Source organism: Spirosoma fluminis, assembly GCF_054778895.1.
In genome coordinates, this window is the sequence record NZ_BAAGZD010000019.1 from 10,487 (window position 1) to 68,157 (window position 57,671).

At 51.2% G+C, this 57,671-nt stretch carries 42 protein-coding genes (1 of these 42 cut by a window edge); 18 read left to right on the forward strand and 24 right to left on the reverse strand.

Annotated elements, in window-relative coordinates; translation table 11 throughout:
* The 8 genes from ACYVBJ_RS19090 to ACYVBJ_RS19125 form a co-directional block, all read right to left on the reverse strand.
* On the reverse strand, positions 1 to 556 hold a 556-nt coding region (locus ACYVBJ_RS19090; RefSeq protein WP_460983902.1), incomplete at its 3' end, for a hypothetical protein.
* A gap of 65 nt (positions 557 to 621) precedes the next feature.
* Complete coding sequence (locus ACYVBJ_RS19095; protein ID WP_460983903.1) at positions 622 to 3,045, reverse strand: TonB-dependent receptor domain-containing protein; 2,424 nt, start codon at positions 3,043 to 3,045, stop codon at positions 622 to 624.
* On the reverse strand, positions 3,023 to 4,372 hold the full coding sequence (locus ACYVBJ_RS19100) for an HTTM domain-containing protein (protein ID WP_460983904.1): 1,350 nt from the start codon (positions 4,370 to 4,372) through the stop codon (positions 3,023 to 3,025). Before ACYVBJ_RS19100 ends, ACYVBJ_RS19095 begins: the two co-directional genes overlap by 23 nt.
* Positions 4,373 to 4,387: 15 nt before the next feature.
* A complete protein-coding gene (locus ACYVBJ_RS19105) occupies positions 4,388 to 5,542 on the reverse strand; it encodes an imelysin family protein (protein ID WP_460983905.1) in 1,155 nt (384 codons plus the stop codon).
* 69 nt (positions 5,543 to 5,611) lie between these two features.
* Positions 5,612 to 6,715, reverse strand: a complete 1,104-nt coding sequence (locus ACYVBJ_RS19110) for a DUF4856 domain-containing protein (protein ID WP_460983906.1) — start codon at positions 6,713 to 6,715, stop codon at positions 5,612 to 5,614.
* A 283-nt stretch (positions 6,716 to 6,998) separates the two neighbouring features.
* On the reverse strand, positions 6,999 to 8,966 hold the full coding sequence (locus ACYVBJ_RS19115) for an SPFH domain-containing protein (protein WP_460983907.1): 1,968 nt from the start codon (positions 8,964 to 8,966) through the stop codon (positions 6,999 to 7,001).
* 316 nt (positions 8,967 to 9,282) lie between these two features.
* A complete protein-coding gene (locus ACYVBJ_RS19120; RefSeq protein ID WP_460983908.1) occupies positions 9,283 to 9,543 on the reverse strand; it encodes a hypothetical protein in 261 nt (86 codons plus the stop codon).
* Positions 9,544 to 9,813: 270 nt separating this feature from the next.
* Positions 9,814 to 11,250 carry a BamA/TamA family outer membrane protein gene (locus ACYVBJ_RS19125; RefSeq protein ID WP_460983909.1) on the reverse strand — a complete coding sequence of 479 codons (1,437 nt, stop codon included), beginning with the start codon at positions 11,248 to 11,250 and terminating at the stop codon, positions 9,814 to 9,816.
* A gap of 122 nt (positions 11,251 to 11,372) precedes the next feature.
* Between ACYVBJ_RS19125 and ACYVBJ_RS19130 the strand changes: the two genes are divergently transcribed.
* Both ACYVBJ_RS19130 and ACYVBJ_RS19135 read left to right on the forward strand, forming a co-directional pair.
* Positions 11,373 to 12,749 carry an MFS transporter gene (locus ACYVBJ_RS19130; RefSeq protein ID WP_460983910.1) on the forward strand — a complete coding sequence of 459 codons (1,377 nt, stop codon included), beginning with the start codon at positions 11,373 to 11,375 and terminating at the stop codon, positions 12,747 to 12,749.
* Positions 12,750 to 12,836: 87 nt separating this feature from the next.
* Positions 12,837 to 13,784: a carbohydrate kinase family protein gene (locus ACYVBJ_RS19135; protein WP_460983911.1), complete on the forward strand. Its 948-nt coding sequence runs from the start codon at positions 12,837 to 12,839 to the stop codon at positions 13,782 to 13,784.
* Between the two features lie 66 nt (positions 13,785 to 13,850).
* Here ACYVBJ_RS19135 and ACYVBJ_RS19140 read toward each other — a convergent pair whose 3' ends face one another.
* Together ACYVBJ_RS19140 and lgt are read right to left on the reverse strand one after the other, a co-directional pair.
* Positions 13,851 to 14,471, reverse strand: a complete 621-nt coding sequence (locus ACYVBJ_RS19140; RefSeq protein WP_460983912.1) for a transposase — start codon at positions 14,469 to 14,471, stop codon at positions 13,851 to 13,853.
* A gap of 173 nt (positions 14,472 to 14,644) precedes the next feature.
* Positions 14,645 to 15,499 carry a prolipoprotein diacylglyceryl transferase gene (gene lgt, locus ACYVBJ_RS19145; protein ID WP_460983913.1) on the reverse strand — a complete coding sequence of 285 codons (855 nt, stop codon included), beginning with the start codon at positions 15,497 to 15,499 and terminating at the stop codon, positions 14,645 to 14,647.
* Positions 15,500 to 15,594: 95 nt separating this feature from the next.
* On the opposite strand from lgt, the gene yidD reads away from it, so the two are divergent.
* The 3 genes from yidD (at position 15,595) to ACYVBJ_RS19160 (ending at position 16,840) form a co-directional block, all read left to right on the forward strand.
* Positions 15,595 to 15,807, forward strand: coding sequence for a membrane protein insertion efficiency factor YidD (yidD, locus tag ACYVBJ_RS19150; protein WP_460983914.1), 213 nt, complete (start codon positions 15,595 to 15,597; stop codon positions 15,805 to 15,807).
* A gap of 138 nt (positions 15,808 to 15,945) precedes the next feature.
* The gene (locus ACYVBJ_RS19155) at positions 15,946 to 16,323 is read left to right on the forward strand and encodes a co-chaperone GroES (RefSeq protein WP_460983915.1); all 378 of its coding nucleotides are present in this window, start codon (positions 15,946 to 15,948) and stop codon (positions 16,321 to 16,323) included.
* Positions 16,324 to 16,441: 118 nt separating this feature from the next.
* Positions 16,442 to 16,840, forward strand: a complete 399-nt coding sequence (locus tag ACYVBJ_RS19160; protein WP_460983916.1) for a DUF4174 domain-containing protein — start codon at positions 16,442 to 16,444, stop codon at positions 16,838 to 16,840.
* Between the two features lie 66 nt (positions 16,841 to 16,906).
* Here the strand turns inward: ACYVBJ_RS19160 and ACYVBJ_RS19165 are convergent, their stop codons facing one another.
* Entirely contained in the window at positions 16,907 to 18,868 is a 1,962-nt protein-coding gene (locus tag ACYVBJ_RS19165; RefSeq protein ID WP_460983917.1) for a sialate O-acetylesterase, read from the reverse strand.
* Between the two features lie 98 nt (positions 18,869 to 18,966).
* Here ACYVBJ_RS19165 and ACYVBJ_RS19170 point away from each other — a divergent pair, with 98 nt between their 5' ends.
* Positions 18,967 to 19,854 (forward strand): SDR family oxidoreductase, encoded by an 888-nt coding sequence (locus ACYVBJ_RS19170; protein ID WP_460983918.1) that lies wholly within the window; start codon positions 18,967 to 18,969, stop codon positions 19,852 to 19,854.
* A gap of 6 nt (positions 19,855 to 19,860) precedes the next feature.
* Here the strand turns inward: ACYVBJ_RS19170 and ACYVBJ_RS19175 are convergent, their stop codons facing one another.
* Entirely contained in the window at positions 19,861 to 20,727 is an 867-nt protein-coding gene (locus ACYVBJ_RS19175) for a hypothetical protein (RefSeq protein ID WP_460983919.1), read from the reverse strand.
* A gap of 244 nt (positions 20,728 to 20,971) precedes the next feature.
* Positions 20,972 to 21,523 carry a DUF2911 domain-containing protein gene (locus ACYVBJ_RS19180; protein ID WP_460983920.1) on the reverse strand — a complete coding sequence of 184 codons (552 nt, stop codon included), beginning with the start codon at positions 21,521 to 21,523 and terminating at the stop codon, positions 20,972 to 20,974.
* Between the two features lie 156 nt (positions 21,524 to 21,679).
* Here ACYVBJ_RS19180 and ACYVBJ_RS19185 point away from each other — a divergent pair, with 156 nt between their 5' ends.
* Complete coding sequence (locus ACYVBJ_RS19185) at positions 21,680 to 23,518, forward strand: acyl-CoA dehydrogenase (RefSeq protein ID WP_460983921.1); 1,839 nt, start codon at positions 21,680 to 21,682, stop codon at positions 23,516 to 23,518.
* Positions 23,519 to 23,613: 95 nt separating this feature from the next.
* Here the strand turns inward: ACYVBJ_RS19185 and crtD are convergent, their stop codons facing one another.
* The 3 genes from crtD to ACYVBJ_RS19200 form a co-directional block, all read right to left on the reverse strand.
* Entirely contained in the window at positions 23,614 to 25,119 is a 1,506-nt protein-coding gene (gene crtD / locus ACYVBJ_RS19190) for a 1-hydroxycarotenoid 3,4-desaturase CrtD (RefSeq protein ID WP_460983922.1), read from the reverse strand.
* 70 nt (positions 25,120 to 25,189) lie between these two features.
* Positions 25,190 to 26,080 carry a PE-PGRS family protein gene (locus ACYVBJ_RS19195; protein ID WP_460983923.1) on the reverse strand — a complete coding sequence of 297 codons (891 nt, stop codon included), beginning with the start codon at positions 26,078 to 26,080 and terminating at the stop codon, positions 25,190 to 25,192.
* 186 nt (positions 26,081 to 26,266) lie between these two features.
* Entirely contained in the window at positions 26,267 to 29,749 is a 3,483-nt protein-coding gene (locus ACYVBJ_RS19200; protein WP_460983924.1) for a PAS domain-containing sensor histidine kinase, read from the reverse strand.
* 323 nt (positions 29,750 to 30,072) lie between these two features.
* On the opposite strand from ACYVBJ_RS19200, the gene ACYVBJ_RS19205 reads away from it, so the two are divergent.
* The 3 genes from ACYVBJ_RS19205 (at position 30,073) to ACYVBJ_RS19215 (ending at position 33,877) form a co-directional block, all read left to right on the forward strand.
* Positions 30,073 to 32,556, forward strand: a complete 2,484-nt coding sequence (locus ACYVBJ_RS19205) for an alpha/beta hydrolase family protein (RefSeq protein WP_460983925.1) — start codon at positions 30,073 to 30,075, stop codon at positions 32,554 to 32,556.
* 114 nt (positions 32,557 to 32,670) lie between these two features.
* Complete coding sequence (locus tag ACYVBJ_RS19210; protein ID WP_460983926.1) at positions 32,671 to 33,162, forward strand: papain-like cysteine protease family protein; 492 nt, start codon at positions 32,671 to 32,673, stop codon at positions 33,160 to 33,162.
* A gap of 76 nt (positions 33,163 to 33,238) precedes the next feature.
* Positions 33,239 to 33,877 (forward strand): 3-keto-disaccharide hydrolase, encoded by a 639-nt coding sequence (locus ACYVBJ_RS19215; protein ID WP_460983927.1) that lies wholly within the window; start codon positions 33,239 to 33,241, stop codon positions 33,875 to 33,877.
* A 75-nt stretch (positions 33,878 to 33,952) separates the two neighbouring features.
* Here the strand turns inward: ACYVBJ_RS19215 and ACYVBJ_RS19220 are convergent, their stop codons facing one another.
* Entirely contained in the window at positions 33,953 to 34,933 is a 981-nt protein-coding gene (locus tag ACYVBJ_RS19220) for an SMP-30/gluconolactonase/LRE family protein (protein WP_460983928.1), read from the reverse strand.
* A gap of 204 nt (positions 34,934 to 35,137) precedes the next feature.
* On the opposite strand from ACYVBJ_RS19220, the gene ACYVBJ_RS19225 reads away from it, so the two are divergent.
* The 4 genes from ACYVBJ_RS19225 to ACYVBJ_RS19240 all read left to right on the forward strand — a co-directional run bounded on the left by ACYVBJ_RS19225 (position 35,138) and on the right by ACYVBJ_RS19240 (position 39,848).
* Positions 35,138 to 35,500, forward strand: coding sequence for a hypothetical protein (locus ACYVBJ_RS19225; RefSeq protein ID WP_460983929.1), 363 nt, complete (start codon positions 35,138 to 35,140; stop codon positions 35,498 to 35,500).
* A gap of 116 nt (positions 35,501 to 35,616) precedes the next feature.
* Positions 35,617 to 36,660, forward strand: a complete 1,044-nt coding sequence (gene queA, locus ACYVBJ_RS19230; RefSeq protein ID WP_460983930.1) for a tRNA preQ1(34) S-adenosylmethionine ribosyltransferase-isomerase QueA — start codon at positions 35,617 to 35,619, stop codon at positions 36,658 to 36,660.
* 40 nt (positions 36,661 to 36,700) lie between these two features.
* Positions 36,701 to 37,396, forward strand: coding sequence for a 2-C-methyl-D-erythritol 4-phosphate cytidylyltransferase (locus tag ACYVBJ_RS19235; protein ID WP_460983931.1), 696 nt, complete (start codon positions 36,701 to 36,703; stop codon positions 37,394 to 37,396).
* A 169-nt stretch (positions 37,397 to 37,565) separates the two neighbouring features.
* Positions 37,566 to 39,848 carry a T9SS type A sorting domain-containing protein gene (locus ACYVBJ_RS19240; protein WP_460983932.1) on the forward strand — a complete coding sequence of 761 codons (2,283 nt, stop codon included), beginning with the start codon at positions 37,566 to 37,568 and terminating at the stop codon, positions 39,846 to 39,848.
* On the opposite strand, the gene ACYVBJ_RS19245 is transcribed toward ACYVBJ_RS19240, so the two are convergent.
* Positions 39,843 to 41,291 carry a pyridoxal phosphate-dependent decarboxylase family protein gene (locus ACYVBJ_RS19245; protein ID WP_460983933.1) on the reverse strand — a complete coding sequence of 483 codons (1,449 nt, stop codon included), beginning with the start codon at positions 41,289 to 41,291 and terminating at the stop codon, positions 39,843 to 39,845. The genes ACYVBJ_RS19240 and ACYVBJ_RS19245 overlap by 6 nt on opposite strands.
* 182 nt (positions 41,292 to 41,473) lie before the next feature.
* Between ACYVBJ_RS19245 and meaB the strand changes: the two genes are divergently transcribed.
* A complete protein-coding gene (meaB, locus tag ACYVBJ_RS19250; RefSeq protein ID WP_460983934.1) occupies positions 41,474 to 42,448 on the forward strand; it encodes a methylmalonyl Co-A mutase-associated GTPase MeaB in 975 nt (324 codons plus the stop codon).
* 49 nt (positions 42,449 to 42,497) lie between these two features.
* On the opposite strand, the gene ACYVBJ_RS19255 is transcribed toward meaB, so the two are convergent.
* The 5 genes from ACYVBJ_RS19255 to ACYVBJ_RS19275 form a co-directional block, all read right to left on the reverse strand.
* A complete protein-coding gene (locus ACYVBJ_RS19255; RefSeq protein ID WP_460983935.1) occupies positions 42,498 to 43,052 on the reverse strand; it encodes an alpha/beta hydrolase in 555 nt (184 codons plus the stop codon).
* 254 nt (positions 43,053 to 43,306) lie between these two features.
* On the reverse strand, positions 43,307 to 43,762 hold the full coding sequence (locus tag ACYVBJ_RS19260; protein WP_460983936.1) for a hypothetical protein: 456 nt from the start codon (positions 43,760 to 43,762) through the stop codon (positions 43,307 to 43,309).
* Positions 43,763 to 43,809: 47 nt separating this feature from the next.
* A complete protein-coding gene (locus tag ACYVBJ_RS19265) occupies positions 43,810 to 44,325 on the reverse strand; it encodes a hypothetical protein (RefSeq protein WP_460983937.1) in 516 nt (171 codons plus the stop codon).
* 457 nt (positions 44,326 to 44,782) lie between these two features.
* Positions 44,783 to 46,327, reverse strand: a complete 1,545-nt coding sequence (locus ACYVBJ_RS19270; RefSeq protein WP_460983938.1) for a SusD/RagB family nutrient-binding outer membrane lipoprotein — start codon at positions 46,325 to 46,327, stop codon at positions 44,783 to 44,785.
* A gap of 23 nt (positions 46,328 to 46,350) precedes the next feature.
* Positions 46,351 to 49,581, reverse strand: a complete 3,231-nt coding sequence (locus tag ACYVBJ_RS19275) for a SusC/RagA family TonB-linked outer membrane protein (protein ID WP_460983939.1) — start codon at positions 49,579 to 49,581, stop codon at positions 46,351 to 46,353.
* 838 nt (positions 49,582 to 50,419) lie between these two features.
* Between ACYVBJ_RS19275 and ACYVBJ_RS19280 the strand changes: the two genes are divergently transcribed.
* Genes ACYVBJ_RS19280 through ACYVBJ_RS19290 form a run of 3 tightly spaced genes read left to right on the forward strand, consistent with a single transcriptional unit; the run spans position 50,420 to position 56,073 of the window.
* A complete protein-coding gene (locus tag ACYVBJ_RS19280; RefSeq protein ID WP_460983940.1) occupies positions 50,420 to 53,686 on the forward strand; it encodes a SusC/RagA family TonB-linked outer membrane protein in 3,267 nt (1,088 codons plus the stop codon).
* Between the two features lie 19 nt (positions 53,687 to 53,705).
* On the forward strand, positions 53,706 to 55,208 hold the full coding sequence (locus tag ACYVBJ_RS19285) for a SusD/RagB family nutrient-binding outer membrane lipoprotein (protein ID WP_460983941.1): 1,503 nt from the start codon (positions 53,706 to 53,708) through the stop codon (positions 55,206 to 55,208).
* A 25-nt stretch (positions 55,209 to 55,233) separates the two neighbouring features.
* Entirely contained in the window at positions 55,234 to 56,073 is an 840-nt protein-coding gene (locus ACYVBJ_RS19290; RefSeq protein ID WP_460983942.1) for a BT_3987 domain-containing protein, read from the forward strand.
* 173 nt (positions 56,074 to 56,246) lie between these two features.
* On the opposite strand, the gene ACYVBJ_RS19295 is transcribed toward ACYVBJ_RS19290, so the two are convergent.
* Positions 56,247 to 57,671 carry the 3' portion of a glycoside hydrolase family 130 protein gene (locus ACYVBJ_RS19295; protein ID WP_460983943.1) on the reverse strand. Its footprint extends 63 nt past the window's final position, so only the last 1,425 of its 1,488 coding nucleotides appear in the window; the start codon falls outside the window, past its right edge; it ends in the stop codon at positions 56,247 to 56,249.

The following is a 57,671-nucleotide window of genomic DNA, read 5'->3' on the forward strand; positions in this document are numbered from 1 at the left end:
TACCACCGGCAGATGTGATTTTTATCTTCAAACCAAAGTCTTTGCCTTTTGATACGTCTTTCAACAGCACATTTTGTCCTTTTGGGCCAGTCCACGCTAAACCGCCATCAGTAGATTTAGAGCTACCGTATCTGGAGGTGAAGTAAGCCCCCAACTCTTTCTGATGGGCATCAACCGATTGGCGCGTGTTCAGGAACAAATCGACCTCGATGGCTGATACCTTCTGATTGGCCTGATAATACAGCATATCGGCTGATTCGAGATTTTTGAACTCGATGGTATAGCCAACGTGTTTCGCATCGCTCTCGAACGGCTCTCCTTTTTCGGTGGCCTTAACGGTAGCAAAGTCATCGCCCAGGTTAATACCCCGCCAATCGCTGGTGGGGGTTAAGCCGAGGTCAGCGACCCGCCCGGCAACCGTCACATTCGATGTAATTGCTTCGGTCGGGGCAGTGGTTGTGTCGGTAATATGATTGCTGGCTTGCTGTTTATTCTGGCAGGCACTGGAAAACACAAGAACAGCCAACACAGCCAAAAAGGTAAAACGATTACGCATACGTAGTTAGTTAACTTCGCAAAAGTACAGTATTCGCACAACTGATCTGACAACCGCTTGTTTGATTACAACTTTACCTGCAGGGTTACGTAAACACTACGTCCATCGGAAGGCAGAATGCCGGGCCCCGGATAGCCCGTTGCCCGACGCGTGAAATACACCCGATCAGCCAAGTTGTTCAGGCTGCTTTCGATCCGGAATCGGCGGAATTGATATGAGACGCTGGCATCCATTATGGCATAAGCCGGAATGAGTCCGATAACTGCCGAAACGCCCCCTTCGCGGGCGTTGGTTGCGTCCGAAAACTGGTCGGACAGGTACGTATATTGAAAAGACGCCTTAAGATTCTTGTACCCAAGTCGAAGCCCGCTTTTCAGGTTAACAGCGGGGACAAACTCGACCTGTTTTCCGGCTACGCCCGGAATTTCGCTGGCCCGGTACGTTGAGTGGATCAACGCTACGTTCGCGAAAAGCACACCGCTCAGGTTTTCGTTCAGCGGCTTAAACATACGTAACAAGTCCCCTTCGGCGTAGGACTCCAGCCCCATGATGATGGCCTGCCCGATGTTTCCCCGGCGACGTAATACCCGGTCGTTTTGATCGTAAAACTGCACTTCGCCAATCCGATTGTTGTAATTGAGCAAGAACGCGCTCACGTCGAAGTTGAACAGGGTTGTTTGTACGCTGCGAACGCCCAGGTCAATCGAGTAGCCTTTTTCGTCCTGCAAATTCGGATCGATCACCGACGAAGGGTTGGCAATGCGCATGTCGCTGAACGTAATGGACCGATAATTCTGCGACAGATTCCCATAAATGTCCAGTTTAGGCGTTGGCTTATAACTAAGCCCCAAGCCACCCAGCACAAACTGACGTCCGTTCGTCCGGGATTCGTTGGTTCGGGTCGCGTTGATGATGTTACCGGCCAAATCCCGCGTGATGGTGCCGTAAAAACCGTCGGCCGTCGTGTGAATATTTTCGTAGCGAATACCCGGCGTAATTGACAACTTATCACCTATGTACAGAATATTCTCGGCAAAGACAGATACGTTCCGGTTGGGAAATTGGTAATCGGACGCTATCGCCTGCTCCGTATCCATAAAGTTGAAGTTGGCGTCTTTTCCGGTACTGCCCAACCCCTGCACACTGTGGTTGAAACCGTGGTAATAGCGACTGCCAACGAGCAGAACAGACTGTTTGCGGCCCAAGTTGTACCGTTTCAGATACCGGACTTCGGCCCCCCAGTTCGTAAAATCGCCCTTGATCAAGTCGCGCTCGCTGTTGTCGTCAACACTGGCTACACGATTAGGCCGAAAACCCAGTGAGTACCGATACGCCGACAAGCCGAATAATCGCAGATTGACTTCGTTGCTGGTATTGAATTTGTGATCGAAATGCAGGGCGGGCATGGTCCAGTTCACTTGAAACCAGTTCCGTTCGCGGTTGCTCTGCCGCGCATTCTGCCGAAACAGCTCATCGGTTAAACCGCCGGGCTGCTGCGCCAGGTAGTTCATTTGGGTTATGTCGACGCCGAGCGTACTACGCTCCGACAGATGATAATTGACATCAGCATAAAGCGTGTAGTTGGTGAAGTGCGTGTTCGGTCGCCAGCCATTGCCTTGTTTATGTTGAAAGAAGGTATAGTAACTCAGCTTACCAACCGTGCCGCTAACACTGGTAAAAGCGTTATAGAACCCAAAAGAGCCTAGGGTCTGACGCGCAATCAGCTCAATTTTCCGGTCGGTCACGGGCTTTTTCATTACAAAATTAAGGAGTCCGCCAAACTGGGTGCCGTACTGCAGGGAAGCCGCTCCCCGCACTACCTGAATACGGCCAACACCTTCAACGGGTGGGGTGTAATAACTTTCCGGATAGCCTAATGCGTCGGCACTGATGTCGTAGCCGTTCTGGCGGACGTTGAAATTAGACGACCGGTTTGGGTCAAGACCGCGTCCGCCAATGCTTAGCTGTAAGCCCGCCCCTTCGTTTTCCCAGATGTTCAGACCCGCTACCCGAGCATAAATCTGGCGAGCGTTGTTGGTTGATAAGTTGGCTACGAGTTGCTCGGGAATAATCACCTCTGACTTTTTGCCTTCGTAGATGCCCATGTTTTCTACACCCCGCATGCGCGTAAAACCAAAATCCGACTGCTGATCTTTCACGACAACTTCGCTTAATGTCTCCGTTCGGCTGAGCACCTGAATCGTTACGCGCTGGTCCTGATCAGCGATGGTAGCTGTTAAGCTGGCCGCTTTAAATTCGGGGTGGCTGGTCTGGATGACGTAACGACCCGACGGTAGATTAGAAAACGTAAACCGACCCAAGCTATCGGTCACCATGGAGCGCTTACCATTGTTCAGGTATACCGTACAGCCGCTGACTGCCATACTGTCCGCACGGGCCTGTACGTTTCCGGCAAGTTGGTACTGAGCAAAAACAGCCGTTATGCTAAGCCAAACGGCCAACAGGCTAAAAACCGTAAATTTCGTCATCGAAAGAAGTAATCCAGGATTTTGGAGCGAACGAATCGTGTTCATTTGCCAGATTAACGGTGGGGTCAATAAGCGGCTTTCCCAAACGCCCGTTGAGCGCTACGTAGGAATCGACATATACTTGCGGGTTACGAAACCCGCGTGTAGCAAACTGATCGCGGAGCAAATGAGCGTATTGCAGCAGCATATCGGGCTGCGTACTCATCATCTTTTCCTGCAATGGGGTCAGGAACTCGGTATTGTTCACAATGACCTGCTTACCCGTAGCGTCTCTAACGGTAAACTGGGCGTAGCCGGCTTTTTCCATTAACATCACCCGCCACGAAAACCGGTAGCCCTGCTCGGTCCAGAACAGTTCACCCGGGTAGAATCGATATCGAAACGGCAATACCATCTGAACGGCGAAGAAAACGACAAGTCCACTCAGCACCAGTTTCTGCACAAGCGGCTGGTACGTGTACGTTCGGTGCGGATTAAGAAACGTCACAGGCACCGGCAACCATCGACCGATCCGGCGAATAAGTGCTTTATGAAAACCAGGCGAGAAAAAGATCAGCGCCGTAACAATCATAATGTACGGAAACATGCCAATCGGAAAAAGGGCGGCCGTTAAGCCATGAAAGACGACTACTGCCATGTAGGCCCAGGGGCGCGCATGCCGGTTCCAAAGCAAAAAAGGAATGCTCAGGTCGTAAAAACACCCAAACCAGCTAAATACGTAGTGAACCCAGGAATAGTTGAACAGAAAGCCAATAACAGGCATATCGTTACGTGCCGGCAACCAGATTCGCAGGGGCAACGCTTCCAGCAGCCAGTCGCTGTTTAGTTTAGCTAGGCCCGCAAAGACGTATAGAAAAGTCACTAACAACTTTACGGAATCAGTGCACCAGGCTGGAATCTGGTCAGAAAGCAGCGTTCTTTGGCGATACGCGTCGATAGACAAATACGCGTGAGCCGGTAAAAAAATCAAGAGCAAACAAGCCAGGCTGGTGAAATAATAATGGTTGAGGTAGGTAGTCTTATCAATCAGCTCGATGTAGGTAAAGCTCAGAAACAAGCTCACTGCCGACAAGCGATAAAACAGACCTAGCGCTACAAACAACGCCGACACGCTACAAACCGCAAAAAGCCCGTATGTATACGGGCCCAGCGGCTTAACGAATTCAAATCCGTAGAAGGAAAAGAAAAAACGCGGCTGAATGTATAACTCGTCGACCCAGCCTTTATTCCAGAACCGGATAATGCTTCCGAACAGCATGATTCCGAAGGCAAATCGAAAGATGGCTAAGGGAGCGGCCGACGTTGTTTTCTGAAAATAGCCCTGCATACACTTCAGGCCAGGTTAATCACCGTCGTTGTCGGTATACGTAATGGTAATGCTCATGGCGGTGGTCATATCGACCTTGAGCATCCGTACAACCTTCTGCATCTCGGTATATACTTGTACGACAGCCGCATCGTTCGTTTTCACCTCGTCGTACAGGGTATTTTTTAACGTATTCAACTGCTGCGCACTGGCGGCAAACTGAGTATTCAGAATGTCAGCCAGCGCCGTACCCGTCCGGCTATCTTTAGCACCGAGCCCATTCAGGTAGGTTTTCAGGCTTGGCCCTTCTTGTCCGGTTTTCACACTTTTGCCGTTGAAGAAATCAACAAAGGCCTGGTGAGCCGTTTTGGCCAATGTCAGCGACATATCTTTCCTGTAGAAAGCTTCTACCTTTTCTGGAGCGGGTGTGCCGTTGGTCATCGCCCCCGACGGAATGCCAATCTTGCCCGACCGGATATAGCGCTCATAGTGAAGCACATATCCGTTCACCAGCTTGGAAGTCGAGCAGCCCGCATTTAAGGCCGTGCAATTAATGAACGTATCGCGGTAGCCGGATGTCCATTCCGAATTCACCTTCGTGAACATATCGTTCATCTGACCGGTCAGGCGTTTCAGGTAAGCAATCCGTTTAGCCGCATCGGCTGCGGTTGTATACTTCGCCAGGATAGCCTCATCCGTATTGCCCAGACCATTAATCATATAATCCAGAGCCGGAAAGCCTTGTTTCGGGTACGATGCCGGCACGTCAAATGTTCCGGTTCCGGCGGCCACGTATGTTTCAATACCCGCTGCATCGGTTGGATAAATGTTGAAAAAATAGCGAAGTGTGTACTGTTCGGCCGGCCCGACATCAAATAACTCCACTTTCTGCCATTCGGTGTAAGCATCGGCCCAGGCCTGCCGAAAGTCAGTCAACGACGCTTTGTCAGGTTTAGCCGCAAAGGCATCAGACTTAGTCAGCATCAGATCAAACTTAGTCTTGAAGTTGGCGTAACTGGGGATAATAATGTTGTCGGCGATATTGGTCAGCATTACCTTACGGTCACTGCTGGCCTGATCTGTAGGGTCTGTCGGCGTAACCGTATTTGTATTGTCGTTCGACGAACAGGCCCAGAGCAGCGCCATTGCCATACATACCACACCAACCGTTCTCCCAATTAATTGAGTCATAACTTAAAACTAGAATGGAGCGGTACAAAACGTACCGCTCCAGATAGGCTAACAGTGAAGGAATTTGTCTTAACCGGTGATCTTAAATTTTGTCTTAATAGCCGCGCTGGCCGCATCAATCTTGGCGTTTGTCAATCCCCAGAACCCGTTGGGAGCCGAGTAAACCAGATTGTTTAAAATACCATCCGAGAAGGCGGCATCGGCACCATACGATTTGGCGTACCGCAGGCTATAAATAAAGCCTAAACCTTCGCCCATGGCATGAGCACGAGCCGCATCGGTCGTACCTGTTTTCCATTTACCCAGGTAGCCTAAGGCAGCGCCGGCAACCGCTTTTTCCATAGCCGACCGAATAATGGCCGCCTGTGTTTTCAGCGTGGTCAGATCGTTATTGACAATAGCCGCCCGACCTTTCAAGAGTGCCGGATAGATTTTCGGAAAATCTTCTTTGTTGTATTCCCACAAATAAGAACCAATAAAGCTTTCGCCCGATGAAGTTGCCGTGGCTTTAGCGCCATAGATCGGGTTAGCCGTTATAATTCCATAGATCTCGTCCCAATTCTGTTCCAGTTGGGTATATTTCTTACCGGCAACCAGCGTCGTATTGTCCGCAGAAAGGTTCTTATCGCTTAACAAAACGTTGCCAATGTAATCCAGCTGGAAGGCACCGATCAGTGACTTCTGAATGATCTGTCCCCACTCAATACCCTTTTCATCGACCAGATACGTGCCCAGTTTACCTGCCTTACCTTCGGAGGCCGTTGTCGATACGGCCTTACTGGCCGCAGCAATTGCCGGAAAAGCCGCTTCAATCGTCGTCCGCTCCTTTTCGGCATCAGCTGCTGACAACGACGACGCCGTTACGTTCCGCAATTGAACGCCTGACGTATTCAGAGCTGTATTCGCTGTTCCGGAGAATGGATTGCTGGTGTTAGCGAACATGTTTTTTAGCACGGCGGCATCCAGCGTAGCGCCGGTTCCAACGGCCGTACCGTTGTATGTATTGATGGCCCGGAACATGGCCAGACGCGTACTTCCGGTGGTCAAATCGACTGTTTTAGCGCCCGCATCGTCAACGAAGAAATTGGCGTAGGTTGTCGTATCCTTCAGCGTTGAGTAGTCGACAGATCGGCGGAGTTGTGTGTTGGCGATGACCGGATTTTCTTCATCCATACAACTCGATAGCCCTGCAGATACCAGGAGAATTGTGAGAACAGAGGCGAATGGTGAACGTGTAGACATTTGAGCTTGCTTTATCTAATACGCTGCAAATCTAATAGCTATTTAGACTAATTATAAAATCAAGCTCTCAAAAGTTTTTCAAATGGGCAACCGCTACGGCTTGATACGTGGAAAACCGTCATTTTTTTTGGCTAAAATGTTTGTAACGATATGGCCTGACAGCCATTGCAACGCAATGACTATCAGGCCATATAAACCTTAAACTATGCTGGCTTTATTCTTTTTCTTTAGCCAGCGTACTTTCCGTCGGTTTTATTACGTCGACGATTTTAATAGCCTTACCCGATTTCCGTTCCTCGATCTGTTCGAGCAGCTTTAAGCCCATTAGCCCGTTCATAGAGCCATCCGTTCCATTCCCGGCTCCGTTGATGACAATATCCGGAATGACCCGAATGTGCCCCTTGCCAATTTCCTCGGTAATCTTGAAACGGGTGAAATTCTCTTCGCCCATGGCCTTTACCTGCAGCTCGTACGCTTCGGCGGTCGAGCGACCGATCGCCAGAATCTTCTCAGCTTCGGCAGAACCAGTTTTGGCGATACGTTCGGCTTCGGCATCAGCGGTTAGCTTGGTTGCTTCGGCGTCAGCGGCCGCCTGCCGACGACGAGCTTCGGCGTTTGCCTCAGCACGGATCTTAGTCGCTTCCGATTCAGCTCCAACCTGTAATTTCAGGCTGCGGGCCTCCCCTTCCGACTTCTTAACCGCAGCATCGGCGGTGCGCTGCGCAATTTCAACACTTTGCTGCGCTTTCACTACTTCGCGCTGAATGTCGGCCAGGGCGGTTTCACGTTCCATTCCCTGCCGCTTTTCCTGCGCCATTCGCTGCGTCTCGTAGGTCTTTTCTTCTTCCTGTGCAATCTTCCGGTCGGTCAGGGTTTTCATCAGGCTATCGGGCGGCACAATATCGCCGATGAGCGTATCCACCGCGTTTACGTTGTAAACTTCCAGTACCTGACGAATGTGTTCACGAGCGGCCTCCTGGCGTTCTTTCCGGGTGCTCAGGAATGCAATCACGTCGGAATCCTGCGCCGAGTTCCGGAAGTAGTTGCCAATCGTAGGTTCGAGCACCTGCGACACCAGGTTGTTCATACTGCCGAAACGGGCAATTACTTTCGGGGCTTCAACCGCCGGAATGTGGATGATCTGCGCTACGTCGAGGTTGAACGGAAACCCATCTTTCGAACGTACCGTGATGGTCGACAGATTACGGTCGAGGGCATGGGCTTCGGTTCGTGCGTTGGCCCAGTTCAGCACCAGATTGGTGGTTGGTACACCTTCCACTTTCATCGTATACGTATTGATCGGATACTTACCGGGCCCCAGCGGCTCCATCCAAACCCCGCGAAAGCCGCGTTGAACAATGTTACCGTGTTTAAATGACTCGCCCGTTACGTCGATGCCATCTTCGCCAATGTAGGATATAACCACGCCAACATGCCCAATGGACACCTCGGTCATCGGAATCTCTTCAATCTGAACCGCCCAGGGATTGATGTAATACGAACCGGCCAGCACAACCTGCGGCTGCAACCCCCGGTTCCCACCGTTTTGCAAGAAGAAATCGACGTTCTGAAAATTATTATGCCCTTCTACGTTCTTACCCGCAATCTGTCCTGGCTGCAAAGGTGCCCCGTCGAGGGTGGTGATGATGCCAACCATATTCTCCCGGATAACGGTCATGTCGGCAATGGTTATGGTGAACGCATACGTATTGATCCGGTACGTACCGGGCGTAAGCACGCTGGTTTGGCGGCCCTTCTGCCCTCCGCTGTTCAGAAAGCGCTCGGTATCCTGAAAGTTATCGGAGTCAACCCGACGGGCCAGAATATTACCCGTGGGTAGTTCTGCTCCGTCGTTGGAAAGCACCAGTCCGATCTTTCCTTCGGGGATTACCGTAAATGGCTGCATGGTAATCCCGTACTGCCAGGGCCACATCCACCAGTACAGTCCAGGAGCAAGCGTTTGCGCTTGGTAACCGGCTTCTCCTTTCGTGGCAATAATCCGCCCGTCGGGCAGGCCGCGATCCGTACCGACGAGTACGTATTTCTTGGTTACCAGACCAATTCGGTCTTCGGGAACAATAACCATCCCGAACAAAAAGCGCAGTACCCATTTATAGAGTATAACGCCCAGAATGAGCATGACTACCCACGCCCAGGTTGACAGTAAGGGTAAAAAATCCATGAGAAGAAAGGTGTAATTGGTTGAAATGATCGAAAAGTACGCGGAAATACAGCGCAGCATTTAAGCGGCTTAGTAAGCGGAACGAGAAAATTTACGGCCTACATCGGACAGATACGAGCATCGAATGGACGTATCAAAAGTAGAGAGGACTAGTAAACCAGTATACTAAAACTGGACGATTGGTTGCCCGCTGGCCGAATCGGATCAACGAATTGATGAACGGAGATAATTGGGCGAGAAACCAAATGGAACAACCGCCGGACTGTCAACGACTACGGTCCGGCGGTTTGAGTTAAATAGCTTATTTTATTTACTGTCACAAAAATTTTAGCCCCTCTGCCACGGCATAAGCAATATCATCGTTCGATCCACCGAAGTTTTTTTGCCACACTTTATCGCCGTTCACATTCAGCTTAACTACCCAAAAATCAGCGTTACCATGGTTGCCCGTCACATCACCATCGTTGGACTCTGTACTACCCGCTGTTACGTAGCCTTCATCCGGGGCAGCGACCATGGCACGAGCCTGATCGTTGTTCGATCCGCCCAGGGTTTTCTGCCAGTTTATTGAGGGCATTAGCTGGGCAACTGCCAAATGGCTGCTGCCCAGCAAGAAGATTAGCCAGATTGTTCGTTGCGAAAGAGAGCGAAGAGGGCGAAGTGATGAGAGGGAACTGGATACAAAAGCGGAATACGTAACATCAGGCATAAACAATACTGTAGGCTCAAGGGTAATTCAGACTCAAACAAGGCAATTTATTAATCATTATGCATCTCTGTTGTCAGAAGCTGTCAGGAAATATATTCCAGCTTGGTTTACAGGAATGCCATCTCAACGAGTAAGAATTTATAGCTCAGAGGCCAGATTGAAGAAGAAGCCGGTCTTGCCCTGGGCGTTGATGGTGCCGCTGAAACGGAAAACCAGGTTATAGAAGGTCACGACATCGAGACTCAGGCCCGTACCCGCGAGCAGTCGATTGGCCAGTTGGCTCTGATATTGCTCTGCCACGGTGCTCCTGACGTAGCCAGCATCACCAAAAACCGTTACGTAGGCGGCAATTGGCAGGGTATTGAACTGACGTATATGAAGCCAGTTGAGTTCTTTTCGTACGTTGAATAGCTGATAACGCAGGCTATTCCGCCAGATTGCCGTTCGCTGCCCATCCACTACGTACAACTCGTAGCCCCGTACCATATCGGACGAGCTTCCCAAGCCACGCAGGTTAAAATAAGGCTGCCGATTCGGCCAGGTCGTGCGGCCACGCAGGCTGCCAGCCGCATAAAAATTTTTGCCAAGTGCCCAGTACCGGGTAATGGAGGCCGACATGTCGAGGAAATGAAAATTGTCGTTTGGTAGCAGTCCCATTACGCCAATCCCGCCCGTCACCAATGTACCCTGCAAGGGATAGACAACGTTGTCACGACGATCGTACCGGTAGGCGTAGCCAAAAGACAGATAACGCTGGCGAGTCTTGCCGTCCAGAAAATAGTCCGGATTGAGCTGTACAACCGTATCGGCAATTGTATTTCGATTATAACGGGCTTCGACCACATGGTAATGGTACAGGCCGTGTCGATTCGTTAAGGTTACCCCCGCGTATAGGCGTTCACGCAGCGTTTCTTCCGATTTTACATACACCCACTTATCGGCGTTGGTCCGATAGGGGATCTCGTTGTTGGTCAGATACCCTATCTCGACGCGCAACCCAATTTTTTGAGCCCGATCTATGTAAGGCTTACTGTAAGACAGGACCGTTCTTTGCAAAAACCCCCTGATCACCTCAATCTGTAACCGGTCATTAGTACCCGTTACGTTCCGATAGCTGAGCCGCCCGCCGTAGATGGTTCGGCGGAAATCGTGCCCACGGTCATACCACCATTCATTAAAATTTCGGTCGGCCAGATCAAAAACGGGATAAGCAATCACGTACCACCGTTCTTTCATGGTCACCGTCAGGTCTAACCGGGGCATCTGCGTCGTATCGGCGGGCACGGTTAGCTGCGTAGTGACATCGACGGTGACGAACAGATTCGTATTGTTGATATTACGCTGATCCCAGGAAATCCGTCCCGGCAAATCAGCCAGCCGGATGGTATCCCCCGTGTGTAATGTCATCTCCCGCAGAATAATACGGTCGCGCGTTCGGTAGTTTCCCTGTAGTGTTACCGACTGAACAAGCACCGACCGGGCCGAGTCGATGGCTATATCGGCCCAACTCGTCAGAGAAGACAATAAAAATGCCGTCAGCAGGAAAACGACTGGCGGCCAGTTCTTTGGAATCATTCTCAAATTTACACCTTTTCCAAAAAAATAAGCCAACAATTTCTACCTATGCTCCAAATCGGTATGTATTATTGTTCTTTTGTTTAACAACGCTCCGAAGCCTATTCAAACGTATATAGTGTATGCAAACCGAAAAAGTACAGACACCGGCACAGGTGTTTAGACCGAGGCTCAGTTTCTGGCAAATCTGGAACATGAGCTTCGGTTTTTTTGGCATTCAATATGGCTTTGGTCTCCAGCAGGCGAACATGAGCCCGATTTTTCGGTATCTCAACGCCAACGAGTCCGAAATTCCTGCCTTGTGGCTGGCCGGTCCTGTTACGGGCCTGCTCATCCAACCCATAATCGGAGCTCTGAGCGACCGTACCTGGTCACCACGCTGGGGACGCCGAAAGCCATTTTTTCTGATTGGAGCCATCATTACCAGCGTTGCCCTAGTACTGATGCCCAACTCATCGAGTTTATGGATGGCGGCCAGCCTGATGTGGATTCTGGATTCGGGCCTTAACGTATCGATGGAGCCGTTCCGGGCGTTTATCGGCGATAAACTAAATACGGAGCAGCGCACGATTGGGTTTGCCATGCAAAGCTTTTTTGTGGGATTTGGACAAACACTGGCCAATTTGATGCCGCGCATTCTGCCATTCTTCGGTCTGACTATGGTAGCAACCGGCGCCAATGCCATTCCGGACATTACACGCTGGTCGTTTTACATTGGGGCCGTGGCCATTCTGGCGGCTGTTCTGTGGACGATGTACACGACCGACGAATATCCGCCGGAGGACATGGCTGCGTTTGAGCGCGAAAAGCGCGAAGGCGGTGGCGTGTTCAAAGCCTTTGGCGAAGTCGTTCATGCCCTGCGCGACATGCCCGCAACGATGAAGCAGCTATGGTGGGTGAAGTTTTTTACCTGGTACGGCCTACCGCTGATGTGGCAATACCTGTCGCTGGCCATTTCGCGTCATGCCTTTAACGCACCCACCGCCCAATCACCGGGCTTTGAACGAGGCATTGAGGTAGGGAACGATTGCTTCGCATTGTTCAACGTAGGCTGCTTTGGTATCTCGTTCTTTCTGCCCGTTATCGCGAAACGATTAGGCCGTCGGGGTACGCATGCTCTGTTCCTTACCCTGGGTGGATTAGGATTCATGTCCATGCTGCTTGGCGAGGATAAAAGCTATTTTCTGGTTGGCATGACCATGGTGGGATTAGCCTGGGGCTCGATTCTGTCCATGCCTTACGTAATGCTTTCGACCTCAGTTCCGGCCGAACGAATGGGTGTGTACATGGGCTTATTCAATGGGTTTATTGTGGTGCCACAGATTGTGAACATGGTAACGGTTCCATTTCTGTACGATAGCCTATTGGGCAGTGACCCACGCAACGCGCTCGTATTATGCGGTGTTTGTTTGCTGTTAGCGGCAGGCGCCTGTTTTCTAGTGAAAGAAACGCCACAAAGCGAAGCCGCGGCCTTACCGATTGAACCCGGTGGAAACTAATTTCTGAACAGTTCTTTACATTTGTCATGCCTCAGCTTTTGGGTCTGGTTCGACCAATAGCACTGAGGCATGCCTGTTTAGATTCAAATGACCACAACTACGCGTCCATTCGCCGTCTTATCGGTTGGCGAGTTATTAGCCGATTTTATAGGCCACTACGTTTCCACAAGTCTGCTTGATGCGCAGGATTTTCGCCGGTATCAGGGTGGTAGCCCGGCGAACATGGCGGCTAATCTGGCTCGCCTGGGCAACTCTGCCGCTTTGGTTGCCTGTGTAGGAAACGACAACATTGGCCGATATCTGCTTCGGCAGGTAACAGAAGCGGGGGTCAATACAGAGTACGTACTTGCTGACCCGCTGGAACCGACCAGTATTGTTCTTGTGTCCCGCACGGCGGGTACGCCCGACTTTGTGGCCTACCGCCACGCCGATGCGCAACTGCGCGCCGAGCAGTTGCCCGATACCTTACTACAGCAGGCACACATTTTTCACACAACCTGCTTTGCGCTGAGTCGCCAGCCCGCCCAGAGCGTAATTGTAGATGCCGCCCATCGTGCCCGGCTAGCGGGCTGTCAGATAAGTATCGATGCGAATTACGCCCCGACTATCTGGCCTGACCGCGAACGGGCCTGGGCGGTGTTAAGGGATTATTGCTCAGCGGGTGCTTTGGTTAAAGTAAGCGAAGACGATACAGAACGGCTGTACGGCGAAGCGCAGTCACCCGAACGGGTTTTCAGCGATTTTCACCAGATGGGGGCGCTGCTGGTGTGCCTGACACTGGGTCCCAACGGCAGCATTGTATCGTACGAACACGGTACAAAACAAGCCCGCATTCCAGGCCGGAAAATCGACGTAGTTGACGTTACCGGTGCCGGTGATGCGTACTGGGCCGGGTTTCTTACCGCCCACCTAGACGGCTATGCTCCGGCTAACTGCGCTAGTGCCGGAGCGGCAATGGCAAAAATGAAACTAGGCCGACAAGGGCCACTGCCCGATTCCGTCGACCGGGAAGCGATTTACGATACGTTTCAATAAAAAGACAGGCCCCGTACTGACTGCGGGGCCTGTCTTTTACGCCGAATTAGCGATGCGAAAGGTCACTTATTTTAAGGCAGCCAGCTTAAGGAGGTCTATATCTTCCACGGTTGCTTTGAGCTTATCCATACTCACGCCATGCCCTTTGGCAGAAACTATATACCGCTTATTAACAAGTACGGCAATCTCACCGTCTTTACTGCTGTTATCGTATTTCTCGTACGATTTATGATCGCCTAACTTGTCGGTTTTCTCGTAGCCGTTCGCCGTTTCTTTGTCGATTTCGATTGCTGACCAGGCCGCGAGCCCCATCATCATGGCCGTTCCGCCCCCGTCTACAATCGAAACTTCAACGGTTTCGGTATCGTCGGCATTAGCGTACTTCCCTGTAGCGGTTGATATGACAAAACCGGCAGCTCCATTTTTTTCACCCGTAGCTTCCTTACGAGCTAATCCGTCAGCTTCGGCGGGTAACAGTTCCTTTAACGAACGGAAATCGACGGCTTCAACCGGCCCGTTTTTCTGTAATTCTTCTGCCTGGTTAGCCATTTCTTTCATGGCACTCAGCGCACCTAATGTCGACACGGATTCCTGATCCTTTTGTTCGTCTTCCTTGCTGCCCGAACAGCCGGCTAATACCGTAATGGCGAACAGAGTGCCCGAAAGCAAATAAGAATGTATACGCATTGTGATAAGGGTTTGTAGGACTGACGCGAAAATGGATCGTAAAATACCGCTTTCGTTCATACGCCCCTCAAACTATTGAGTAAGCGTTCACCTTTGTATAATGCATAGAATCTTATGAGTTCTAACGGGCTGTTGAGGGCTGCTGTCTGCCAGGAAATTGGAACAGGATCCATCTAAACTGTTCCTGTCCGCGTTTGAGCCGCCTTCGTATTAAGTGGTATTTTGTGTTGGTTCTGATAGCTGCGAATCAGAAAATAGATGCCTAACAGCACGGCTGGGATGCTTAAAATCTGACCAACATTTAATGGCAGACTGTCCTCAAAAGGAACCTGGTTTTCTTTCAGGTATTCGTAGAAAAACCGCAGCCCGAATACCCAAATCAGGAATATTCCCAGCATGCTGCCCCGTGGCGTACGCTCCTTGTAGCGATTCCAGAACCAGAGCAGGATAAAAAACAGAACCAGACATGACAGCGATTCATACAACTGAGCCGGGTGGCGGGGTATTTTTTCGTACTCCGAGTTATTCAGAAAAATAAATGCCCAGGGTACGTCCGTCGGGCGACCCACAATCTCGGAGTTCATCAGATTGCCAAACCGGATGCAGGCTCCAGCCAACGCCACTGTAATCACAATACGGTCGGTTACCCACAAAAAGGTTTGCCCTGTTTCCAGACTTGACTTTCGGCGCGAATACAGCCACAAGCCCGTCAGAATGCCAATAGTTGCTCCATGACTGGCTAAGCCTCTGTAGGGCGGCAGAATCACTTCGAGCGGGTTTTTAAAGATCACTTCGGGTTCGTAAAAGAGAAAGTGCCCCAACCGGGCCCCGATGATCGTTGCAACGACCATGTAGATCAGTAACGAGTCCGTATCGGTAACCGGCTTGTCTTCTTTTTTAAAGACATAGGTCATAATCTGCATCCCGATCAGAAACCCTAAAGCAAACAGGAGGCCATACCATCGAACCGAGAAGGAGCCAATGTGAAATATTTCGGGATCAACATCCCAAATTACGTACTGCAGCATAACAAGATCAGTGTCAAAACCGCCCGGTCACCAGCGACGGCGGGCAAAGATAAGGATTCGGGAAAGTTTTTGGGCGTTTTCGTGTTGAGCGGTATATGATAAAGTCATTACTTATTGGCCTGGTAAAAATCTATCAGGCTATGGTGTCGCCGTATTTTCCGAATGCCTGCCGTTATACGCCAACCTGTTCGCAATATATGGTGGAGGCCATTCAAAAACACGGCCCCGTACGCGGTGGCTGGCTGGGCCTGAAACGCATGAGCCGGTGCCATCCGTGGGGTGGTCACGGCTACGACCCTGTGCCTTAAAAACGCGGTTTACCAGTCAGCTTATCCGTTCGGTCTCGCCAGACCCTGACAACTTGACCCATTTGTCAGTTACGCCCGATTTTTGACAGGCGGATGCATGAGCTGACTTGCCTTATTCAAACAATTTACTGACAGATTATGATTGGAATTACTGCCGATAACAAGTTGAAACGCCTGATTATTGTGGGCGACCGGGTATTGATCAGACCAAAAGACCCAACGGATCGTACAGCCAGTGGCCTGTATCTGCCCCCTACCGTACAGGAAAAAGAACAAGTCCAGTCGGGCTATGTTATAAAGGTAGGTCCCGGCTATCCGATTCCGGCACCGACCGAAGACGAGCCCTGGAAAGAAACTGAAGAGAAAGTAAAATACATGCCGCTTCAGGCGCAGGAAGGCGATGTGGCGCTGTACCTACAACGTAACGCCATCGAATTGCAGTACGAAGGCGAGCAGTACGTCATTGTGCCGCAGGCGTCGATACTGATGCTGGAGCGCTCCGAAGATCTGGTGTAGAAGCCGGATAGGTTGACTGTTTTAAACCGAACCCATACTCAAATTGCGACCTCTGCGTCGCGTTACGTTAAACACTATGCGAAGCCGTTGGTTGATGAGTTTAACAGCATTATTAATCATGCTAACTCTTGGTATGGAAAGCGTAGCAAATCAGAAGAAGTCGCTCAGAGCCATTCTGGACGAAAAGAAAGACCACCGGCGCGTATTGTTGCTCTATGGCCGCGATGACGCTCAACACTACATTATTGATCAGCAGGAAGCACTGAACGAAGAGCGGGATGGGCTGGCCGATCGCGAACTCGATGTCATTGTCCTGGTTGCGTCGCTGCTGCCCGAGCCAGACCGCCAGTTCCTGATGCACGATTATAAACTCAACCCGGCCGACGACTTCGCAGGGTGGCTGATCGGCAAAGACGGGGGCGTCAAACAAACCTACAAAAAGCCGGTTGACCCAGCCGAGTTATTCCGCCTGATCGACAGTATGCCGATGCGGAAGCAGGAAACGAAACACGAGTAAACCTCTGTTCCAGCTTAGCGGTTTGATAACTACTTTCAGCAGTTATCAAACCGCTAAGCTGTATTGTTACTGACCTTCGTTGAATTTAGCAGCCTCTGTAATGCCTGGCCACGTATCGGTCCGAAACGGAACGGCTGGAAAACCTTCCTGATTGAATAAATTGACATCACTGTTGTCGTCGGCCCAGCCATAGCGTACCGCTACCGGAGCCGTCACCGAATCGCTGTGCACCACTACGGTATTTCCCTGTACATCGGCCTTGGCATAATAAAATTTTTTGTCAGCACCCGCGACTTCAAAGCCTTTCAGATAGCCGTATTTATCCTTCACCCGTAGCCCAGCCCCCCTATTCTGAAAGTTGACAATGGCCCGGTTACCATCAACTGTTACGTTGTTCAGCATCGGCCCGGCGCTCACGGCTGTTTTCTGATAAGCCACCCGCATGGCCTCGGCCGCTAACCGTTTGCCCACATCATGCTTGTTTTTCGGATGAATGTCGTCCGGCTCGCCGATATCAGACGTAACGGCCATACCGGTCCTGGGAAGCTTAAGCGTCATGGTCTGCGCTTCGCGTAATTCAGCCCAGGTGCTTCCGCGACGGCTGTCGCCGTTTGCAGCGTTAAAGCTGGCTAGTTGCACGAAGAGAAACGGAAACTCTTCGCCCCAGTGTTGCCGCCAATCCTGAATCATTAACGGAAACGACTGACGGTACTGATAGGCTCGACCGGCGTTCGACTCGCCCTGGTACCAGATTACTCCGGCTATGCCGTAAGGTACCAGCGGATGAAGCATTGCATTGAACAGCTGCGTAGCGAACGTATTCGGGCCGGGGTTAAACGAGGAAGGCGCAACACGGGCGACACGATACTGCCAATCACCCGCCAACGGTACGTCGGTACTACCGATGGACAGCCGCATTTTCTCGGAGTCGCCCATCAACCCTCCAGCTCCGCCATTATCGGCAACCTGAACGGCAATGACATTACGTCCCGGCTTAAGTAAGCCAGCAGGTATTGCATAGGCACGCGCATCGAGCCCTTTTGTGCTGCCCACGAACTGACCATTCACGAACGTTGAATCATCATCGTCAATTGACCCGAAGTGCAGGGTCGCTTTCGCGGTCGGATCGCTACGTTCCGGAATGACTATTTCCCGCCGATACCACACCACGCCGTCCAGGGTTGGCAGCCCCCTCCATTCCCAGTCGCCCGGCACCGACATTACTTTCCAGGATGTTACGTCAGTCGTTGGCTTAGTCCACGCTTGTTTGTCGGCTGCAGTTGGCAAGCCGCCCTGCTGGCGTTGCAGTAGCGCATTGACCCGTTCTTTGCCACGCTGCACCACTTCTTCATACGTACCGGGCAGTTTGTCAACTACGGCCCGCAAATCAGTATTTTGACTTAAGGCCTTACGACTTGTCCAGGTTTCGGAGTGCGTTCCACCCCACGACGTGTTGATCAGGCCAATCGGTACGTTGAGTTCCTGCTGTAGTTGTCTGGCGAAAAAATAGCCAACCGCCGTATAGCCGGACGCTGTAGCGGGACTGCAGACCGTCCATTCCCCGTCGATATCATCTTTAGGCGTCAGACTCATCGCTTTTTTAACGGCCAGTTGCCGAATCTGCGGGAAGTTAGCCGCCCTGATCTCTTTCGGCCCGTTGGCTGCGGCACTCAACGGCCACTCCATATTCGATTGCCCGGAACAAACCCACACCTCGCCCAGCAGCACATCATCCACCGAAATGCTGTTTTTCTTGCCTTTCACAACAAGCTGATAAGGCCCTCCGGCTTCCATTGGGTCGAGCGTAAGCCGCCACGTCCCATCTGAACCGGCTTTGCTGGTTTTAACCTGATTGTTCAAGGTAACCGTTACTTTTTCGCCTGCGTCAGCCCATCCCCAAATCGAGAGAGGTTTACGGCGCTGTAATACCATGTGCGACCCAAACACCTTCGGCAAACGCACCTCGGCTAATACACTCTGCGCGCTTAATACACACAGTAAGAAAAGCGGCCATTTAAAACTTTTCATGGGTTACAGGATTTACTAGATACGTGTATTTAAGCAAGGTCAAGATTCGGCTTATAGCTGCTAAAATACGGTTATCTCTTTAATTCGCCCATCTGACTGTGTTACCCGAGCGTATACTGATTACAGGAGGCAGCGGTACTGTTGGCCGGGAAACGATACGGGAATTGATCCGGCACTCGAACCAGCGGTCATTCGAAGTAGTGGCCGCCGTTCGTACGCCGACTGGCGGGAAACAACACTCCGACGTCCAACCCGATAGCTTTGTCTACTTAGATTTTACGGATACAAACACCTTTGCTCCGGCTGTACAGGGCGTTGACCGGGTATTGCTCATACGTCCACCCCAGTTAGCTGACGCAGACACCATTTTCAAACCGTTCATCGAGGCCTTAAGGCAGGCCGGGGTAAGGCAGGTAGTTTTTTTGTCCTTACAAGGCGTAGAGAGCAACCCCGTTACGCCCCACCACAAAATTGAAAAACTGATCGTCGAAGCCGGTTTGACATTTACGTTCCTGCGGCCCAGCTTCTTCATGCAAAACCTGATTACCACGCACCGCGATGAGATTCGGCTACGTAACGAACTGTTTATTCCGGCGGGCGACGGCCGTACCAGTTTTGTGGATGTGCGGGATATAGGCGCAGTTGCGACTCTGATCTTGCGGAGCCCAATCAGCGAACACGCAAATAAAAGCTACGAATTAACCGGTTCGGAAGCGTTGACGTACGGCGAAGTGGCTGCGGTTTTGTCGAAAGTGCTTGGGCGAACAATTACGTACCGCAATCCATCCATCCTTCAGTTTGTATGGTGCAAATGGCAGCGAGAACGGGTACCGCTGGGTTTTGTGCTGGTGATGGTTGCCTTGTATACAGTGTCGAAGCTTGGCAAAGCGGCCCGTTTAACCGACGAAGCCGAACGATTACTACGTCGTCGGCCTACTACGTTTCAGCAGTTTACCCATGATTACCGGACCGTGTGGAGCCTGTGAACTGTGCTAGCGAATCCGCGGCTTGCCCTGCACGTCGAGTACGTTTGCCAAGTTACGGCGCATGGCGTATGTATAGCGTAGGGTGAAACCGTAACTCATGCCGGTACCCGTTCCCTGCAGCTGCGCCCGCTGCATCAGCGTCTGGTTTATGGAATACGCCACATCAGTGGTTATTGAATTACCCAGTCCCCAGTACTTGCGGGCCGATAAACCCAGATCAAGCTTGTTGCTTAACCGGATGTTATATTCAGCGCCCACTTCGGCCAGCACCGACATCCGCGAATTCGTTTGGGTCTGGCTGTTCAGCCGCAGCGTGTCCGGTGTTTCCTGGCGACCGTGGTAACTGTATCCAACCAGAAGAAACCGGCCTTCCTGCTGACCATTGTTCGGGATTAACCACATGCCTCCGCTTACCCAAAAGCCAGACCGCAGCCAGGGACCACTCGTAGACAACAACAGGCGCTTTCCTCTGAGAACAAAGGCATTTCGGTCATTTGTGTAGCGAAAAACCAGCGGTGAGTTTCCATTACTGACCGAAACCTGCGTATGAATGGGCGTCCGGGCGTAGCCGCCTTCCACCATCCAGCGTTCGCGATACGCCCAGCCGATAACGGCCGATCCGCCGAACTTGGTGACCCGGTCACTTTGGATCAACCCGTTAAATGAGTTGTCCAGCCCCGCTTTGTCGGTCCGCAGGAAGCCGTCGAGAGCTACGTACCAGCGATCCCGAATGGTAGGCCCTCCGTACCGCGATAACAGCCGATCATATTGCTGGCTACGGTCCGGAAGCCGGTAGTAGTCGGCTGCATTCTGACCAAAGGCAGGCAGTGCAACTAGACCGAGCAGGAAATACAGAAAGTAGCGTTTTATCATCGGCTGGTTGGTTTTCGACTACACAAATAACGCTATAAACGTTTGTTTGTTAATTACTTACCCGTCATTTAATTCTTTACCGGCCAATAAACTGGATAACTAGTTACCAATAAACTCTCGGCGAATAACCCGACTAAGCTAAACAACGCACCTTTAGTTTTCAACCTATTCATTTACAATGGTTTACAACAAACAAGCCCGATCTGCCAGATCGGGCTTGTTTGTTATTGAATTCAGCTTAAAATTAGTTGCCAGAACCGCCAGACTGCCCGTGCTTCATTACGGGTACCGAAACAGTCATGTTATCCCAGGCAATAGCGATGCTATTGTTCGAGGGCGTAATGGTCAGCTTTTCGATTGGTGATTTGCTCATCGAAACAGGCACTTTCACCATCGCTACGTCATTGCCTTTGATTTTTTCGTAATCATAGGCTCCCCACTGACCCAGCGAACTGTTCAGCAGAACGCTCCATTCTTTCTCGCCGGGAATACTAAATAAGGTATACGTACCAGCCTTTACCATTTTACCGCCGAACATTACGTCGTTTTTGAACGTAACCTCCGTGGCTTCGTTCGCGCCGGTCCGCCATACTTTACCGTACTTTTCCAGGCTGCTCGATCCATCCGGCCCGAAAATAGCCCGGCCTTTTTTCGACGGCTGACCATACATCACTTTGATAGACTTGTCGGGGCTTTCGGCCGTAATGCGTGGGCTAGCTGGCGCCTTTTTATCTTGTGCTTGGGCCAGCGATACCATCGCAAACAGGAAAACGAACATTGCAATTAGATTTTTCATACTTAAGCTGTTGGTTTGTTAAGTGTATTTTAGGATACGTTGCAAAGTAAACGATAGTTTTTTGAGAACAATATAAAGATTAGCCTGTAACTTGGTATTTTTACTGTTAAACAGTATGCACGCATACTAACTATCAATTTAGCATCTCTTCTCCGTATGGCAACGCCGTATTTCAGCAAACGTAATCTGCAATTCCTGCTCCACGACGTATTTAAGGCAGAGGAACTGACTCAATATGATTATTTCAGCGCCCACGACCGCGAAACGTTCAATATGGTGCTCGACTCGGCTACGTACATTGCCGACAACCTTATGCATCCGTACCTGAAAGAGGTCGATCAGAACCAGCCCGAACTGCGAAATGGGCAGGTTACGGTTCATCCCAAGATCAAGGAGTTCATGCGAGCCCTGGGCGAAGCGGGTCTGATTGGGGCGGGGCTGTCATTTGAGCACGGTGGTCAGCAACTGCCCCAGATGATCAGTTCTAGTGTGGGCTTTATTCTGATGGCGGCCAACAATGGCATGATGTACTCGGGCCTTACGTCGGGAGCCGCTCACCTCATTACGTCCTTCGGCTCGCCGGAACTAATCGAACGCTACGTACCGAACATGCTGGCGGGTAAGTGGCAGGGCACTATGGCTCTGACCGAACCGCAGGCAGGTTCGTCGCTTTCGGACGTAACAACCTCCGCAACTCCGCTGGCAGACGGCGACTCCAACGCCCCGGGAGCTTATAAAATCAACGGTCAGAAGGTGTTTATCTCGGCCGGAGACCACGATGCAGCCGACAATATCATTCACCTGATGCTAGCCCGTATTGATGGAGCGCCTAAGGGGACGAAAGGCATTTCGTTGTTTGTCGTGCCTAAATACCGGCCGGATGACAATGGCGAATCCACGCCGGGAAATTTTGTCGATAATGACGTGCAGTCTACGGGTGTGTACCATAAGATGGGACAGAAGGGCGTGCCCGCCATGCACCTGACTATGGGCTCTAATGACAACACGATTGGGTATCTGGTCGGCGAACCGCATCGGGGGCTGCCCTACATGTTTCAGATGATGAACGAAGCACGTATCGGCGTCGGCATGACCGCAGCGGCTATTTCTACGGCGGCCTATCACGCTGCGCTGCAATACGCCAAAGAACGTCCGCAAAGTCGGCGGCTGAACGAGAAAAACCTGCTCGACGCTCCGCAGACGCCTATTATCAATCACCCTGATGTTCGGCGGATGCTGTTGTTTCAGAAGGCGGTTACCGAAGGATCCCTGTCGTTGCTGGTTGAAGCAGCCCGCTTGTATGACATCAGCCAGGTTGCGGAGGGAGACGAGAAAGAAAACGCCTTTCTGATGCTTGACCTGCTCATGCCGGTTGCCAAGTCCTATCCATCAGAAATGGGCGTGCAATCGGTGAGTCAAAGCCTGCAGACATTCGGGGGCTATGGTTATACCGAAGATTTTCCGGTTGAGCAGTTGTATCGTGACATTCGCATAACGCCGATTTACGAAGGAACCACCGGCATTCAGGCGCAGGACCTGCTGGGTCGCAAGATGACCATGAAGGGTGGAAAAGCTCCCCAGTTGCTCTTTGCCGAAATCAGCAGAACCATTGCCGCTGGCAGCACATACGATGATCTGAAGCCCTACGCCGACCAGTTGGCAGCAGAGCTAATCCGTACTCAGGAGGTTATCATGTCCATCATGCCCCATGCGACGAAAGGCGATATCGAGCGTTATCTGGCCGACGCTACGTTGTTTCTGGAGTTGTTTGGCATTGTGGTTGTAGCCTGGCAGTGGCTAAAACAAGCCGTAGTGGCCAGGCAAGCGCTGCTCACGCAAAACCCACAGGGCGATGAACTAGCCTTCTACGAAGGAAAGATTCATACGATGAAGTTTTATTTTCACTACGAAGTGCCAAAAACGTTAGGTCTTGCTGCGCGGCTTAAAGACCCGGAAGTTTTAACGATTGTGTCAGAGAAAGAACTGGCACTGTAAATAAGCGCATAAACCAACCGCCACTTCGCGAAGTGGCGGTTGGTTTATGCGCGAAAATGTAGTGTATTATAATTTCTTCAACCCGAGATTCGACCCTACTTCCTGATCAGGTCAGTAGCGATCTTGGCGGATAGCAGACATAGGGGAATCCCACCGCCGGGGTGAACACTTCCGCCCACGAAGTACAGATTGGAGAACTGGCGCGAAAAGTTAGGGTGCCGTAGAAAGGCGGCAAACCGGTTGTTACTGCTATTGCCATACAGCGCCCCCTGCGAGGAGGCCGTTTTTGCTTCAATGCTGCGCGGGTCCAGTATCGCTTCGGTTTCGATCAACGGCTCAATATCTACGCCCAGATTGTGATTCAGCTTCTGGATAACATCCCACCGGGCTTGCTCGATGATGGCGTCCCACTCCTGACCGGTGTTGTTAGGCACATTGAGCAGAATAAACCAGTTTTCACAACCCTCCGGTGCATCCTCCGGTTTGTATTTCGACGTAATGTTCAAGTAGATGGTAGGGTCGTTATACAACTGGTTCCGGTTGAAAAGATGCTCAAACTCCGCTCGATAATTGTTGCTGAAAAATATGTTATGCAAGCCGAGATTAGGAAAGGTTTTTCGAATTCCCCAGTAGAAAATTAAGCCCGAACTCGACTTGGGCTGACGCAGAATCCGCTCCGGCTGACGGGCGTCCGGCAAGAGCTTACGAAACGTATTCACTACGTCCATGTTGGAAATACACAGGTCGAAGGGCACAGAACTTGTTACCGGTTCGCTGTCTGCTTCTGCTGGCTCCTGGATGGTGAGACTAACCGCTTTAGTCCCGTTGGTATTGATCTGCGTAACCCGCGTATTCAGGTGAAATCGAACGCCTAAATCTTCAGCCAGTCGCACCAGGCTGCTGGTGATGCCGACCATGCCATTCGTTGGAAAAAATGCACCGATATTATATTCCAGATGTGGAATAATATTCAGCGTGGCCGGAGTCTGATAAGGATTGGAGCCGTTATACGTAGCGTAGCGGTTAAACAGCTGCACCAGCTTCGGGTGACTGAACCGCTCTTCGTTGGCTTCGTTCATGGTACCGAAGACGCCTAAGTTGGGCAGGTTTATATATCCCCGAAGCGCGTGCCGATTAAGCCAGGTCGATGCTTTATGCAGTGACCGGTGCAAAAACAGATTCTCCGTTACGTTAAATTTTAAGGCGCTGTCCTTCAGATGGCGATGCAGGTGTTCAGCCGGTTCGCCCAGTACCGATTCGACCTCCTGGCCAAAGCGTTTCTGGTCGGCCCAGGCCGTCAGGCGCGTACCATCATCCCAGAAGTAACGGCAGGTTTCGTCCAGACGGACGTAGTTAAAGTAATCGGCGGGGTTGCGACCGGCCAGTTCGAACAATTCATCCACCAATTGCGGCATGGTGAACAGCGACGGACCAGCATCGAAGCGGTAAGCTTGTTGGTGAGCATTCAGTTGGTCAAACGAGGAGAGTTTGCCGCCCGGATACGCATTGGCGTCGAAAACATCAACCGTGTATCCTTTTACAGCTAATCGTATCGACGCGGCAATACCGGCAATACCGGCTCCAATAACAGCAGCTTTCATTCAGAGATGAATCGTGTAGATAGACAGATAAGCGTCATCCATCTTTACTACCCGATTCAGCCCATAATGTTTATTGCTGGCGACCGTAATAATACAAGTTGACGGAGGATGCACCCGCGCGTTCGCTGATGGTGAAGAAGCCCTTACCGTCTTTTTCGAAACAAATGGCTTCGCCCTGTGGCTCCAGCCGCGACGTTAACCGGCGCGCCGTACCATACTGCAACGCATCAGCAACGCTTTGGCCGGCATCACGTCTCCAGTAAAGGATGTTGGCATAGGTACGTATTAAAATCTCGGAACCATCCGGCGAAATGGCGGCTCCGGTAACGTAGCCCGTCAGGCCGTCCCCGAACGAAGGCAGTTCACCCAACGGCTCTGCCACCGTTACTTCGTTTACGTTCTGGGGGTACTTCATCCGGTACAGGTGCACGTTCTGCTCCCGCTTCGAGATAATGTAAATGTCTTTGGTCTGAGGCTCCACAAACATGGCTTCGGCATCGCGCGGCCCATCGGGGTAGCGGAAGTTGATCCGTTCGATCTGCGTGATGGGCGTTTGCAGATTAGCAGGTTCGGGTAACCGATATATCTGGCTGATCTGGTGTTGAGCTTCGTTATCCCCTATCTCGCCAATATAGATGTAGTTCACGCCATCCTGCGGGCCAGGGCCAATCGCCAGCTCCTCCCAATCCCGGTTACTGAACTGGGGAATTTTTATTTTTCCTTTCACCTTGCCATCGTATCCCAGCAGGGCCAGTTCGGCAGGACTTCCACTATCTTGTTGAATCCAGAGGTTGCCGGGTTGGCTTCGGCTGTCGGCCATGCCAGACGCTTCGTCGATCTGGCCGGGCTGCACTTGTGCAACAGTCGGTTCGGATGAAAATTGCGCGGTGTAAACGCTGGCAACTTCCAGTTTGCACGACACCATGGCCAATAAGCCAATCACCAAAACAAGATTACGCATGAAGTACTCAGGTTAATTCTGTCGTCAAAGTAACGAAACAAGCAACGAAATAGTAAATCGGTGCTCAATAATACTACCCAAATAGGCCCGTGTTGTTCACGCCCAGGGCTTGTTTTCGAAGTAACGGGCAACGTATCGTTTTACTAATCGGTCAGCAAACGATGCGCCGGGCTCAGTTCCTGACCGCTACGCCGGGAGAAATACCCGGAAGGTGGCCCCTTCGCCGGGCCGACCTTCAGCGGCAATGTATCCCTGGTGGTTTTCAACAACTTTCTGAACGATGGCTAAACCGATGCCCGTTCCCTGATATTCGGATCGGCTGTGCAGCCGCTGAAACACCTGAAAGATTCGCTCAGCGTGGTGCGGCTCGAATCCGATACCGTTGTCGGCTACCTCGATCAGGTGAAACTCACGGTCCAGATCGGCGGGTAAAACCGTGATCGTTGTCTGATGCCCTATTACTCGCTTCACCGTAATCGTGATTTTTGGACGCTCGGCGCGGCCAGTCTGCACAAACTTGAGCGAGTTGCTGATGAGGTTCTGAAACAACTGACGCAGCTGCGCCAGGTCCCCGTTCACCTTGGGCAGGGTGTCGACAAGTACGCTGGCCTGTTTCTCAGCAATCGCATTTTCGAGATCAGTCAAAACCTCCTGAATTAACAGGTTCAGGTTCACGGAATGGATCGCTTCGCGTTTAGTCGCAATACGTGAGTAGGCCAGCACATCCTTAATCAAGACCTGCATCCGGGCCGCTGCCGACTGCATGCGGTTAATCATATCACTGCCTTCCGGGCCCAGCAAAGGAGCGTATTGACTCTGGATAACATCGCCAAAGGCCTGAATTTTGCGCAGCGGCTCCTGCAGGTCGTGCGACGCAACGTAGGCAAACTGTTCCAGGTTTTTGTTTGATCGCTGCAACTCGACGACCGACGTTTCGAGTTGCTTCTGCAGCCGTTTCAGCGGAGTGTAATCGCCAAAGGTCACCAGGACTTCATCGCCCATCTTCGTCGACATGATGTCGAGCCAGACGTCGATCCCGCTGCCATCATAATGAAAATCAAACCGCAGCGTTTCGCCGGTAACGTAGGTGTGCCGGTAGCGTTCAAATAAGGTATTGGTCTTGTAATCGGGAAACCACGTGCTGCCCAGCGCGCCAATGACCGTTTCGGGAGACTGACCAACGTACGACGCTAATTGGCGATTGGCCACCCGAAAGCGAAAATCGACAACGTCGCCCGTTTCGTCACGAACGGGCGTAAACAGAAAAATGCCTGTTTGTGACGTATCGATAACGGTTTGTAATTCTACGGTCAGCCGTTCGAGCTGCTGCTGGGCCCGCTTAAGCTCCGTGATGTACTGAAACACGGTGAGCACATCCGTACCCTGTTTGACCATGGTAATCTCGGCCCACAAATCGACCTCGTCGCCCAGGAAGTGCTGTTCGTACTGTTGGAGTTCGCCCGTTTGCAATACGGCTTGCAGGCGATCAAAAAATCCCTGCTGGGCGGCCACAGGAAACATGGAAAAGAGCGTATTTCCCTGCATATAATCCAGCGGCCGGCCCGTAGCGGCAGCAGCTACCGGATTCGCGAACTTGTAGCTGAAATCGATAACAGCTCCCTCGTGGTTCCGGATCGGCTCATACAACACCAGAGCGGTCGGAGAGCTGTTCACAATGGCCTGAAGCAGATCCGCCGTTTGCTCAACGTCCATCGACGCCCGCTTCTGTTCGGTAACGTCGGAAAAAGTCACCACCAGTCCGTCGCCGAGCTGGCGGGTCGATACGTCAAACCAGTTGTCGAGTCCATCGTAGTTATACCGTATTACGTCGCGCTTTGGCTCACCGCTTTCAACGGTTTGCACATACAGCGAAAACAATCCCGATTCGGTCGTACCGGGCAGGTTCGTTAGCAGCGAATTTGCCAGCAGGGTTTCAAGCGGAAAGCCCAGCAACTGTCCGGCTGATGCATTGCCGATAACGTACCAAAAGTCAACAATTTCCCAAGCTTCGTTACGGATAGCTTCCAACGACATGATGCCGCTAGGTGAACTGTTGAGAATGCTGTTGAGCAGATTGGCCTGTCGTTTATTGTCTTTAGCAGCCTCCTCGAGTGCCTGCTGGGTTCGTTTGAAATCGGTGACCGACGCGAACGTAACCACTAATTCATCCTGACCAATTTTGCGCGTATTGATATTGACCCATTGATCCAGCCGACCATCGTTGTAGTACGTTTCGATGAACTGAGGTTCGCCGGTCTCCAGCGTTTTAACGTAAACGTCGAAAATCCCCGCTTCGCGCAGACGCGGACGAAGCTCCAGATCACTATGCCCCAACATTTCGTCGACGGTTAACTGCACAATCTTGGCCGCCTGCCGGTTGGTGGATTCGATCAGAAAATCCACAATATCGCCATCCGCATTTCGAATTGCCCGCCCGGCAATAATGCCGTTTGAACTGGCATCCAGGACGCTATTCAGGAAGTTGGCCTGCTGCTCAATCTTCAGCGCAGCCTGCTTACTGTCACTAATGTTGGTATACGTCACAACAAGGCCATCGCCAAAGGGCGAAAGGTCCATGGTGTACCACACATCTCCGTAATAGATGGATTGAAGGTGGCGCGGTTCACCCGACTCAACTACCTGAATGTACTGATCAAACAAACCGGCCTCGCGAAGTCCCGGAAAAGTCGCCAGTGCGCGTTGACCAACCAAGTCGCTAATGGCTCGCTCCCGAACATCTGCCCCCGCTTTGTTGATGACAGTAACCGAAAAGTCAATAATCTGACCAGCCTCATCACGAACGGCCTCCAGCGCTTTAATACCGCTGGGAGAGTTATTCAGTACGCTGTGGAGCAGGTCGGCCTGCTGCTTGTTGTTGCGGGCGGCTCGTTCTACCTCCAGAGCCGCCTGTTTGCGCTGGGTGATGTCGTTGAAAGTAATTACAAAACCGTCGCCAAGTTTCACAACGGACATTTCGTACCAGCAAAGCCCGTCAGCCTTAGGATACGACGTTTCGAACCGGGCAGGATACCCCGAATCAACTACCCGAACGAACTGATCGAATAAATTAGCTTCTTTAACACCCGGCAGTTCATCGAGCATCGACTTACCGACAACGGCATCGGTCAGCGCCATCATCTGCCTGGCAGCCGTGTTGAACCGAACAAACCGAAAATCGACGATAGCTCTAGACTCGTTCCGGATGGCCTCGTACATGATAATGCCGTTCAGGGAAGCCTCTAAAATACCGCTCAGCAAATCGGCTAATTCGGGTTGAATCGAAGGCTGCTGATCTCGTGAGTTCACGTTCCGAACAACCACCAGAATACCATCGCCCATCCGCGAACGGGTAACATGAACAAGACCATGACCCAGCGGGCTGAGAAAGTTGAATTCCTGGGGTTCACCAGTCTGCAGAACAGCCCCGTACTGGCGAAAAATCGGTTGCAGAAAGGCCTGGCGCTGGCTGTCGCCCCCAAACATCCGCTCGCCGACATCAGCCTGAAACAACCATTTGGTTAGGGTACGTCCTTTCTCGTTACTGTAGGCAACCAAAAAATCGATTAACTCGTCCTGGTCCGTACGAACCGATTTCAAATAAAAGGCGGAATCAGGAAGGGCATCAAAAAATTGAGCAAAAAGAGCATCAGAAGGCTGATCGGTTGACATAGAAGACGTAACGCAGACGCTGATAAGTATAGCAAGTTACTTATTTTACGCCACACTCATTTTTACCTCGCTCCTTTAAACGATTGGGTACGATCTCAACAGGTTTCAGATCAATCGGTTGGCGTACCGGTTACCGCTGTATTTTTTAACAGACAGCCTCTTGGTTTACAATTGCTGAACCACAGAATTTACTCAGGCCCCTGCTTATCAAATTGGCAGCATCAAGAGCGCATTCGTGGCCACATACACGATCCTTTCAACAAAACACTTCGCTTCGTGGCCGTTTCGCCGTATTTTTACTACTTACAACACTCGTCTAACGAATGACTTCTCATCCAACTCTCTCCTGGCAGAACCGGCTGCTTTTAGTGGCCGTTTTTTGGGGACTGGCTCCCGCCCTACAGGCCCAGGATGCCCCTACGTACCAGACGCCCCCGAAACCACTGGCTGATCTGGTTACGGTGCCGCCGACGCCGGGCGTCAGTGTTACCAGCAAGGGCGATGTTATGCTGATTCTGGAGCAGGCTGCCGCCCCAACCATTGCCGAACTGGCGCAGCCCGAACTTAAGCTGGCGGGCTTACGCATGAACCCGGCCAACAACGGTCCGAGCCGGGCCCGCTACGTAACGGGTCTGAGGCTGAAAAAGCTGACAGCCAAAGAGGAAGTGGCCGTGAAGGGATTGCCAGCCAACGCGCAGATCAGCTACGTGCAGTGGTCACCCGACGAAACAAAGTTCGCTTTTGCCAACTCGACAGATACCCGAATTGATCTCTACGTAACCGATGTCGCGACGGCAACCGCGACCAAAGTAGGCAGCGCTGCGCTGAACGCCGTGATGGGTACGCCCTACCGGTGGGTATTCGACAGCAAAAGTTTGATTGTGAAAATGATACCCGCTTCGCGCGGTAAAGCTCCGGAAGAGAGCCGCGTACCGGTTGGTCCAACGGTTCAGGAGAACGTAGGCGGCAAGCGTGGTCAGGCCCCCACGTATCAGGATCTGCTCAAGAATCCGTCGGACGAACGGCAGTTTGCGTATTACGCCACGGCGCAGGTGGTTCGATTAACCCTCGGCGGACAGGCCACTCCGATTGGCCAGCCGGGTATAATTGCCTCTGCCGACCCCTCGCCGAACGGGCAATACGTCATGATCGAAACAGTGCATACGCCGTTTTCGTACCTGGTTCCAGTCTACCGTTTCCCGTTGAAAACCGAAGTTTATGCCATAGCGGGTTCGCTGGTGAAAACGCTGAACGATGGTCCATTGCAGGAAAGCGTACCCTACAGCCGGGATGGTGCTCCGACGGGTCCGCGCGATTTCAACTGGCGGGCCGATGCCCCGGCTTCCGTTTATTACACCGTTGCGCAGGATAACGGCGACCCCAAAATAAAAGCCGACGTTCGGGACAAAGTCTACCTGATCGACGCGCCTTTCTCAACTCAGCCAAAAGAGATTTACGCGGCTCAGTTCCGGTTCGACAATTTTGTGTGGGGCAATGAGTCGGTAGCGCTGGCCAGTGAACGCTGGTGGCAGACCCGTAAAGAACTTACGAAAACGGTTAACCCCAGTAACTGGCAGACCGACGTGCTGTTTGATCGCTCCTACGAAGACCGGTATAGCAACCCAGGTGACCCCGACACGAAGCACAACCAATACGGCCGGGAGGTGCTGAACCTGCTGCCGAACAATGAGCTTCTGCTGATAAACGCGCAGGGTGCCTCGCCCGAAGGCGACCGTCCGTTTGTGAGTTTGTTAAACCTGAAAACCAAACAGTCGAAACAGCTTTGGCGGTCGGCGGCCCCGTATTTCGAGCGGCCTGTCGCTATACTTGACGCGGCCAAGCAGGTCATTCTGACCACGCGCGAAACCCCGGATGAAAACCCGAACTACTTCGTCCGGAATTTAAAAGCGCGGATAGCGCCCATTCAGGTTACGCAGTTTCCGCATCCGTACCCCCAGTTAAAAGGCGTTCAGAAACAACAGCTTCGTTATAAACGTAACGACGGCGTTGACCTGACGGCTACCTTGTATCTGCCCGCTGGTTATAAGAAAGAACAGGGTCCGCTCCCCACGTTTTTATGGGCGTACCCGGCCGAATTTAAAAGCAAAGATGCCGCCAGCCAAGTCTCCGGATCACCATATCAGTTCAATCGGATCAGCTACTGGGGTGCGGCTGCGTTTGTCACCATGGGCTACGCGATTCTCGATAACGCCAGCATCCCGATCGTTGGCGAAGGCGACAAAGAACCCAACGATACGTATGTCGATCAACTGGTGGCCAGTGCCAAAGCGGCTATTGACGAAGGTGTTCGGCTGGGCGTTGTCGATTCAGGCCGGGTTGGCGTAGGCGGTCACTCGTACGGCGCTTTTATGACCGCGAACCTTTTAACGCACAGCAGGCTGTTCAAAGGGGGTATTGCCCGCAGTGGCGCGTATAACCGTACCCTGACGCCATTCGGATTCCAGAACGAACAGCGCAGCTACTGGCAGGCTCCGGAGGTATACAACAAGATGTCGCCCTTCATGAATGCCGACAAAATGAAAACGCCCTTGCTGCTGGTTCACGGCGAAGCGGACAATAACACCGGTACGTTCCCGATCCAGTCGGAGCGGTATTACAACGCCCTGAAGGGCTTCGGTGCCACCACTAAACTTGTGTTCCTACCCTACGAAAGCCATGGCTACACCGCGAAGGAATCGCTGCTGCACATGCTGTACGAGATGAATGGCTGGCTCGACAAATACGTAAAAAATGCCCCAGCGGATCAGGGTGGCCCCCAGGCTGGTAAGCTGGGTGGCGGTAAATAAATGAAGCGTACCGACGATTGACCGTTCGTTAATAAAGTGATTACTTGCTGTTTGCCTGATTTGTAAATTCACGACTAACAGATCACTATCAGATACCTTTAGTCTCTACTACGTATGGCAGATCGTCGTCACAACTTCACTATTTTTCCGCAAAGCTATAAGTATGGCTGCTGGCTGGCCGCTACGCATTCGATGAACATGTATAACATCTATTGGGGATATTATTCTGGAATGCCTTGGCCAGTGTCGCTGTATGATAATTCAGTGAATTACTACGACAGCTGGCTTGGCCAAAACCAGGGATTACTCATGGATAGCGGCATTCTAACGGAATTTGCGTCCAGAAACCGGTTACAGTACCAGCGACTGTACGGCGATACCAGTGTGGTGGGCAGTAAGATCAGTCAATCGCCGGTGATGGTAGCGGGCCGGTTAGCGGGTAGTGGTAACGATTCGCATTTCTTTGTTGTCACGGGCATTAAAAATGGGAAAGTGTACTGGAGCGATCCAAAACCCGATGGGCAGGCCAGCTCAGGCGTTACGACCTTTGCCGATTTCAAAAAAACGCACCCCAATGCCTTTGAACACGCATTCTGGTGGGGGTAGCGCTACGTTCTCGTAAACAAAATGATTAGGTTTTCGGGCGTTTGTCTTTATACTCTAAAGACAAACGCCCGTTTTTATGAAAATCCGCTTTTTTGCAATTGCCGCTGTGCTGTTACTTGGCGTTTCGAGCCTTGCCTTGATTCGGCCACAAGCCGATGGATGGGTTAGCCTCTTCGACGGAAAGACGCTCAACGGCTGGAAAGCCGCCGAAAACCCCGCTACGTTCAGTGTTCAGGACGGAGCTATCGTTGTATTTGGGCCCCGCGCTCACCTGTTCTACGATGGACCGGTGAATAATCACAATTTCAAAAATTTCGAGTGGAAAGCGCAGGTGAAAACAATGCCTGGTGCCAACTCGGGCATGTTTATCCATACAGCTTATCAGGAAAAAGGCTGGCCGTCTCAGGGCTACGAAATTCAGGTGAACCAGACGCATACCGACTGGCGCAAAACGGGCAGTGTGTACGCCCTTCAGGATGTGAAAGATGTGTACGTGAAAGACGACGAATGGTATACAGAGCACATCATCGTCAAGGGTAAAAATGTGACCATCAAGATCAACGACAAGGTCATTAACAATTATACTGAACCCGACAGCATCAGCCGAAGCACTTCCGGCAAAAAGCTCAGCAGCGGCACGGTTGCCCTCCAGGGCCATGACCCCAAGAGTAAAGTGATGTTCAAAGACATTATGCTGAAAGTACTGCCTGATTAACCGGATTGGCAAACCTAAACAGCCGGGTGCAAATGAGGAATTGACTCATTTGCACCCGGCTGTTTTTATATCAGATTATCTGAACTGCTGAATGCTGTAATCACGGGACTGCAGTTTGGACCGATCGCCCATGGCTGCGCTGATTTCACCAATTCGCGCGTTGATGGTGTATACCCGGCCATTCACGGCCACGTTGGTCGTTGCCTGAAAATAACCGTTTTCATCCGTTTTCACGACCGAGGCCGTCTGCCAGTTGTCGCTGCTACGTACCTGTGCAACCCGGCTTCCTCCGCCGGTTACCACGTACAGATCATTGTTGGACAAGGTGAGTCCATCGCCGGGCAGCGCACCCGTGCCCGTAATCTCCGATACTGCATTGCCGTTTTGCAAGTCTACCTTGTAGAGTTTACCCTGTCCCGTATTGGCCACAATCAGGTAGCCATTAGGATGGTAAACAATTCCATTCAAACCAAACGTAGGGCTGGAAAACCGCATATCATCCCGAACCAGAACGCTCGCTTCTCCCGACGGGGTTACTTTATAAATAACCGGCGAAAACGAATCCGTTACGTAGACGGTACCGTCGGGTGCCAGGGTGAGGTCGTTGGCGAAATTGGGTTCGGCCGCGGGCAGCAGGGCATCGAGGTCAATCCGGCGTTCCAACTGGCGGGTATTTAAATTAAACACCACCAGTTCGGCCGTCTGGCGGATCGTCTGGGGTGTACTTTTGTCCGAAGCACCCTGATCGTTGTTGCAGACCAGCACGCGCCCATCGGCCACTTTGATTCCGTTACAACTGATAAGCGCCGGGTCCGACAGCAGGTCTTCGTAACGGCCATCCGTATCGACCGTTCCGATCTTTCCCTGCGTTACCGACGTCACCAGGAACTTTCCGAGCTGCGCCGAATAGGTGATGCCTTCCGGATATTGCCGCTCGGCGATAAAATTTATTCGTTCGGGAAAGGGGGCATTGGGGCTGTCGCGGTGATCTTCGCAGGCCGACAAACCACAGGCCGCAATCAGTACGGTTACAGGCGTAAACCAGTTCGTTTTCATTGAATAAACGTTAAGTGTATGTGCTATAGCCAGGCATTACGTATGCCAGAGACACAAATAGTTACTTAACCTTTTTGTTTCAAAAATTTTAATCTGCGGGTCTCACTACGTATCGCGGCTGATTGCCGTAGCTCAGTACCTGCCCGGCGGTAAAACCATCTGCCTTTTTTTGAGTTATGAGCTTTAGATAACCACTACAATGTTATGGAACATTTCACCACCTTAACCGAAGCCATGGAAGACCTGCGGGCACGCGGTTACACACACGAATTTGGTCCCAAGAAAGATTTTCTGGAAGAAAAGAGTACCGAGACAAAACTGAAAAGTGAAGAGTTTAACGTAGACGAGTTTCACCGGTTCGAGGGCACCTCCGACCCCGGCGACGAAATGACGTTGTACGCTATTACAGCCTCCAATGGCATGAAAGGCGTGTTCGTATCGGCGCAGGGCACCTACGCGAATGAAGTGTCACCGGAACTGATGGCTAAATTCAACGTGAGTGACCGGGCTGAGGTCAATACCGATGGAGCCGTTAAACCGATCAACACGTTACCAACAGGCCAATAAACGTTTTTGTCATATTTGCAAGAAAAAAGTCCGGAACCTTTCAAATTTCCCGGACTTTTTTCTTATATTTGCGGCCTTTACAAAAAACGCGTCGTTCTTTTTCGTGCTGATATACCATGAAGTTATCCGAATTCAAATTTGATTTACCCGAAAGTCTCATTGCCAAGTACCCGGTTGAACGGGGTGAATCACGATTGATGGTCGTTGACCGTAAAACCAAAACCATTGAACACAAGCAATTTTCGGATATACTGAGCTATTTCGGCGACGGTGATGTGATGGTGATTAACGATACCAAAGTGTTTCCGGCCCGGCTCTATGGAAATAAAGAGAAAACCGGTGCTAAAATCGAGGTTTTTCTCCTGCGCGAACTGAACCGCGAAATGAAACTCTGGGATGTCCTGGTTGATCCGGCCCGCAAAATCCGTGTAGGTAATAAACTGTATTTCGGGGATAGCGATCTGGTCGCTGAAGTCATCGACAACACCACCTCACGGGGACGTACCATTCGTTTTCTGTTCGACGGCAACCACGAAGAGTTCATGAAAGCGGTCGACGAATTAGGCGAAACTCCCCTACCCCGCGAAATCAACCGCGAGGCCGAAACTTCCGACCGCGACCTATACCAAACTGTTTTTGCTCAGCACGTTGGCGCAGTAGCGGCTCCAACCGCCGGCCTGCACTTCACCCGCGCCATGATGAAGCGGATGGAGATTAAAGGCATTCATTTCGCGCCCATTACGCTTCACGTAGGTCTGGGTACGTTCCGGCAGGTTGACGTAGAGGATCTGACCAAGCACAAAACGGATTCTGAAAACTACCGAATTGGTGAACCAGCCGCCCAGACGGTTAATACGGCTCTGGACGCGGGCAGGCGCGTATGCGCCGTAGGTACTACGTCCCTCAAAGCCATTGAATCGTCGGTATCGGCCAACAGCCGCCTGAAACCGGTTGAAGGCTGGACAGACAAGTTTATTTTCCCGCCTTACGATTTCAAGATTGCCAATACGCTGCTTACCAGCCTGCACTTACCCGAGTCGATCCTGATTATGATGACTAGTGCGTTTGGTGGACATGAGCTGATTAAACATGCCTACGAAGTAGCCATCAAGGAGAAATATCGTTTCTTCAGCTATGGCGATGCCATGCTGATTTTATAGGTCATTTGGTTGTTTGTCGGTTTGGTTGTTTGTTTGCCTTATGCAGGTAACCGACAAGCAACCAAACCCTCAAACCACCCCACGCTTTGCCATTATTGTTGCCGGCGGTAGTGGCAGTCGGATGAAGACCGATATTCCGAAGCAGTTTCTGCTAGTTGACGGCAAACCCATTCTACAACATACGATTGAACGGTTTCTGGCCGTTTCGCCAGCTCCTCAGCTTATTCTTGTGCTTCCAGCCCGCGACTTACCTACCTGGGTCTCCCTCTGCGAACAGCACAATTTTTACCCGACTCCTGCGTCTCCTATTCTGACAATTCCGGGTGGCGCAACGCGCTTTCAATCAGTTCGGAACGGATTACGTAGCATTGCCGCTCCAGAAGGTTTAGTAGCCGTACACGACGGGGTGCGTCCGTTTATTTCACCGGAGATTATCGAAGCAAGCTTCCAGACGGCCGCCCTTACCGGATCAGCAGTGACCTGCGTACCCGTAAAAGATTCGGTGCGGGTTGTTGACGCCGATGGCCGAAGCCGGGCCGTGGATCGGAGTCAGTACCGGCTTGTTCAAACCCCACAAACGTTTCAATTAAATCGGTTCCGGACGGCCTTTCAGGGCGAAGAACAACCGTTCTTCACCGACTGCGCCAGTGTGGTGGAACATGCGGGCTTCCCTGTTACGTTGATCGAAGGCTCCTACGAGAACATTAAAATCACCACCCCCGAAGATCTGAGATAACGGAGACTAAGTTCTCAGCTATCAACACAGACCGAATTCCCCTTTACAATTACGTATGCGTCAACTTTACCCTCGTCTGTTCTTATACATAATAACTGCTTTACTGTCCAACCTTGCACTAAGCTCACCGGTTAACGCCCAATCGTCGTCAGATAGCTTATTGTGTCCGATGCTTAAAACGAACGGCCCTCCTTCGTTATGCGCGAACAGTTACGTGCTGATTTACATGGGCTACGGCGTACCCGAAAATTGTACCTTCCAGTGGCAACTGGCCGGAAAAGATATAGACGGGGCTACGTCATCAACTTACTCGGCCCGGCAAGCGGGTACATATTCGGTACGAATACGGTCGGGAAGCCGCTCGGTGAGTTCTCAGACGATCACGATCGAAAACACCATTAACTTAGACAAACCGTATCTCTGGACGGCCGATAATGCGAGCAACCTCCCTGACCCCTGCGACGGAAGCCGTTACATGCTTTTGAACTATAACACGGGCTTAGCAACCGTTGAATGGTTTCGGGACGGCAAACCGTTTACTGAAAAACCACCAGTCATTCAGATTCACTCAGCCGTATACCAGGAATCAGGCGCTTATATTCTGGCCCGGGAAGCAGGCACGTACACAGCACGTATTACTAACGGTTCGTGTGCAGTTACAACAGAGCCTTTACCTTTCGATCCAGCTGTAAATCGGGGAAAGATTCCGGTTGAAGCTTACAATTATGCGCAGGGGGCCTGCGCTGTAACTAACCCCAGAGGCTCTCTTTTTATTCCTGACTATTATGGAAGCCGGTTTAATGTTGAATGGTACAAAGACGGGAAATTCATTGAAGGCGCTTTGCAAACGGGGCTTTTTGTCACCAGTGAGGGCACCTATACGGCTAAAGTAACTACCAAAGACAACGGCTGCTCGGGCACATCTTACCCACTTACCGTTAAATTTGACAATAATCTGCAACTATGGGCTAACCACCCAACCGGCAAGCAAACGATTTGCGAAGGTTCATTTATACCGCTTATGGTTCGTAGTTCAGCCTGGCCTGAAGAAATTACCTTTCTGAAAGATGGTAAACCTGTCGGTGACGGTACGACTTATCCATTCAAAGCGTCTGAATCAGGTACGTATACGGTACGCGTTCGGAATCGCTCTTGCACAGCTACCACAGAACCGCTATATCTTACCGTTACTCCGTCGCGGGTTCCATCCATTACCAACGCAAGCAACTGCAATGAGACATCCAAGCTGGCCGTGCAAAATCCAGTTGAGGGAGTTAGCTACGCTTGGCGTCGCAACAGTCGGACGCTTTACGACGTAACCGGCTCCACATATTCTCCTAAAACGGAAGGGTTATATTCTGTCGTTGCCACAAAGGATGGGTGCTCAACCGAATCGGTACCACACACCGTAAATCCAGTCAGTACGTTCACGCCACCTACTTTACAGATAAATCACACACCCGTAACGAAGTCAGTGGTAGCCTGTCGGCAATCGGTTACGCTGAGTTATTCCGATGTGGTTGGGCAAACGTACCAATGGCAGAAAGACGGTCAGACACTCACAAGCGCTGGCAGCCAGCTAACGATGTCACGTTCGGATCAATCCGGAACATACACGCTTCTGACATCAGTAGGCAGCTGTATGCATAGCCAATCGGCGACCATTAAAATCTATGATAACAGCTACCAGCCAACGATCAGGACCAGCGGCTCAACCAGCTTATGCCCGGGCCAGCGTGTAATGGTAACCACAAATAGCCCTCCGCAGAACGTAACATGGCAACGAGACGGCGCATTACTTCCGACAGACAGGCAGGATTCCGTAACAGTCACTCAACCCGGTTCGTATGTGGTTCGTGAGCTGGTGGCTGGCTGCGAAACAGATCAAGTCTTTTTATCGAAGCCACTGTTGATCAGCCATACTGAGCCAGCAACAGCCGCTCTTTCAGGTAGCCAGGCCATTGCGCTGGATAGCACCGCTCACCTGACGATTTTACTTTCTGGTCAGCCTCCATTTGACGTAACGTTGAGTGATGGCAGTGTCTACTCAGCAATAAGCAGTTTTAGCCTTACCCCCGCCGTTCACCCCAAACAAACCACTACGTACACACTCCGCGAGGTACGTAATAGTTGTGGTCCAGGGACGGTCAGCGGATCAGCAGACGTACGGATCATTGTTTTAGCGGCTGAGTTATCACTCAATAGCCGATTAGCCGTGAAACCGATACCAGCCTCGACCGTTTGCGACGTAACGCTTGATTGGCCAGAGGCCATGCCCGCTACCTTGGATCTTCTGAACTTATCCGGTCAAGCCGTCATAACTCAACTGTCGCCCCGTGCCCTACGATCACATGATTTCAGGCTTTCTGTGGCTGACCTGCCGACGGGGATTTACGTTATCCGCGTGGTAATTGGTAAGCAGGTCTTATCCCGAAAACTGGTTAAGCTATAGTTGATTGTTGCGAAGTTCCTTGATTGCATCCAGCAAGGCCAGCAGGTGCGCATCAGTGGTAAGCGGGTTCATGAGCGATACGCGCAGATATACGCGTCCACGTAGCGTGGTTTGTACAATATAAAAACGTCCTTCTTTCAAAAGCCGGGTGCGAATGGCGGCATTCAACTCATCAAGTTGTTCGGCGGTCAGATGCAGGTCTACGTAACGAAAGCAGACGATGTTACTCTCCGGCTCAACGGCAAGTTCAAAGCCGGGTCGCAGGCGTACCTGCTCCGCAAATCGTCGGGCCAGACCGTATAAGGTTTCGACGTTTTCGGTAAAAATGCCTTCGCCATAGGTACGTAGCACCGCGTACACCTTGGCGCTCATCATCAGCTTTGTGCACTCAAACGCTCGCTTTCCCGAGTTGAACCAGTCTTTCGCCGTTGCGTCGGTCCACAGATACTGCGCCTTTTGCTGGAACGTCCGGTAGGAATCCGCATCACGCCGGTACAGCACAGCCGTAACCAGAGCAGGTATCATCATCATTTTATGAAAGTCGATAACAACTGAATCGGCCCGTTCGATACCCTGTACCAGCGGCCGGTACGTATCCGACAACGCGGCAACGCCCCCGTGGGCCCCATCGGCATGAAACCAAAGTTTATGCTGTTCGCAAAAATCGGCAATGGCCACCAGGTCGTCGTACGAACCCGTCGAGGTTGAGCAGGCGCTACCCACAACCGCGAATACGGTTAGTCCGTTTGCCCGGGCTTGCTCCAGATAAGGTTCCAGTAAATCGGTACGCATCTGAAAGCGGTCGTTCGTGGGTACTTTGATGATGCCGCCGGTGCCGAGCCCCATAATCCGAGCGGCTCGGTCGACGCAGTAGTGAGCCTCTTCAGACACCAGAATAGCCAGGCGGGAAACGTTTCCTTCGTTGTAATACCCTTTTTCCCATATATCAGCGGGAGCGGCCACAGCACGGGCAGTAAGCAACGCGGTCAGGTTAGCCAGTGTACCACCCGACGTCAGCAGGCCCCCAGCTTCTGGCCCTAACGCCAGGCGACTGGCTAACCACTGCGTTACGATACGTTCGAGCGCATTGGCAGTCATACCCATCTCATACACAGCCATTCCCTGATTAAGCAGTCCGGTCAGCAAACCCGTCAGCGCAGCCAGCGGCAGCGGGGGCGCTACCTGATGTCCCATATACTGAGGGTTATGCAGGTGAATCGATTGCTGGATCATGCGTTCGAACAAAGCGAGTGGATTAGCCTCTACTGGCTGAGCAAAATCGGCCTGCCAATGCGCTAATTGATCATCGGGTTCTTCATAAGCCAGAACCGGGTTATCCAGTCTGCTTGCCTGAGCAAGATGATCGGCTAACAAATCGACCAATGCATGCGCCTGTTGACGAAACTGATCGGCGGAATAAGCAGTAGATAGCGGTGTGTTCATTACGTATTGAATTTTAGACAAAGCGACAGCTACGAATTGATGCCTGGAAATACTTATTTTTGGTGCACTGTTTTCACAATCGATTGTGGAAGCTGATCCGGAACTTCATTGGTTAGCTACAGACAGAGTACACTGCTGAGTGACTGTATTCCGTTAACTTAATTCGGCCCTAGATCGTATTTATGCGTAACCGATTTGCTCCTGATCATTATGCGGATGGTATTCTGGCTGGCGATCGGTTGCTGTTAAGCCAGGCCATTACGCTTGTCGAAAGCCGACGTACCGATGATCAGGCAATAGCGCAACAGGTTCTGGAACGTCTATTACCCCACACCGGCAATTCAGTGCGGATTGGTATCACCGGCGTACCGGGTGTCGGCAAAAGTACGTTTATCGAAAGTTTCGGCAAGTACCTGACCGGACAGGGGCATCGGCTGGCGGTGCTGGCCATCGACCCCACAAGTCAGCGGTCACGAGGCAGTTTGCTGGGCGACAAGACCCGAATGGACACGCTGTCGGTAGACCCCAACGCCTACATTCGTCCTTCTCCGGCCGGTGATTCATTGGGGGGTGTTGCGCACCGCACCCGTGAGACAATTCTGCTCTGCGAAGCCGCCGGGTTTGACGTAATTCTGGTTGAGACAGTCGGTGTAGGGCAATCCGAAACAGTTGTGCACGGGATGGTTGATTTCTTTTTGCTGCTCATGCTGGCCGGGGCCGGTGATGAGCTACAGGGAATGAAACGCGGTATTATGGAATTGGCCGACGCGCTCGCCATTACCAAAGCCGATGGCGATAACCAGGCATCCGCGAATCGCGCCCGTGTCGAGTATCAGAACGCTCTGCACCTCTTCCCGCCTACGGGCACCGGCTGGTTTCCCCCGGTACTTATTTGTTCGGCCCTGCTCAACAACGGAATAGCGGATTTATGGCAGATCATTCAAGAGCATCAGCAGTTGATGACCCAAACGGGTCACGGTGCAAAGCGACGCCAGGAGCAGCAACGAACCTGGTTCAGAGCGTTGCTGCAACAACAGCTGGAAACCCGGTTTTATAGCCAGCCGGGCGTACAGGAGCGGCTTAAAGAAATCGAGGCTCAGGTAACAGCCGGTACGATTCTGCCCGTTCCCGCAGTAAAACAACTCACCGTTGGCTGACGCCGGAATCGTACGAGCCGGAACGACCAAAGTCAATACGCTTCGCATCTCATAATGATTTGATGTCATTCGCCACAATGGTAAGGTCATTACCAAGTTGATGACCTCCGCCGGATAACTCGCGGAAATTCGCCCAGGGAAGTTTTTGCCTGTAAATGGCAAGATGAGCAAACGGGACCTCGTCATCATCGCGGCAGTGGTAAAAGAAAACTGGAACGTCCTTGGGCAGCCTGTCCGCAAAATTCTTTTGTAGTTTAAATCCTTCTTTCCAGTCTTCGTCACCGCTCCAGAACGGCGTAGCAATCAGGAAAATGCCTGCGCTCTTTTTGCTGACTTTGTTTTCGGAAGCATATTTTAACAGCATGGAAGCGCCTAAGGAGTGGCCGACCAAAATGGGCTTTCCCTCGATCCCCGAAACCTCCTTACCAATCTGCTCAAGCCGTCCTAAATCCGGAACTGGCTCATTCGACAAAATTGGATAGTATATGGTATACGCTTCTCCTAAGATCCCGCGCAGCGAATCAACAAGGGCAGCATCGGCCTCATAATCTTCTTCACTTCCTCCGCCCTGTATAAATAAGATATGCTTGCTAATGCTACCCATATTTGTCAGAAGATTAACGGTTGAACAGCTTACAACCGACCCATTTCTCGCGCCAGGTGCATTTAGGACAATTTGCCTCTACACACAATGAGATTACCTGCATCGGATGATAGCACATTTGTGCCCAAAAAGCCTTACCGGTACGTATTACGGACGTAAACTAGAACTTGGCTCAGGTTTTCAACCAGTTTAGCGGTAGGTCATAAAAAAAGGCAAACCATTCGTTCGCCTTTTTTAGCTAAGCAAGTCTGTACTTACGAATTGCCTAGCGTTCGATCCGGTTCGTTTGCCCGAGTCGCCGGAATAGCACCCTCTGTTGTACTCTGGTTCCAGTCAGCACCCGAGTCAGACCCGCTCATCGTAGTATCTGGCTGCTGGTAAGCTGTCATCGAGTTAGCCTCGTCGGTAGACGCATCCTCAGCATCTGTTGGCATGGGAGGTTGTCCCCAGGAAGCTCGCTTCGACTCTTCAATTTCGGCGTCAGAGGGTCCGTCATTATCCGATTCAGCCGCCAACCGTTCAATGTCTTCGTAATTGTCGGCAAAGTTGGTGTCGTTGGTATGTATTTGCCGGGATGGCAGATCGTTATCCCGTTGGATGTCGTTCAACTGGGTCAAGCCCTGTTCCGGTGCTAATCCCTGGGTACTTTGCCGTTGTTTAGACGCAAAAGACTCATCGTTCTCTTTGCGAAGTTTGCTGCTTACGCTCATAACGTTGTTGGTTTATGGTGTACTGTTTACTTTATCCGTTGCATTAGTTAATACGTCGGCGCGTGGTCGGTATCGGTACCGGTTTGGGCCACCTGTTCTGCATCGTCGACCTGATCACCGGGCGAGCCATCCTCGAAGTCGTCAGCGTCCTGCTCTTTGGCTTCTTTCTGGGCCGCTGGCGTTCCAACCTCCTCGGCTGAGGCATAATCGTCGGGTCCGTGCGTTGTCACATCCACCGTACTCGTGTTGGTTTTATCGCCGTTCGCAGCAATACTTTTCTGGGCTTCTTCTGTCACCTCCATCGTACTGTTATCCATGTCGCCCATACGAATGAGGCCATTCTTACTGTCCATATCGGTACTGCCAAATCCCCGGTTGTTGCGCCCATCCTGACCGCCCCTCACCTGCAGACTGTCGAGGCCATTGGATGAGTCGTCTATCTCATCCCTATTTTTATTGTCGGTAAGATGTACATCAGCATCAGTGTCATCGGTACCGAATGGGCCTTCTGTACGGCCAATTATCTGCGCTTCATCGCGTTCTACATCTTTCTCGTCTTTCATAACTTTGAGTCGATTAATTGTATAGAATAACCCTGAATTCTTCAAAAGGTTTGGGTCTGCTCCATGGGTGTACTTCTCCAGTTCCGATGCATTCTCACTAGATAGGTAGGGTAAACAGCTTTGTACGAAACAGGCCCCGGTAGCTACCGAAAAATTAATATACATACCGAAAAATAGACATCATCTCTGATCAACTATGAACTAAGCCAGATTAGCTATTACCTTTCCGACTGAAATGTACGGGTAGCATAGCCAGGTGAACACCAGTTGGTAGCCGCCGGTCAAATCTGTTCCGAGTTTGGAACAGATTCTCTAGTCGAACTGCACTTTAATAGTTGGATAAAGCGTAATGCAGAAAGCAGACCGGCCTTGTCGATCTGCTTTTTTATTGGCTCAAAACAAAAAGGAGACCACCTAGCCGGTGGTCTCCTTTTTTACTTAAAGTTTATTCGCAAACTTAATCTACGTCCCAGAACAAGCGAGTGCTGAAGACATCCACAGTGCCCTGAGCCTCCACGTTAGCCGCGTTCGAGCCAGATTCTGTATTTGGGTAGAAGAAGCGTACCGGACGTTTTGCATCCGTCACCTGAACGCTTTGTGGGATGTTCGGCTGGTTCGTACGTCTGTATTCTGCCCAGGCTTCCAACCCATTCAAGTTGATCAGCGAAATCCATTTCTGAATGGCAATGGCCACTAACTTATCAGTTGACGCATCCCAGTCGTAATTGTTAATTTTACTGCTTTTAAAGGCTTCAGCACCCGCTACGTTAGCGCCTAAAACACGGAACGACTGCTTGATCCCTTCTTCAAAATACGCTTTAGCTGCATTCGGAAGCGTTATATCTGCGTAACGTTGTTTTGCTTCGGCCAGCAGAAACTGCACTTCAGCCGCTGTCATGATAATGTAAGGACGGCTGTAATCGCCTTTTACGATCAGGCTTGGTCCTAACGAAACGGTGTTCGCAGGAAGGTACCCCGAACTTGCTCCAAAGGGAGTACCCGAATAATTTGCCATAACTTCTTTTTGGGTGCTTACACCTGGATTACTTCCGTTCTCGCCACCGTTGGCATAGGCGATCCGCTTCAACCGCAGGGTGTCACCCGCCGTTTTCAGGCTGTTGACAACAAACTGCGATATACGGGGGAAGTTATTCAAAGCCCGTTTTGCACCGTTGGCATCGTATCCCCAGCGGTCATAAACCGGGTTCAATTTACCGGCCGTAGCCAAGTAAAACGAAGGGCCACCGATACCAACATCTTCGCCGGTAAGAAATCCCGATCCTTCGGTTACGATCTTGTTTACCTCCGTCTTGATGTAAGCTTCGCGGCCAGCCACCTTAGACTGACGAATCAGAATGCGCATCTTCAGCGAGTTGGCAAACTGAGCCCATTTCGTAACGTTCCCTCTGAAGATAATGTCAGATCCGTTGAACGCACTGGCGAATGGATTAGCTTTTAAATCCACAATAGCTTCGTCCAGCAACGTAATCAACGATTCATAAATGGTCTTCTGATCATCAAACTTTGGTGCCAATACTGCGCTTCCTTTCAGGGCGTCGGTATACGGTACGTTACCATACATATCAACCAACTGCTGAAACAGCATGGCTTTCATTACCTTAGCCGGTCCTTTCAGGTATTTCTGACTGTTGGCATCGGCATTATTGATTACGTACTGATAATCCTGCAGATTATCGTAGTAGCCATCCCAGTAGTTGAAATCACCGTTGGTGAAGTTGTAGGCAAACTGCGTAGTACTGATGATGTACCCATTCCCCTGCGACCATTGTCCTGACCAGTAAAAACCAACTTCGCTTGATCCCTGACCGTCCGTATTACCGGCTATATTCCGCGCTGTCGTGTTCAGGGCATTGGTGAAAACAAAACTTGGTGATGCAGTTGGCAATACATTGGGGTTTGTATTAATATCTAAGAAAGATTTATTACAACCACTACCAACCACGGCCACAAAAGCGGCTATGAATAATGATTTTAATTTCATATTAAATCAAAGTCGATGGTTTACTAGAACGTAAGATTGATGTTTACACCATACTGACGTACTGGTGGGGTCTGCCCGGTTGTATTGATACCGATACCAAGGGCTGACGTTGCGGTTGGCGTTGCTGTGCTGCCTGGCGTTGGGTTACCCTGGTAGCTGAACTCAGGATCCGTGTAGTAGTTCAGTTTGTCTACAATCGTGAACAGGTTCCGGCCGTAAAGCGCAATGCTGGCCCCTGAGAAGATCTTTGTTTTGCTCATCAGGCTTTGTGGCAGGCGATACGCCAGGTTAATGTCCCGAAGTTTGATGAACCAGGCTGGCGTAACGAAGTTCTCTGATACCAACCGATAGTTATCAACCCACAGGGCATACTCCGCTTCACGTACATTAACAGTCGTGTTCGGAATAACCGTTTTGCCATCAGCATCCAGATAAGCCGAGTTCGGGAAGATGTGCGGAGCCCGGTTTTCGGTCCACTTACCCGTTCCGGTGAACGTCATCTGGCGACCCAGATCGCTGAACATCACGTTACCGCCCCGATATTCGAAGTTAAACGTAAAGGCTAGATCACCGTACTCGATTTTCGAGCCCAGACCAGCAATATGGCGGGGAAGCACACCACCGCGCGATGACAAGGTGGTCTGGCGGAGTGGGTAGCCCGTTATCGAGTTCACCAGCACACGACCCGATCCATCCGGAGCGTATTGATAGCCGTCCGTTTTCAGGATTGGAAACCGCTCACCCTTGATTACGTTCGTGTTGGCATACGCAAATCCTCCGTACTGGAACTCGTTGATGCCTGGGTACAGATCAAGTACTTTGTTGTCGTTGTACGAATACCGAACACTCGCATCCCAGGAGAATTTACCGCCCCGCGCAATCAGGTATTTCAACTCGGCTTCGTACCCCCAGTTTTTGGTTTCGCCGACGTTGATCAGCAGGTTGCTAAAACCAGTTGAGTTTGGAACCCGAACGGTAATTACCTGGCCCTTTGAATTCTGGGTATACGCCGACACATCAATATTGACGCGGTTGTTGAACAATTGGAATTCGCCACCAATTTCGGTCGAATAAACCGTTTCAGGTTTCAGACTGGCATCGGGTAAGATGTTACCAACGGTCAGACCAACGGTGTTGCCATAAGGGAAGCCCGTACCATTGCCGTACGCCAGATCGAGACCGTATAAGGGAATATTGTCGTTAGCGTTCTTATTGGCGTTTACGCGAATCTTCGCGTAGTTCAGGACATCGTTGCGAATACCTGGGAAAGCGTCTGTTGGAATGAACGAAAGAGCAGCACCGTAGTACGGATACGACCAGGTATTGGCGGGACGATCTGGCTTATAGAACCGAGACGTAGCGTCGAAACGGAACGTACCGTTCAGAATCAGCCAGTTTTTGTAGTTCATAGTTAAGTCAGCGTAGTACCCATACCGACGCTCCTGCGTGGTTGCTTCACCCCCGGTCAATTCACCCTGGCGGTTCGCTACGTTATAGACGTCGGGTACAACAATTGAACTTGACCCAACACCAATGGCTTTGGTCGTACGCTGGTAAATGCTGTTCCCCAGGATTAATTTGTTGGTGAACGGACCAAAATCCTTCGTCAGGTGAACCTGGAACTCGTTGTTAACGACGTTCTCCGTGTTCGAGTAATCTAACACACCACCCAAGATGTCGGTGATTGCGCGGTAGATGCCCGTACCATCGCCATCGTGATAAAAGGGAGCCGGAACAAACGATTTTGTTTTCGCCCAGTCCGAATACAGGAATTTACCCGTGGTATTTTTGCCCGTCCGGGAGTTGTTCATCACCCCTAAACGCTCTGTAATCATCAGCCAGGAAGTTGGCTTATAGTTCAGGTTCAGGTTACCGTTCAGGTTGGCATCTTTGTATTTCATCCGATTGTTGTCGGCATTGAAATACGGGTTGTTGTAATAGTCGTTATAGAAACCGTTCGGATTAGCCAGCGGATTGGTCTGCCAGTTGCGCAGGTCGTTCAGGGGCAGGTTGGCTGGCTGGTTGAGTACATCGTTATAGAAATCAGACGATGTACGGTCGTAAACAGCCTGCGTAAAGCCGACGTTAAAACCCGCGGTCAGTTTACCGTATTCTTTGGTAGCCGACAAGCGTGCACCCGTACGTTCGCTTTGGTCATTCGGCACAATCCCGGCTATCTTCTGGTTTTCCAGCGACAAATAAAACGAACTGGTTTCGTCGCCCCCCTGGAAGCTAACCTGATTGTTCATCGACACACCCGTGTTGAACGCTTTCCGGCGGGCATTCGGAATAGCCGAGTATGGGATAATGAGCTGGCTGCCATCCTCAGCGGTCCGCCCCTGAATCCGCAGCGATCCATCAAACTGATCCCCATACTGCTGGTTTTCGTAGGGCCGCCAGTTTTCTTTCAGCCGTACCAGATAGTCGTTGCTGTAACCAGCCGTACCGAACGATGGGTAATAGTGAGACCCCGAACCGAACTTGTCCTGAATCTGCGGCAGAAAACTGATGTCCTCAAAGTTGGTACTGTTTGAATACGATACTTTGAGTTTTCCTTTTACGCCTTTTTTAGTGGTGATGATGATGGCACCGTTGATACCAGCCGACCCGTACAACGTAGCTGCCTGTCCACCTTTCAGGATAGACACGCTCTCGATGTCGTTGGGGTTGATCAGGGCCAGTATGGTCGATGTCGTCTGCATACCATCCAGCACGACCAGCGCTTCGTTGTTACCGGTCAGCGAGCGATACCCACGTAACACAACCTTTACGGCTGGGTCAACGCTGTTGTTTACGTTGTAAACGGCCAGACCGGTTACTTTACCCGAAAGCGCCTGCGCTAACTGGGGCGAACGGCCAACGGTTACGTCTTCTGTTTCTACTTTAGAAACAGCATACCCAATCTCACGCTGACTTTTCCGGATACCCTGCGCCGTTACTACAACTTCCTGAAGTTGCGAAGCGTCGGGCTTTAATGAAAAATTCAATGACGTCTGATTGTCAACCTTAATCGTTTGGGAAGTAAAGCCAATGAAGCTGGCGTTTAGTACTTCGCCTTTTGACGCATTGATTCGATAGATGCCTTCAGCATCTGTCGTGGCACCGCGTGTTGTGCCTTTTACCGAGATGTTAACCCCTGGTAGTGCAGATCCGTCCTCTGATGAAGTGACCTTTCCGGTGATGGCCAGGTCCTGGGCCAGCAAAGGAATAGCGAATAAACACAGTATAAACTGTGCTAGTAAAAATTTACGCATAGAACGTCGTTTAAGTTAAGAAGTAGTACTTAAATAATATCCACTACCCCAAAGTAAAGTAAATTTATTGAGACAAGATTTTGCAAAGCTCATTTTTTTTTCAATCATCCCTTACTATTCGGCCTGTCAGCAAAATAATGTTCTGAATAATAGCGGTTGATGGATAAATTGTATAGAGTACCTTAACTAAGTATGGTTTCGCCTTACTTGAACGCAATTAAGTACTGAGCGAGGACCAATCGCTGGCTATACAATAGGCAACAGGGCCACACTCAAAAGTGAATCTGGCCCTGTTGGATGATTTGCCTGTTAAATCCCAGTTCTTGAAAAATTAGTCGCTGAATTTTGCCGCTTTTGAGTAAATGGCGTCTTTACTTTTATATATCCATTAGTCGACTGTTTTTCGCTAACATATACTCGATACGTTCCCACTACTCAGAGTCAAAATTGCTTACTTCTTAGATAAACTAAGTAAACACCAGTTTGTAAAACATTACGAATCATTGTCTGTTGTTTATCACTAGTAGTTATCATTAGCCATTTTACCCATAGAATATATCTTTTAAACGATCTGTACAAAATATACTTTCGAAAGTATAGAATTTTAGTAAGTAATTCCTACAGTTATACCTAAGTAATAACCCACAATAATACAATTAATGCATTAAAATAAGATTAAAGGGTTTCGTATCGAAATTAGGCATTTAGAGGCTTTTCTATCTATAAATTATGGTTGTGAGTGCCTTTTGGCAAACAAAAGGTTCGTTTTTTGGTAGATAAGTCTTTAATTTTGTTGAAAAATTAGTTTTATAGTTCAAACAAATCTCCATCAACTTTTATGAGAAAAGTTCTAATTGGAAGTTGGCTCATGTCACTGCTGTTCTGTTTGCCGCTGATGGCGCAGGATGCCGTTGTGACGGGTCTCGTTACTTCATCGGATGATGGCTCAGCCCTACCCGGCGTGAGTATTGTTGTAAAAGGAACAAGCCGGGGAACAACGACAGATGCGAATGGGGCGTACCGGATTAACGCCGGCGGAAACGCGACCCTGACGTTCTCCTTCGTAGGGTTCAAATCGCAGGATGTCGCAGTTGGGAATCGCAGTTCGGTTAACGTCGTCTTGCAGAATGATGCCTCTACCCTGAACGAAGTCGTCGTGACGGGATTCGGTATCCGTCGGACTGAACGGGAAATCGGTACGTCGGTTACGAAAATCAACAGCTCGCAGATCAATCAGGCCGCTCCGGTTAACATTGCCAATGGGTTGACGGGTAAAGTTGCCGGTTTGCAGGTCAACTTAACCAACAACGCTGTAGGGTCGACTCCACGCTTAACGATACGTGGTAACCGCTCCTTCCTCGGAAACAACCAGGCCTTGCTGGTTGTCGATGGTGCACTCACGGATATTGCATTTCTTTCATCTATCAACCCCAACGATATTGAAAGCACAACTATCTTAAAAGGTCCCAGTGCAGCGGCTTTGTACGGGTCAGATGCCTCCAACGGCGTATTAGTAATTACCACCAAGCGCGGTACCACTAATAACCGGCCACAAATCTCGTATACAAACAATACTCAGTTCGAGAGTGTATCGTACATGCCGACGCTCCAGAATAGCTATGGCTCGAACGGTGGCGAAGGCGCTCCGTTTATCGACGCCAACGGCCAGCGGTTGTACGTTCCCTACGAAAACCAGCAGTTCGGTCCCGCCTTTAATGGTTCTATGCAGCCACTTGGTTATGGCGTTCAGGTGCGAAATCCGGACGGATCGCTTCGTGTGGACACGTTGATGGTTCCGTATTCTGCTTTGGCGAAAGACCCGCGTAAAGCGTTCTTCAACACGGGTGCTACGGTACAGCATGATTTATCGTACCGGATTGGGGATGCACAAAACTTTTTTGGCTTAGGCATTCAGCGGGTTGACCAGAGCGGTATCGTTCCCAACGACCGGTTCAGCCGTACGAACCTCCTGGTGAACGGTGGCCGCACCATTGACAAGTTCACAGTTACGGCAAAGGCAAACTTTACCTACCAGAACCGTAACCTGGAGAATGGCGATTTCGGCCAAGGTCGTCCGGTTTACTGGAACTTGCTGAACCAGCCCGCACACGCTCCCTTAACCGACCCACGGATCAAGGACATTACGTCTCCCTACGGCGATGTAAACGGCTTCTTCAATGCGTACTACCCAAACCCGTGGTGGCAGGTAACCGGCGACAATTCGCGGGCGGTAACGAATCAGTATAACTTCCAGGGTTACGCCGACGTTGCCTATCAGTTCACGAAATGGCTGAACGTATTATACCGCGTGTCGGGCCAGGTATCGAACCAGCAGTTCAAATCACACGTGGCCGACGTTACGTTCAGTGATTATGCCATCGGTGACCCCTGGGGTGCTGGTAACATCGCGTCGTCGGTACAACACCGCAGCGCTACCGTTACTGACCAGACCGACACACGCACCCGCTTTACGGGCGACCTGCTGGTTTCGATTACGCCAACCTTCGGTGATTTCACCACCAAGTTAATTCTGGGCCAGCAAACCCGTACGGACTATCGTCGCAACACGTATGCCAACGCGGCAGCCCTGGTGATTCCCGGCGTATATAATATCTCGAACCGACTGGGTGAACCAAATGTATCGGAATACAACGCACAGAGCCGCCTGCTGGGTGCATTCGGTGACCTGACCATCGGCTACCGCGATATGTTCTTCCTGCACGCGACCGGACGTAACGACTGGACATCGCTGCTGGCTCCTGACAACCGGTCGTTCTTCTACCCCAGCGTTGATGCATCGGTAATTCTGACCGAAGCCCTGCCTTCTCTGAAGAACGGAAATGCCCTAACGTACTTGAAACTGCGCGGTGGTATTGCCAAAGCGGGTAATGTGAACGTAGCAGCCTATCAGCTCCAGAACGTGTTTAACCCCGGCACTAACCAGTCTTCGGGCGGTAATCCAGCCTCGGGGGGTACCCAGTTCCCGTTCGGCAGCCAGCCTGGCTTTGAGCTAGGAAACACGCAGAATGACCCCAACCTGAAGCCTGAATTCACGACCAACCGCGAAGTAGGCGTTGAAGTTGGGTTGTTCGACCGGATCAACCTGGAAGCCGTGTACTACACGACTACAACGACGAACCAGACCGTACCGATTCAGATCTCGCGCGCTACGGGCTACACCTCAGCCCTGATCAATACGGGTTCAATGGAGAACCGGGGCATCGAGCTGGAACTGCGTACGCTACGTCCAATCGTTAACACGGGTGGCTTTACCTGGAATATCAACACGAACTATACCTTCCTCGACAACAAGGTGACGTCGGTTTATCCAGGTCTTGACCGCATCAATATTCCGCTCACCGATGGTTCAGGTTCGTCGGTATACGCGGCCGTTGGTCAGCCATACCCAGCCTTGTATTTATCGGACATTCAACGGGTGACTGACCAGAACAGCCCATACTATGGCCAGGCCATTGTTAACTCGACCACGGGTTATCCAATTCTGGACCCCACAATCCGGTACTTTGGTACAACCCAGCCGCGCCATCGCTTCGGCCTGACCAATACGTTTGGCTACAAGGATTTCACCCTGTCGGCGGTAGTTGAATACCGGGGCGGCAACGTGATCTACAACCAGCTTGGCAACGCACTCGAGTTCACGGGAGCCGGCATTCGGTCAACTTATAATGGCCGTCAGAATTTCGTCTATCCGAACTCGGTTATTCAAACGGGCAGCGATGATCAGGGCAATCCAACCTACGCGCCGAACACGAGCGTATCGACCCGGGATGGTAATCTGGAATTCTGGACGAATTCAGGTTTCCATAATGCCGCGTCGAGCTACGTAACGAGCGCAGCGTTCTGGAAACTACGGGAAGTGGTGTTAGGCTATAACGTACCGGCTGCGTTCCTGAGCAAAACCAAATTCCTGAAGACGCTGAACGTAGCCCTTACCGGCCGGAATCTGCTGCTGCTACGTCCGAAAACAAACGTTTTCTCCGATCCGGAATTCTCGCTGGATAACAGTAACGCACAGGGAACAACAAATGAATACCAGACCCCGCCTACGCGGTTCTACGGTTTCCGGGTAAGCGTTGGGTTCTAATCTTAATCAACAACTAACAATGTTCAACATAAAGAAAATAACGGTTGGGGCATTAGTCGCGTTGCTGGCGGTATCGTCGAGCTGCAAAGACGACTATCTCGACATCAACAATAATCCCAACCAGGCGACCTCGGCAACGCCCGAGCTGGTTTTGCCTAGTGCGTTAGCGTCTACCGCCAGTTATATACAAACCCGTTTCCCCTTCCTGAATCTTTGGATGGGCTACTGGAACTGGAGCGGTAACTACTCGATTGGTACGTCGGATAAAAACTATCAGTTTACCAACTCCTTCGGCGCGGGTATCTGGGACAATGGCTACCTGATCCTGAAGAACTATAACTACATCGATACGCAGGGCGCGGCCTTAAACCAGCCGGTTGTGCAGGGGATGGCCAAAATTATGAAAGCGTTACACTTTCAGATTCTGGTCGATACCTACGGCAACGTACCATATACCGAAGCCCTGTCGGGTGTAGCTACCGCAGCGCCCAAATACGACGATCAGGTAACGATTTACGAAGACCTGTTCAAGCAGATCGACGCAGCGCTGACCTTGTTCGATCAGGCCGACGAGGTAGCGGCTCAGGGTGGTACCGTGCGGAATCCGGGCTCGAACGACATCATGTTTCAGGGCGACCTGGAGCTGTGGCGGAAGTTTGCCAACACGCTGAAACTGCGGATGCTACTGCGTCAGTCCGAAAAACCGGATCGGCAGGCGTTTATCCAGGCGCAACTGGCTACGCTGAAAGCTTCGGAATACGGGTTCCTGGGCGAAGGCGAAACTGCCGCTGTCAACCCCGGCTATAGCAACTCGGCCAACCGGCAGAATCCGTTCTACGGCAACTTTGGCAGCACAGTAACGGGTACGCCCACGGAACTGAACAACCAGTACAAGGGCAACAAGTTCGCCATTGACTTTTATCAGCAAACGAACGATCCGCGCCTGGGCCGGTTCTATTTCCCCGTGGGCGGAACAGGTACTACGTTTAATGCGACACTCTTCGGGACCATCAATCCGCTGGTGAACAGCCAGGTATCGGCTATCGGACCGGCTTTGCTCGAAAGTGCAGATCAGGATGCGATTATCCTGGCTTCGCACGAGTCGCTGTTCCTGCAAGCCGAAGCAGCTCAGCGGGGCTGGATTACCGGCACACCCCAGACGTTCTACGAGGAAGCGATTACCGAATCGTTCCTGAATGTCGGGCTGACCGCTGCGCAGGCGGCTACGTACTACGCGCAAGCCGTAAACAACGTGGGCTGGGAAGCGTCAACGAACAAGCTTCAGGCGATCATTACCCAGAAATGGGCGTCGCTCAACGGGTTTAATCCGTTCGAATCCTGGTCTGATTACCGGCGGTTAGGCTATCCGAACGTACCGATCTCGCAGGACCCAAGCACAACCATCCGGCAAATTCCGGTACGTCTGCTGTATCCGCAGAGCGAGTTTAACTATAACCAGACCAATGTGAACGCACAGGGAACGGTTAGTCAGTTTACGACAAAGATTTTCTGGGAGAAATAAGCGATAACACCAGCAAAGAACTATTATGAAAAAGTTTTTATACGTCATCGTCGCTGCGAGCCTGACCGGAGGTCTGAGCTCCTGCCTGAACGATGATGAACACTTCGTTGATTTCAAAAATGTGGGCTCCGTTGCGGAGATTCCGTCATCGGCTTTCTATGGCGCTCAGGATACCCGCAGTTACCTGAAAGTGGCAGCTGTTACCGATTCGTTCGACGTGAACATTGCATCGCCAACCCCGCCGTCGCAGGACATTCAGGTGACAGTGGCCGTTGATGAAGCTGCCCTGACGGCCTACAACGCGCGGAACGGTACGTCGTTCAAAGCGCTGCCTGCGTCCATGTATCAGTTGTTAACCCCAACGGTTACGGTGAAGGCCGGTTCACGCTTAGCACCCATCGCGTTCCAGTTGAACACGACCTCGCTAAGCTTTACGGATACGTATGCAATTCCGTTCGTGATCAAAAGCGCAACGAATGGCGTAGTGGTAAGCTCAAATTACGGCAGCAAAATTCTGGCCGTAGTTCCACGTAATAACTATGAGGGCAACTATCAGTCGACGGGTACGTTCAATCACCCAACAGCCGGAGCACGGGCCATTAACCGCCCGAAAACGCTGAGCAGTATCGATGAGACAACCAGCCAGACGGAATATGCCGATCTGGGCGGCAGCAGCACGATGTGGCTAAAGATCAATGCCGACAATACGGTTACAATCATCCCGAAAGGAACATCGGCCGCAGCAACGATCCAAAGCGGGGTGAATACATACAACCCGACAACGCGTACGTTCACGTTGAACTATCGCTACGCGGGTGCTGGTGGTGACCGGGTGATTACCGAAACAATCCGGCGGGTTAATTAAGCGCTGGCAAACAGGATACGTAAAAAAGGCAGTCGGATCTATCCGACTGCCTTTTTTACGTATCAAACGAGCGTGAGTTATAAATAAACTGCTGACGCAAGTCAGCAGTTCGTTGTATATGAAATGATTACCTTAAGTATAATCCATAACTCTCGCTTAACGAAACCCTCCTATCAGGCAACCGTTGCGGTTACTTCCTCTGCTTTGTTCGAGCCGGTTAGTTCCGCCAGCAATTCATCAACGTTCACCGTCGCAAAGCTACTGGCATAATCGGCCATCGCGTAGGGAATAATCAGGTCACTCCCGTTTATAATGCCTCCGCAGCTGTATACGACGTTTGGTACGTAGCCTTCGCGCTCGTTTTCGTCAGGGCTTAAGATCGGTTCTGTTGTCCGGCCGATTACCTTGCTGGGGTCGTTCAGATCGAGCAGAAACGCACCAATGGCGTATTTACGCATGGGACCAACGCCGTGACTGAGTACCAGCCAACCCGCTTCGGTCTCAATAGGTGATCCGCAGTTGCCAAGCTGTACGTATTCCCAGTGATACGTTGGCTTCAGAAGTAATTCTTTGGTTTGCCAGAAATACAGGTCGTCGGAATACATAAGGTAAATATTCTCGCCATCCTGCCGCGAGATCATGGCGTATTTCCCGTTGATCTTACGAGGAAATAAGGCCATACCTTTGTTGGACACCTCGGCTCCGTTCAGAGTGCTGACGTTGAAGTGTGTAAAATCTTTTGTCTCCAGCAGCTGCGGGAACGTAACGCGTCCGTTATAGGCCGTATACGTAGCGTAATAGGCCACCTCGCCATTGTCGTCGGTAAACTGCACGAACCGGGCATCTTCAATACCATTGGTTTCGTTGGGCGACGTGGGAAAAATGCAGCGTTCATCCAGACTCTGGTCGTCCTCGAAGTGAATTTCATAGTTCGAGCGGGCCAGCGCCAGCAAACCACTGGCAATGGTGTCGTATTCGGCATTGTAGCGATATTGGGCCAGCACGCGCTTTGTCTGCGTTTCCAGTTCGGGCAGGCTGAACTCATCGCCTAACCCCGCCATCATTTTTTCCTGAATACTGTTTTCCAGCCTCAGCTCATACAGCTTCCGTTCAAACTGCGCCCGGTTAAACCGATGGTTGGGCACAATCTCCGGCGACGTTACGTAACGCGACGGCTTCCGCAGAACGATCCTACCCTCCTGATCAATGTAACCCATCCGGAACGAGATCGACGATACGTGTCCTTCTCCGGTGGCGCGCAGGCTCAAGATGAACCGTTTATAACCGGGCGGTACGTTGCTCTGGTCAGGATGCCAGATCATCGACGGGTTAAAGAGGGCGGCCGACTCCAGCGAGTACTCCATCGTGAAGTACGCCCCCAATAGTAGCTTACGCTCCTGGGTGAGTGGCTCGTCGGTCAGGAGCTGCGGTTTTATCTGCTCAAACCGTTGCAGCAGAAAGCGCTCCAGTTTATAATGCCGACCGCCAAACTCCCGAATTACCTCGTCAAGTTTTCGGTCCGCTTCTTCATCACTCATCGCTCCGATCCGGGCGATGATTTTTAACGTTCGAGTAGTACTTCCTAAATCAAAAGGACG

Excerpts from the sequence above, each read along its gene's own strand:
- ACYVBJ_RS19095 (WP_460983903.1), bottom strand. The coding sequence starts at position 3,045 with ATGACGAAATTTACGGTTTTTAGCCTGTTGGCCGTTTGGCTTAGCATA.
- ACYVBJ_RS19100 (WP_460983904.1), bottom strand. The coding sequence starts at position 4,372 with ATGCAGGGCTATTTTCAGAAAACAACGTCGGCCGCTCCCTTAGCCATC.
- ACYVBJ_RS19105 (WP_460983905.1), bottom strand. The coding sequence starts at position 5,542 with ATGACTCAATTAATTGGGAGAACGGTTGGTGTGGTATGTATGGCAATG.
- ACYVBJ_RS19110 (WP_460983906.1), bottom strand. The coding sequence starts at position 6,715 with ATGGATGAAGAAAATCCGGTCATCGCCAACACACAACTCCGCCGATCT.
- ACYVBJ_RS19115 (WP_460983907.1), bottom strand. The coding sequence starts at position 8,966 with ATGGATTTTTTACCCTTACTGTCAACCTGGGCGTGGGTAGTCATGCTC.
- ACYVBJ_RS19120 (WP_460983908.1), bottom strand. The coding sequence starts at position 9,543 with ATGCCCTCAATAAACTGGCAGAAAACCCTGGGCGGATCGAACAACGAT.
- ACYVBJ_RS19125 (WP_460983909.1), bottom strand. The coding sequence starts at position 11,250 with ATGATTCCAAAGAACTGGCCGCCAGTCGTTTTCCTGCTGACGGCATTT.
- ACYVBJ_RS19130 (WP_460983910.1), top strand. The coding sequence starts at position 11,373 with ATGCAAACCGAAAAAGTACAGACACCGGCACAGGTGTTTAGACCGAGG.
- ACYVBJ_RS19135 (WP_460983911.1), top strand. The coding sequence starts at position 12,837 with ATGACCACAACTACGCGTCCATTCGCCGTCTTATCGGTTGGCGAGTTA.
- ACYVBJ_RS19140 (WP_460983912.1), bottom strand. The coding sequence starts at position 14,471 with ATGCGTATACATTCTTATTTGCTTTCGGGCACTCTGTTCGCCATTACG.
- lgt (WP_460983913.1), bottom strand. The coding sequence starts at position 15,499 with ATGCTGCAGTACGTAATTTGGGATGTTGATCCCGAAATATTTCACATT.
- yidD (WP_460983914.1), top strand. The coding sequence starts at position 15,595 with ATGATAAAGTCATTACTTATTGGCCTGGTAAAAATCTATCAGGCTATG.
- ACYVBJ_RS19155 (WP_460983915.1), top strand. The coding sequence starts at position 15,946 with ATGATTGGAATTACTGCCGATAACAAGTTGAAACGCCTGATTATTGTG.
- ACYVBJ_RS19160 (WP_460983916.1), top strand. The coding sequence starts at position 16,442 with ATGCTAACTCTTGGTATGGAAAGCGTAGCAAATCAGAAGAAGTCGCTC.
- ACYVBJ_RS19165 (WP_460983917.1), bottom strand. The coding sequence starts at position 18,868 with ATGAAAAGTTTTAAATGGCCGCTTTTCTTACTGTGTGTATTAAGCGCG.
- ACYVBJ_RS19175 (WP_460983919.1), bottom strand. The coding sequence starts at position 20,727 with ATGATAAAACGCTACTTTCTGTATTTCCTGCTCGGTCTAGTTGCACTG.
- ACYVBJ_RS19180 (WP_460983920.1), bottom strand. The coding sequence starts at position 21,523 with ATGAAAAATCTAATTGCAATGTTCGTTTTCCTGTTTGCGATGGTATCG.
- ACYVBJ_RS19185 (WP_460983921.1), top strand. The coding sequence starts at position 21,680 with ATGGCAACGCCGTATTTCAGCAAACGTAATCTGCAATTCCTGCTCCAC.
- crtD (WP_460983922.1), bottom strand. The coding sequence starts at position 25,119 with ATGAAAGCTGCTGTTATTGGAGCCGGTATTGCCGGTATTGCCGCGTCG.
- ACYVBJ_RS19195 (WP_460983923.1), bottom strand. The coding sequence starts at position 26,080 with ATGCGTAATCTTGTTTTGGTGATTGGCTTATTGGCCATGGTGTCGTGC.
- ACYVBJ_RS19200 (WP_460983924.1), bottom strand. The coding sequence starts at position 29,749 with ATGTCAACCGATCAGCCTTCTGATGCTCTTTTTGCTCAATTTTTTGAT.
- ACYVBJ_RS19205 (WP_460983925.1), top strand. The coding sequence starts at position 30,073 with ATGACTTCTCATCCAACTCTCTCCTGGCAGAACCGGCTGCTTTTAGTG.
- ACYVBJ_RS19210 (WP_460983926.1), top strand. The coding sequence starts at position 32,671 with ATGGCAGATCGTCGTCACAACTTCACTATTTTTCCGCAAAGCTATAAG.
- ACYVBJ_RS19215 (WP_460983927.1), top strand. The coding sequence starts at position 33,239 with ATGAAAATCCGCTTTTTTGCAATTGCCGCTGTGCTGTTACTTGGCGTT.
- ACYVBJ_RS19220 (WP_460983928.1), bottom strand. The coding sequence starts at position 34,933 with ATGAAAACGAACTGGTTTACGCCTGTAACCGTACTGATTGCGGCCTGT.
- ACYVBJ_RS19225 (WP_460983929.1), top strand. The coding sequence starts at position 35,138 with ATGGAACATTTCACCACCTTAACCGAAGCCATGGAAGACCTGCGGGCA.
- queA (WP_460983930.1), top strand. The coding sequence starts at position 35,617 with ATGAAGTTATCCGAATTCAAATTTGATTTACCCGAAAGTCTCATTGCC.
- ACYVBJ_RS19235 (WP_460983931.1), top strand. The coding sequence starts at position 36,701 with ATGCAGGTAACCGACAAGCAACCAAACCCTCAAACCACCCCACGCTTT.
- ACYVBJ_RS19240 (WP_460983932.1), top strand. The coding sequence starts at position 37,566 with ATGCTTAAAACGAACGGCCCTCCTTCGTTATGCGCGAACAGTTACGTG.
- ACYVBJ_RS19245 (WP_460983933.1), bottom strand. The coding sequence starts at position 41,291 with ATGAACACACCGCTATCTACTGCTTATTCCGCCGATCAGTTTCGTCAA.
- meaB (WP_460983934.1), top strand. The coding sequence starts at position 41,474 with ATGCGTAACCGATTTGCTCCTGATCATTATGCGGATGGTATTCTGGCT.
- ACYVBJ_RS19255 (WP_460983935.1), bottom strand. The coding sequence starts at position 43,052 with ATGGGTAGCATTAGCAAGCATATCTTATTTATACAGGGCGGAGGAAGT.
- ACYVBJ_RS19260 (WP_460983936.1), bottom strand. The coding sequence starts at position 43,762 with ATGAGCGTAAGCAGCAAACTTCGCAAAGAGAACGATGAGTCTTTTGCG.
- ACYVBJ_RS19265 (WP_460983937.1), bottom strand. The coding sequence starts at position 44,325 with ATGAAAGACGAGAAAGATGTAGAACGCGATGAAGCGCAGATAATTGGC.
- ACYVBJ_RS19270 (WP_460983938.1), bottom strand. The coding sequence starts at position 46,327 with ATGAAATTAAAATCATTATTCATAGCCGCTTTTGTGGCCGTGGTTGGT.
- ACYVBJ_RS19275 (WP_460983939.1), bottom strand. The coding sequence starts at position 49,581 with ATGCGTAAATTTTTACTAGCACAGTTTATACTGTGTTTATTCGCTATT.
- ACYVBJ_RS19280 (WP_460983940.1), top strand. The coding sequence starts at position 50,420 with ATGAGAAAAGTTCTAATTGGAAGTTGGCTCATGTCACTGCTGTTCTGT.
- ACYVBJ_RS19285 (WP_460983941.1), top strand. The coding sequence starts at position 53,706 with ATGTTCAACATAAAGAAAATAACGGTTGGGGCATTAGTCGCGTTGCTG.
- ACYVBJ_RS19290 (WP_460983942.1), top strand. The coding sequence starts at position 55,234 with ATGAAAAAGTTTTTATACGTCATCGTCGCTGCGAGCCTGACCGGAGGT.